This is a genomic window from Mariniradius sediminis (genome assembly GCF_021491425.1).
In the GTDB taxonomy this organism is placed as follows: Bacteria; Bacteroidota; Bacteroidia; order Cytophagales; family Cyclobacteriaceae; genus Mariniradius; species Mariniradius saccharolyticus.
Map to the genome: position 1 here is coordinate 288358 of NZ_JAKEVZ010000003.1, position 56402 is coordinate 344759.

At 47.2% G+C, this 56402-nt stretch carries 59 protein-coding genes, 1 tRNA gene and 1 pseudogene (2 of these 61 only partly in view); 24 read left to right on the forward strand and 37 right to left on the reverse strand.

The window, feature by feature from the left end:
- Both nusA and rimP read right to left on the reverse strand, forming a co-directional pair.
- Positions 1–633, reverse strand: the 5' portion of a protein-coding gene (gene nusA / locus L0U89_RS05760) for a transcription termination factor NusA (RefSeq protein WP_008624258.1). Its footprint begins 612 nt before the window's first position; only the first 633 of its 1245 coding nucleotides appear in the window; its start codon is at positions 631–633; the stop codon falls past the left edge of the window.
- A gap of 5 nt (positions 634–638) precedes the next feature.
- Positions 639–1109, reverse strand: a complete 471-nt coding sequence (rimP, locus tag L0U89_RS05765) for a ribosome maturation factor RimP (protein ID WP_008624257.1) — start codon at positions 1107–1109, stop codon at positions 639–641.
- 220 nt (positions 1110–1329) lie between these two features.
- Between rimP and L0U89_RS05770 the strand changes: the two genes are divergently transcribed.
- From L0U89_RS05770 to rodA, 5 genes are read left to right on the forward strand one after another with little or no spacing between them, the layout of a single operon-like run.
- Positions 1330–2358, forward strand: a complete 1029-nt coding sequence (locus L0U89_RS05770) for a rod shape-determining protein (protein WP_008624256.1) — start codon at positions 1330–1332, stop codon at positions 2356–2358.
- Between the two features lie 7 nt (positions 2359–2365).
- Complete coding sequence (gene mreC / locus L0U89_RS05775) at positions 2366–3199, forward strand: rod shape-determining protein MreC (protein WP_234860662.1); 834 nt, start codon at positions 2366–2368, stop codon at positions 3197–3199.
- Entirely contained in the window at positions 3192–3713 is a 522-nt protein-coding gene (locus tag L0U89_RS05780) for a rod shape-determining protein MreD (protein ID WP_234860663.1), read from the forward strand. Before mreC ends, L0U89_RS05780 begins: the two co-directional genes overlap by 8 nt.
- Positions 3713–5512: a penicillin-binding protein 2 gene (mrdA, locus tag L0U89_RS05785; RefSeq protein ID WP_008624253.1), complete on the forward strand. Its 1800-nt coding sequence runs from the start codon at positions 3713–3715 to the stop codon at positions 5510–5512. The genes L0U89_RS05780 and mrdA overlap by 1 nt, the downstream gene beginning before the upstream one ends.
- A gap of 3 nt (positions 5513–5515) precedes the next feature.
- Positions 5516–6790, forward strand: coding sequence for a rod shape-determining protein RodA (gene rodA, locus L0U89_RS05790; RefSeq protein ID WP_234860664.1), 1275 nt, complete (start codon positions 5516–5518; stop codon positions 6788–6790).
- 72 nt (positions 6791–6862) lie between these two features.
- On the opposite strand, the gene L0U89_RS05795 is transcribed toward rodA, so the two are convergent.
- Together L0U89_RS05795 and L0U89_RS05800 are read right to left on the reverse strand one after the other, a co-directional pair.
- Entirely contained in the window at positions 6863–7783 is a 921-nt protein-coding gene (locus L0U89_RS05795; RefSeq protein WP_234860665.1) for a nucleoside hydrolase, read from the reverse strand.
- A gap of 17 nt (positions 7784–7800) precedes the next feature.
- The gene (locus L0U89_RS05800; RefSeq protein ID WP_234860666.1) at positions 7801–9297 is read right to left on the reverse strand and encodes a M28 family peptidase; all 1497 of its coding nucleotides are present in this window, start codon (positions 9295–9297) and stop codon (positions 7801–7803) included.
- Positions 9298–9498: 201 nt separating this feature from the next.
- Between L0U89_RS05800 and gcvP the strand changes: the two genes are divergently transcribed.
- Positions 9499–12390 carry an aminomethyl-transferring glycine dehydrogenase gene (gene gcvP, locus L0U89_RS05805; RefSeq protein WP_234860667.1) on the forward strand — a complete coding sequence of 964 codons (2892 nt, stop codon included), beginning with the start codon at positions 9499–9501 and terminating at the stop codon, positions 12388–12390.
- 110 nt (positions 12391–12500) lie between these two features.
- Here gcvP and L0U89_RS05810 read toward each other — a convergent pair whose 3' ends face one another.
- From L0U89_RS05810 to L0U89_RS05825, 4 genes are all read right to left on the reverse strand, one after another.
- A complete protein-coding gene (locus L0U89_RS05810; RefSeq protein ID WP_008624247.1) occupies positions 12501–13253 on the reverse strand; it encodes an NIPSNAP family protein in 753 nt (250 codons plus the stop codon).
- 22 nt (positions 13254–13275) lie between these two features.
- A complete protein-coding gene (locus L0U89_RS05815) occupies positions 13276–13647 on the reverse strand; it encodes a transmembrane 220 family protein (protein ID WP_234860668.1) in 372 nt (123 codons plus the stop codon).
- A 164-nt stretch (positions 13648–13811) separates the two neighbouring features.
- Complete coding sequence (locus L0U89_RS05820; RefSeq protein WP_234860669.1) at positions 13812–15443, reverse strand: transcriptional regulator; 1632 nt, start codon at positions 15441–15443, stop codon at positions 13812–13814.
- Positions 15440–15847 (reverse strand): EVE domain-containing protein, encoded by a 408-nt coding sequence (locus L0U89_RS05825; RefSeq protein WP_234860743.1) that lies wholly within the window; start codon positions 15845–15847, stop codon positions 15440–15442. Before L0U89_RS05825 ends, L0U89_RS05820 begins: the two co-directional genes overlap by 4 nt.
- A gap of 102 nt (positions 15848–15949) precedes the next feature.
- Here L0U89_RS05825 and L0U89_RS05830 point away from each other — a divergent pair, with 102 nt between their 5' ends.
- From L0U89_RS05830 to L0U89_RS05845, 4 genes are all read left to right on the forward strand, one after another.
- On the forward strand, positions 15950–17662 hold the full coding sequence (locus L0U89_RS05830) for a DNA polymerase/3'-5' exonuclease PolX (RefSeq protein WP_234860670.1): 1713 nt from the start codon (positions 15950–15952) through the stop codon (positions 17660–17662).
- Complete coding sequence (locus tag L0U89_RS05835; RefSeq protein ID WP_234860671.1) at positions 17659–17946, forward strand: hypothetical protein; 288 nt, start codon at positions 17659–17661, stop codon at positions 17944–17946. Before L0U89_RS05830 ends, L0U89_RS05835 begins: the two co-directional genes overlap by 4 nt.
- A gap of 78 nt (positions 17947–18024) precedes the next feature.
- The gene (locus L0U89_RS05840; RefSeq protein ID WP_234860672.1) at positions 18025–19323 is read left to right on the forward strand and encodes an aminopeptidase P family protein; all 1299 of its coding nucleotides are present in this window, start codon (positions 18025–18027) and stop codon (positions 19321–19323) included.
- 70 nt (positions 19324–19393) lie between these two features.
- Entirely contained in the window at positions 19394–20326 is a 933-nt protein-coding gene (locus L0U89_RS05845; RefSeq protein WP_234860673.1) for a dihydrodipicolinate synthase family protein, read from the forward strand.
- 19 nt (positions 20327–20345) lie between these two features.
- On the opposite strand, the gene L0U89_RS05850 is transcribed toward L0U89_RS05845, so the two are convergent.
- Positions 20346–21170 carry a KilA-N domain-containing protein gene (locus L0U89_RS05850; RefSeq protein WP_234860674.1) on the reverse strand — a complete coding sequence of 275 codons (825 nt, stop codon included), beginning with the start codon at positions 21168–21170 and terminating at the stop codon, positions 20346–20348.
- 315 nt (positions 21171–21485) lie between these two features.
- Positions 21486–24929 carry a ThuA domain-containing protein gene (locus L0U89_RS05855; RefSeq protein WP_234860675.1) on the reverse strand — a complete coding sequence of 1148 codons (3444 nt, stop codon included), beginning with the start codon at positions 24927–24929 and terminating at the stop codon, positions 21486–21488.
- Between the two features lie 324 nt (positions 24930–25253).
- Between L0U89_RS05855 and L0U89_RS05860 the strand changes: the two genes are divergently transcribed.
- Positions 25254–27605, forward strand: a complete 2352-nt coding sequence (locus L0U89_RS05860; protein WP_234860676.1) for a glycoside hydrolase family 3 protein — start codon at positions 25254–25256, stop codon at positions 27603–27605.
- 50 nt (positions 27606–27655) lie between these two features.
- Here the strand turns inward: L0U89_RS05860 and L0U89_RS05865 are convergent, their stop codons facing one another.
- From L0U89_RS05865 to L0U89_RS05880, 4 genes are read right to left on the reverse strand one after another with little or no spacing between them, the layout of a single operon-like run.
- Positions 27656–27940, reverse strand: coding sequence for a YgdI/YgdR family lipoprotein (locus L0U89_RS05865; protein ID WP_234860677.1), 285 nt, complete (start codon positions 27938–27940; stop codon positions 27656–27658).
- Between the two features lie 45 nt (positions 27941–27985).
- Entirely contained in the window at positions 27986–28183 is a 198-nt protein-coding gene (locus L0U89_RS05870; protein WP_234860678.1) for a glycine zipper domain-containing protein, read from the reverse strand.
- Positions 28183–28374: a helix-turn-helix transcriptional regulator gene (locus L0U89_RS05875; protein WP_234860679.1), complete on the reverse strand. Its 192-nt coding sequence runs from the start codon at positions 28372–28374 to the stop codon at positions 28183–28185. The genes L0U89_RS05870 and L0U89_RS05875 overlap by 1 nt, the downstream gene beginning before the upstream one ends.
- On the reverse strand, positions 28367–28771 hold the full coding sequence (locus L0U89_RS05880) for a hypothetical protein (RefSeq protein WP_234860680.1): 405 nt from the start codon (positions 28769–28771) through the stop codon (positions 28367–28369). The genes L0U89_RS05875 and L0U89_RS05880 overlap by 8 nt, the downstream gene beginning before the upstream one ends.
- 188 nt (positions 28772–28959) lie before the next feature.
- Between L0U89_RS05880 and L0U89_RS05885 the strand changes: the two genes are divergently transcribed.
- Both L0U89_RS05885 and L0U89_RS05890 read left to right on the forward strand, forming a co-directional pair.
- Positions 28960–29622 carry a hypothetical protein gene (locus L0U89_RS05885; RefSeq protein ID WP_234860681.1) on the forward strand — a complete coding sequence of 221 codons (663 nt, stop codon included), beginning with the start codon at positions 28960–28962 and terminating at the stop codon, positions 29620–29622.
- A gap of 140 nt (positions 29623–29762) precedes the next feature.
- Positions 29763–30878: a hypothetical protein gene (locus L0U89_RS05890; RefSeq protein WP_234860682.1), complete on the forward strand. Its 1116-nt coding sequence runs from the start codon at positions 29763–29765 to the stop codon at positions 30876–30878.
- Positions 30879–30975: 97 nt separating this feature from the next.
- On the opposite strand, the gene L0U89_RS05895 is transcribed toward L0U89_RS05890, so the two are convergent.
- From L0U89_RS05895 to L0U89_RS05950, 12 genes are all read right to left on the reverse strand, one after another.
- Positions 30976–32175 carry a phosphoglycerate kinase gene (locus L0U89_RS05895; RefSeq protein WP_234860683.1) on the reverse strand — a complete coding sequence of 400 codons (1200 nt, stop codon included), beginning with the start codon at positions 32173–32175 and terminating at the stop codon, positions 30976–30978.
- A gap of 190 nt (positions 32176–32365) precedes the next feature.
- The gene (locus tag L0U89_RS05900) at positions 32366–33334 is read right to left on the reverse strand and encodes an L-threonylcarbamoyladenylate synthase (protein ID WP_234860684.1); all 969 of its coding nucleotides are present in this window, start codon (positions 33332–33334) and stop codon (positions 32366–32368) included.
- The gene (locus L0U89_RS05905) at positions 33334–34044 is read right to left on the reverse strand and encodes a tetratricopeptide repeat protein (RefSeq protein WP_234860685.1); all 711 of its coding nucleotides are present in this window, start codon (positions 34042–34044) and stop codon (positions 33334–33336) included. The genes L0U89_RS05900 and L0U89_RS05905 overlap by 1 nt, the downstream gene beginning before the upstream one ends.
- Before the next feature lie 32 nt (positions 34045–34076).
- Positions 34077–34511, reverse strand: a complete 435-nt coding sequence (locus tag L0U89_RS05910) for an acyl-CoA thioesterase (protein ID WP_234860686.1) — start codon at positions 34509–34511, stop codon at positions 34077–34079.
- 12 nt (positions 34512–34523) lie between these two features.
- Positions 34524–35075 (reverse strand): NUDIX hydrolase, encoded by a 552-nt coding sequence (locus L0U89_RS05915; protein ID WP_234860687.1) that lies wholly within the window; start codon positions 35073–35075, stop codon positions 34524–34526.
- Positions 35076–35081: 6 nt separating this feature from the next.
- Positions 35082–35669 carry a hypothetical protein gene (locus L0U89_RS05920; protein WP_234860688.1) on the reverse strand — a complete coding sequence of 196 codons (588 nt, stop codon included), beginning with the start codon at positions 35667–35669 and terminating at the stop codon, positions 35082–35084.
- A complete protein-coding gene (locus L0U89_RS05925; protein WP_234860689.1) occupies positions 35669–37579 on the reverse strand; it encodes a RecQ family ATP-dependent DNA helicase in 1911 nt (636 codons plus the stop codon). The genes L0U89_RS05920 and L0U89_RS05925 overlap by 1 nt, the downstream gene beginning before the upstream one ends.
- Before the next feature lies 1 nt (position 37580).
- On the reverse strand, positions 37581–38360 hold the full coding sequence (locus L0U89_RS05930) for an enoyl-CoA hydratase/isomerase family protein (protein WP_234860690.1): 780 nt from the start codon (positions 38358–38360) through the stop codon (positions 37581–37583).
- Between the two features lie 69 nt (positions 38361–38429).
- Positions 38430–40367 carry a ComEC/Rec2 family competence protein gene (locus L0U89_RS05935; RefSeq protein ID WP_234860691.1) on the reverse strand — a complete coding sequence of 646 codons (1938 nt, stop codon included), beginning with the start codon at positions 40365–40367 and terminating at the stop codon, positions 38430–38432.
- 90 nt (positions 40368–40457) lie between these two features.
- Entirely contained in the window at positions 40458–40994 is a 537-nt protein-coding gene (locus L0U89_RS05940) for a DUF3575 domain-containing protein (protein WP_234860692.1), read from the reverse strand.
- 29 nt (positions 40995–41023) lie between these two features.
- The gene (locus tag L0U89_RS05945) at positions 41024–41473 is read right to left on the reverse strand and encodes a GNAT family N-acetyltransferase (protein WP_234860693.1); all 450 of its coding nucleotides are present in this window, start codon (positions 41471–41473) and stop codon (positions 41024–41026) included.
- Entirely contained in the window at positions 41433–42419 is a 987-nt protein-coding gene (locus L0U89_RS05950; RefSeq protein WP_234860694.1) for a PhoH family protein, read from the reverse strand. The genes L0U89_RS05945 and L0U89_RS05950 overlap by 41 nt, the downstream gene beginning before the upstream one ends.
- Before the next feature lie 104 nt (positions 42420–42523).
- Here L0U89_RS05950 and L0U89_RS05955 point away from each other — a divergent pair, with 104 nt between their 5' ends.
- From L0U89_RS05955 to L0U89_RS05975, 5 genes are all read left to right on the forward strand, one after another.
- Entirely contained in the window at positions 42524–43303 is a 780-nt protein-coding gene (locus L0U89_RS05955) for an SAM hydrolase/SAM-dependent halogenase family protein (protein WP_234860695.1), read from the forward strand.
- Positions 43300–43596 (forward strand): putative quinol monooxygenase, encoded by a 297-nt coding sequence (locus L0U89_RS05960; protein WP_040478872.1) that lies wholly within the window; start codon positions 43300–43302, stop codon positions 43594–43596. Before L0U89_RS05955 ends, L0U89_RS05960 begins: the two co-directional genes overlap by 4 nt.
- Before the next feature lie 113 nt (positions 43597–43709).
- Positions 43710–43793, forward strand: a tRNA-Leu gene (locus tag L0U89_RS05965).
- A 135-nt stretch (positions 43794–43928) separates the two neighbouring features.
- Positions 43929–44180 carry a type II toxin-antitoxin system Phd/YefM family antitoxin gene (locus tag L0U89_RS05970; protein ID WP_234860696.1) on the forward strand — a complete coding sequence of 84 codons (252 nt, stop codon included), beginning with the start codon at positions 43929–43931 and terminating at the stop codon, positions 44178–44180.
- A gap of 13 nt (positions 44181–44193) precedes the next feature.
- Complete coding sequence (locus L0U89_RS05975) at positions 44194–44448, forward strand: Txe/YoeB family addiction module toxin (protein ID WP_234860697.1); 255 nt, start codon at positions 44194–44196, stop codon at positions 44446–44448.
- Position 44449: 1 nt separating this feature from the next.
- Here L0U89_RS05975 and L0U89_RS05980 read toward each other — a convergent pair.
- The 4 genes and pseudogenes from L0U89_RS05980 to lpdA all read right to left on the reverse strand — a co-directional run.
- Positions 44450–44803, reverse strand: a pseudogene (locus L0U89_RS05980) (efflux RND transporter permease subunit); the annotation flags it as partial.
- 9 nt (positions 44804–44812) lie between these two features.
- On the reverse strand, positions 44813–45838 hold the full coding sequence (locus tag L0U89_RS05985) for a threonine aldolase family protein (RefSeq protein ID WP_234860698.1): 1026 nt from the start codon (positions 45836–45838) through the stop codon (positions 44813–44815).
- 152 nt (positions 45839–45990) lie between these two features.
- Positions 45991–46440 carry a DUF2721 domain-containing protein gene (locus L0U89_RS05990; protein WP_234860699.1) on the reverse strand — a complete coding sequence of 150 codons (450 nt, stop codon included), beginning with the start codon at positions 46438–46440 and terminating at the stop codon, positions 45991–45993.
- A gap of 198 nt (positions 46441–46638) precedes the next feature.
- Complete coding sequence (lpdA, locus tag L0U89_RS05995; protein ID WP_234860700.1) at positions 46639–48039, reverse strand: dihydrolipoyl dehydrogenase; 1401 nt, start codon at positions 48037–48039, stop codon at positions 46639–46641.
- Between the two features lie 239 nt (positions 48040–48278).
- Between lpdA and fabG the strand changes: the two genes are divergently transcribed.
- Entirely contained in the window at positions 48279–49025 is a 747-nt protein-coding gene (gene fabG, locus L0U89_RS06000; protein WP_234860701.1) for a 3-oxoacyl-[acyl-carrier-protein] reductase, read from the forward strand.
- Between the two features lie 143 nt (positions 49026–49168).
- Here the strand turns inward: fabG and L0U89_RS06005 are convergent, their stop codons facing one another.
- Positions 49169–49561: a type II toxin-antitoxin system PemK/MazF family toxin gene (locus L0U89_RS06005; protein WP_369413241.1), complete on the reverse strand. Its 393-nt coding sequence runs from the start codon at positions 49559–49561 to the stop codon at positions 49169–49171.
- Positions 49500–49736 (reverse strand): hypothetical protein, encoded by a 237-nt coding sequence (locus tag L0U89_RS06010; RefSeq protein WP_234860703.1) that lies wholly within the window; start codon positions 49734–49736, stop codon positions 49500–49502. The genes L0U89_RS06005 and L0U89_RS06010 overlap by 62 nt, the downstream gene beginning before the upstream one ends.
- Before the next feature lie 155 nt (positions 49737–49891).
- Here L0U89_RS06010 and L0U89_RS06015 point away from each other — a divergent pair, with 155 nt between their 5' ends.
- Genes L0U89_RS06015 through L0U89_RS06030 form a run of 4 tightly spaced genes read left to right on the forward strand, consistent with a single transcriptional unit; the run spans position 49892 to position 51915 of the window.
- Positions 49892–50740, forward strand: coding sequence for an SPFH domain-containing protein (locus L0U89_RS06015; protein ID WP_234860704.1), 849 nt, complete (start codon positions 49892–49894; stop codon positions 50738–50740).
- A gap of 3 nt (positions 50741–50743) precedes the next feature.
- The gene (locus L0U89_RS06020) at positions 50744–51229 is read left to right on the forward strand and encodes a hypothetical protein (RefSeq protein WP_234860705.1); all 486 of its coding nucleotides are present in this window, start codon (positions 50744–50746) and stop codon (positions 51227–51229) included.
- Positions 51230–51242: 13 nt separating this feature from the next.
- Positions 51243–51740, forward strand: a complete 498-nt coding sequence (locus L0U89_RS06025; protein ID WP_234860706.1) for a hypothetical protein — start codon at positions 51243–51245, stop codon at positions 51738–51740.
- The gene (locus L0U89_RS06030) at positions 51730–51915 is read left to right on the forward strand and encodes a type II toxin-antitoxin system antitoxin (RefSeq protein WP_008631814.1); all 186 of its coding nucleotides are present in this window, start codon (positions 51730–51732) and stop codon (positions 51913–51915) included. Before L0U89_RS06025 ends, L0U89_RS06030 begins: the two co-directional genes overlap by 11 nt.
- Here the strand turns inward: L0U89_RS06030 and L0U89_RS06035 are convergent.
- The gene (locus L0U89_RS06035) at positions 51912–52802 is read right to left on the reverse strand and encodes a TolC family protein (RefSeq protein ID WP_234860707.1); all 891 of its coding nucleotides are present in this window, start codon (positions 52800–52802) and stop codon (positions 51912–51914) included. The two genes, L0U89_RS06030 and L0U89_RS06035, sit on opposite strands and share 4 nt — an antisense overlap.
- A gap of 130 nt (positions 52803–52932) precedes the next feature.
- On the opposite strand from L0U89_RS06035, the gene L0U89_RS06040 reads away from it, so the two are divergent.
- Complete coding sequence (locus L0U89_RS06040; protein WP_234860708.1) at positions 52933–53694, forward strand: class I SAM-dependent methyltransferase; 762 nt, start codon at positions 52933–52935, stop codon at positions 53692–53694.
- On the opposite strand, the gene L0U89_RS06045 is transcribed toward L0U89_RS06040, so the two are convergent.
- The 4 genes in view from L0U89_RS06045 to L0U89_RS06060 are tightly spaced (at most 7 nt apart) and all read right to left on the reverse strand, a layout consistent with a single transcriptional unit that may run on beyond the window.
- A complete protein-coding gene (locus L0U89_RS06045; protein ID WP_234860709.1) occupies positions 53691–54653 on the reverse strand; it encodes a glycosyltransferase in 963 nt (320 codons plus the stop codon). The two genes, L0U89_RS06040 and L0U89_RS06045, sit on opposite strands and share 4 nt — an antisense overlap.
- On the reverse strand, positions 54653–55615 hold the full coding sequence (locus L0U89_RS06050; RefSeq protein WP_234860710.1) for a glycosyltransferase family 2 protein: 963 nt from the start codon (positions 55613–55615) through the stop codon (positions 54653–54655). Before L0U89_RS06050 ends, L0U89_RS06045 begins: the two co-directional genes overlap by 1 nt.
- Before the next feature lies 1 nt (position 55616).
- Complete coding sequence (locus tag L0U89_RS06055) at positions 55617–56162, reverse strand: DUF4199 domain-containing protein (protein ID WP_234860711.1); 546 nt, start codon at positions 56160–56162, stop codon at positions 55617–55619.
- Between the two features lie 7 nt (positions 56163–56169).
- Positions 56170–56402, reverse strand: the 3' end of a protein-coding gene (locus L0U89_RS06060; protein WP_008631828.1) for a DUF4199 domain-containing protein. It continues 280 nt past the right edge of the window; only the last 233 of its 513 coding nucleotides appear in the window; its start codon lies beyond the right edge, outside the window; its stop codon occupies positions 56170–56172.

Below are 56402 nucleotides of genomic sequence, written 5' to 3' on the forward strand. Positions count from 1 at the left end.
TCTTTCCAAGAAAATCGGCGACGTTCTGGAAAGGATGATACGTGGATTGCCGTTGACCATCTCTACTTTGTGGACGATGGCTCGAACGCTGTCGCCTTTGCGGAATCGGTCTTTGGAAATCTGTTCACTCTTTGGAAGGATCAATTCGTTGCCTTCACCGTCGATCAAGAGGACTTCCCGGCCAAGGATTTGGTAAACCTCTGCCGATATGATTTCACCTACCAAATCCTCATATTGGTTGAAAAGCAAGTCCTTCTCAAGGTCCTTGATTTTTTGGATCAAAGTTTGACGGGCCATCTGCACGGCCCTGCGTCCGAATTCTTCTAATTCGATTTTCTCATACACTTCTTCCCCCACCTCAAAATCAGGTTCTATTTTTCGGGCGTCGGTCAGGCTGATTTTGTCGAAATCCCAAATATCTTCCGAATTATCGTCGACGATTTCCCGGATGCGGAGGATTTCGAGGTCTCCCTTGTCGGCATTGATGGTGACGTCGAAGTTTTCGTCTGTTTCGAATTTCTTTCGAATCATCGCCCTAAATACATCTTCCAGGATTCGGATCATGGTAGGTCGATCCACATTTTTAGACTTTGCAAATTCTGCAAACGACTCTATGAGCACTTTAGCGTCCATGTTTTTTATTTGAATGAGACTAACACAATTGATTTCTTGATTTGTTCGAAAGGAATGGCGAGTATCACTTCCTGTGCCTTTTTGCCTTTTTCCTTTACTTTGGTAAGGATCTTGATGTCCGTGCTGCCGACCTCTGACAGTTGGCCCTCGATATCTTTGCCATCCGACAGGCTGACCTTGAGCTTTCTTCCGACATTTTTGAGGTATTGCCTCCTTGAAGAAAGTGGGTGGTCCAATCCTGGTGAGGATACTTCAAGTACAAAAGCCTCCGGCATCAAATCCTTGGCTTCGATTTCGTCTCCTACCGCACGGCTTACCCTGGCGCAGGCATCAATACTGACTCCCTCATCCGAATCGATCAGGATTCTGACTTGGGATTTATTGCCGATTCCGGCGACGACAATGTCCACTACAAAGTGGTTGTCATCCGGAAGGTGCTTTGCTACGATTTCCTCTAATGTGTTCTTCAGGCTCATGGCGTTTTTTCGGCTATGAAACAAAAGAGGGGACCGACGTCCCCTCCGCTGAGTATGGTAAAACGTTGCAAATGTAATAATTTTATCGAATTAAAAAAAAGCCGGAAACTTGTATTAATTTGAGATTTCCATGATAATTTTGTCCGCCCGCATAATATGTTGTCCCCAACATTGTTAAATTTAACACAATTATCTATCAACAACTCCTCAATAAAACACAATGGCTTTATTTGATTTTTTCTCAAGTGACATCGCTATAGACTTAGGTACCGCTAATACACTGATCATACACAAGGACAAAATCGTCGTGGACGAGCCTTCGATCATTGCGATAGACAGGACCTCAAACAGGGTCCTCGCGGTTGGAAAAGACGCGATGAACATGCACGAGAAGACCCATGAGAACATAAAGACCATCAGGCCATTGAAGGATGGGGTGATTGCGGATTTTTATGCAGCGGAGCAGATGATCCGGGGAATGATCAAGATGATCCCTGGGCACAAAAAAGGAATGTTTCCAAAATCCCACCGGATGGTAATCTGCATACCATCTGGCATCACCGAGGTGGAGAAACGTGCGGTACGCGACTCCGCAGAACATGCAGGCGCGAAGGAAGTATACATGATCTATGAGCCGATTGCCGCTGCCATTGGAATTGGGATAGATATCGAAAAGCCGATGGGCTCCATGATTGTGGATATTGGTGGTGGTACAACGGAAATCGCACTGATTGCCCTGTCAGGGATCGTCGCTGACCAATCCATCAGGGTGGCAGGTGATACATTCACGAAAGATATTCTGGATTATATGAGACGGCAGCATAACCTTTTGATTGGTGAGCGCTCTGCCGAGAAAGTGAAAATTGCGATTGGATCTGCATTGACTGAATTGGACGACGCTCCAGAGGACTATGAGATTCGCGGTAGGGACTTGATGACCGGGATTCCAAAAGTAATCAAGGTATCTTATTCCGAAATTGCTTTCGCATTGGATAAATCAGTGTCCAAAATCGAAGAAGCGGTCTTGAAAGCACTCGAAATTGCTCCACCGGAACTGTCGGCAGATATCTATGACAACGGTATCCACCTCACTGGGGGCGGAGCCCTGCTCAAGGGATTGGATAAAAGACTCCATCAGAAGACCAAGCTTCCGATCCATATTGCCGAGGATCCGCTAAGGGCAGTAGTAAGGGGAACAGGAACCGCCTTGAAGAATATCAATAATTTCCGAACCGTGTTGATGAGTTGATAGGTGGATGCAGCGGATTTTTCTTTTTCTCTATAAGATAAGGGCCTTTTTGTTGTTTGTTGCGTTGGAAGCAGTCGCGATTTGGCTGATTGCCTCTAACAATTCCCAACAAGGCTCCGCCGTTTTTAATAGTTCCAACCAAATTGTCGGCAACATACTTAGTACCCAAAGTGATATCTTGGAATATTTTTCCCTCGCATCCGTCAACAAAGGACTGGTGGAGAAAAATGCTGTTCTTCTCACAGAGCTGGAGTCTCTCCGAAGGCCGGCTGATAGTGCGTATATCGCTTTGGATTCCGCCTTGGAGGCGAATTTCTCCTTTCGCGGAGCAAAGGTCATCAATAACTCGCTGAACCTCACCCAAAACCACTTGACCATCAACAAAGGCTCCAATCACGGGATCAAGCCCGGGATGGGCGTGTTTAATGAAGAAGGCGTGGTAGGAAGGGTCAGGGATGTCAGCCGCAATTATGCTACGATCATTTCCCTTTTGCATTCGGAGCTTTTGATTTCCTCCAAGATCACAACCAATGATGTTTTCGGTTCGACCAAATGGGATGGTGGTGATCCCGGGTTTGCAAAGCTGATGTACGTACCTCGGCATGTGGTGGTCAAAGAAGGAGATTTGGTAGTGACATCAGGCTACAACGCGGTATTTCCAGCGGGTATTCCGATTGGTGCTGTTACGGAGGTAAAGCCGGGTACAGATACCAATTATCTGGACATCACCATCAAATTATCCACCGATTTTTCCAGAATTTCCTACGTGTACCTTGTAGAAAACCTCCAACAAGCGGAGCTTGATTCCTTGTATCAATCTAGCGGTTTGCCAAATGACTAGTATCAGGATCATATCATTGGCAGTTGCAGGTATCCTGTATTTTTTGGCACAGGTGCTGATTCTCAAGAACCTTGTCCTTTTTGGTGTGGCATTCTGTTTCCTTTATCTGATGTTCATCATCCTGCTGCCGATGGAGGTAAAGACAATCCCTTCGCTCCTGATTTCCTTTGTGCTGGGACTGGGGGTTGACATGTTTTATGACACGATGGGGATCCATACCTCGGCGTTGTTGGTAGTGGGTTTTGTACGGAGCCGCTGGCTACGTATGCTGGTATCTTCTGGGACTTTTGACGAAGACATGCAGCCGACGGTAGTAAATATGGGCCTGCAGTGGTTTCTATCCTATAGCCTACCTTTGGTTTTGATCCACCATTTGGTGTTTTTTTATGTAGAAAGCCTAGGCACAGGTTTGTTTTTTGATTCGCTGCAAAAAATTATTGCAAGCGTTATTTTTGTTACTATAATGAGTATAATTGTTCAACTGTTGTTTTACCGGAGAAGGAGGGGAATTTAATGAACGACCAAAGACCGCTTGTCATCATCATTGTGATTGCCATTGTTGGTTTGGTGCTTTTGACCAAGCTTTTTTTGATCCAAGTGGCGGATGATAGTTTTTTGAAAAAAGCAGAAAGCAATGCGATCCAGCGAGTGGTAGACCACCCTTATCGGGGATTGGTGTATGACCGGAATGGAAAAATCTTGGTTTATAACTATCCCATTTTTGACTTGATGGTAATTCCGAGGGAATTTCAGGTCAAAGACACCACGCGATTTTGCGAAATCTTCAAAATAAGCAAGGAATACCTCAAGGAAACCTATACAGCCGCGAGAAAATACTCACCAGTCAAGCCTTCGCCGCTAATCAAACAGATTTCGACGACCGATTTTGCGAGGATACAGGATTATTTGATTGACTACCCTGGCTTGTTTGTCATGACCAGGTCAGTGCGCTCCTATCCACAAGCCAGTGCCGCCAATGCTTTGGGGTACATAGGAGAGATATCAGGTCCGCAGCTTGAGAAGGATACAACCAAGTACTACCGTCAAGGAGACTATGTGGGCCTCAGTGGAATAGAGGGATATTATGAAAATGAACTCCGTGGGGTCAAGGGCGTGAAGTACAAGCTTGTCAACGTGCGGGGAGTCGACAAAGGGCCGTTCAAAAACGGAGAATTCGATACAGCTTCCGTTGCTGGGAAAAACCTTACATCGACGTTGGACCTCGATTTGCAGCAATACGGCGAAATGTTGATGGCTGGCAAGCGTGGATCGGTTGTGGCAATTGAGCCGAAGACAGGCGAAATCCTAGCTATGATATCGGCACCAACTTATGATCCCAATTTACTTACAGGTGCCCAGTTTGGAGCCAACTACCTTTTGCTCAATAGAGATCAGGATAAGCCGCTATTTAATAGACCGATCATGGCGATGTATCCTCCTGGATCAATCTTTAAGATTGTCCAATCGCTGATCGGTTTGCAAATGGGGGTACTTACACCCAACACAACATTTGGTTGCAATAGGTCTTTGGTGGCTTGCCACAACCACCCCAATCCAGTCAATCTTTTTGGAGCTATCCGAAATTCCTGCAATCCCTACTACCATCAGGCCTACAGGATGATGATCAACCGGGAGGTTTCCACCAACACTTTCAAGGATACAGAAATTGGCTTAAATGCTTGGCGAGAGTCTGTATTGAAGTTTGGGTTGGGTGGTCCGCTTGGTATCGATATGAAAAATGAAAAAGGCGGATCCATTCCCTCAAGCAAATATTATGACCGTGTTTATGGAGAAGGGAGATGGAAGTATTCGACAATCTATTCACTTTCGATCGGACAGGGTGAGATGCTCGTGACCCCACTTCAAATGGCCAATCTTGCGGCGATTTTTGCCAATAAAGGGTACTATTACCCACCCCACCTTATCAAGGCTGTTGATGGGGATTATGAGAAAATCCCAGTTCAATTTCGTACAAAAATGGACGTGGGTGTAGATGCCCACCATTTTGACCTGATTCAGGATGCAATGGCTGAGGCCATTTACGGAACCGCAGCCAGGGCTGCAATCTCGGATATCCAGATCGCAGGTAAAACAGGTACAGCCCAAAACCCGCAGGGAGAAGACCACTCCGTATTCATTGCCTTTGCACCCAAGGATGATCCGAAAATCGCCATCGCAGTCTATGTCGAGAACGCTGGCTGGGGAGGCCGCGCCGCTGCTTCAACCGCAAGCTTAATGATCGAAAAATACATCAGAGGGTCAATCACAAGGCTGGCACTGGAAGAATATGTGCTGGCTGGAAAATTCATGTAAGCTTTGAGACAGGACGACCTTTATATCAACAAGATCGATTGGATCACAATCGCGATCTATGCTGCCCTGGTGATTATAGGGTGGTTCAATATTTATGCGGCCGTGTATGACGAGCAAAACGTCAAAAGCATTTTCGACTTGTCCATCAATTCCGGACAACAATTAGTGAGGATCGGTACCGCCGTATTGATCATTTTGTTGATTATGGTTGCGGATTACCGACTTTTTGAAAACTTGTCCTGGATTTTGTACCTGGTGTTTCTCGTTTTACTCTTGGTGACGCCGTTTATCGGAAAGGAAGTGAATGGCCAAACACTATCGATTGGATTTGGCGCATTTCGGATCCAGCCGTCTGAGTTTGCCAAATTCACGACCGCCTTGGCCTTGGCGAAATTCATGGAACGCCCCAGCATAGATCTCTCGCAGCCCAAATACCAACTACAGGTCATGTTTATCATTTTCCTCCCGGCCCTATTTATCATGCTTCAGCCGGATACAGGAACTGCAATGGTATTCTCGGCTTTTTTTATTATGCTTTATCGAGAGGGAATGCCGCAGTGGTATTATGTATTGGGGCTGACATTTGTGGCAATTTCACTTTTGGCACTAGGAATTGAAAACAACCTCTATCTGGCCATTGGGGTGGGTGTAGTGATTGCTGTCTTGATTTTGTTGGGAAAGAAAAGATGGACGCGGATTGTGGGTTTGGTGGTTTTGGGCTTACTGATTGTAGGCTATACTTACAGCTTGGATTACGTTGTTTCCAAACTTCCAGAGCATCAACAGAACCGTATCATGGTCTTGTTCAACCCCAATATCGATCCCTTGGGAGTCGGGTGGAACGTGACACAATCCAAAATTGCAATCGGGTCCGGTGGATTTTTGGGCAAGGGTTATTTGGAAGGGACGCAGACCAAGTTTGACTTTGTGCCCGAGCAACATACGGACTTTATCTTCTGCACGCTGGGCGAAGAGTTCGGCTGGGTTGGGAGTTTGGTGGTGATTGGGCTTTTCTGTGGATTGTTGATGCGCTTGGTTATGTTGGCCGAGCGGCAGAAAAACCGTTTTTCGCGTGTTTATGGCTATTGTGTGGTCTCAATATTGTTTTTCCATTTTATGATCAATATCGCCATGACGATTGGCCTGTTTCCTGTTGTTGGAATTCCGCTTCCCTTTTTCAGCTATGGTGGGTCTTCCCTGTGGTCCTTTACCATATTGCTTTTCATCTTCATCAAATTGGATTCACACCGGATTCAATTGCTCGGGCGGATGGGATAGGCGTTTGAGGCTGCTGTAAAAAAATTGTCTTGATCGGTTACCCGGCAAACCTTAATCTCGAGAGTCATTAATTCACTTCCTCAAACTGATCCAAAAATCGTCGACGAGGGCTTCTTTATTGATTTTGGAAAAGATTTTTACCGTGATCGTTTTGTTCTCCGGCGGGCTGTTGACTGTAAGGACCTCGGCATATTGGGGCAATAGATAGGCTTGCACTAGGGCCAAGTCCCACATGACGCGGGTTTTGTCTTGGGGATTTTGTTCTCTCCAGCGGTTTTCCAGAATATGCTCTACGGGTATTTTTTCATTTAGGCGCGCGTAGGTGTCGTCACGATCATATTGAAGCGGGAATGCCGTTTCCAGGGGCATGACAGTGAAATCGAGTCCCTGCAGATCCAACAAGTAATCAAACGCATTGAGGTCATTGCGGATATTGAACTCATTTTTGCTCCAGGCACGGGTGCCGAGGTTGTATTTAGCGCCGAGTGAATAGACCCGAATCTTAGGTAAGATTTCCGGAGCAAGAATGATCGCCGAGGCGATGTTGGTCAGCGCACCCAAGGTCAGGACATCGAGTTTCTCGCCATCGGGAAGGGATTTTACCAGAGCTATGATGGCTCGGGCAGCCGGGGAATCCCGGGGTTCCTGTCCGCCCCAAGCCCGGCCAATCTGCCTATCGGCTCCTTTGGGATGCGGAAGCTGGCTGAGACCCATGGCAGCAAGGATTTCCTCGTTCAGTCTTTGACTGTCTTCGAGCGTACGCAGATTTTTGGTATCGTAGGCATTCCACTTTTCAAAAACCAATAGATCCGGATTGTTGAAATGCGCGGAACTTAAGCCGACGACTTCGATACTTTCCGCTTTCAACAAGCGCACGATGGCATAGAGGTCATCCATTTCATTGCCGGTATCGGAGTCCAGCCATACTTTTTGTTTTTGGGCAAAAAGGCTGAATGGCAGGAGCAGGGCGGCAATTAAAATAGATGACCTCATGGCTATTGTTGTTTCGGTTAACGCTCCGTGCGGGTATTGGTCCCGTCTACAGGCGTGCGATTTTCCCGGTTGGACAGATCCCAGGCCGTATGGAAAATGAGTTTGGCCCTCTTGGTCATGAGGGGGAACTCTATCTTGTCTACTGTGTCGGTGGGCTGGTGGTAATCGTCGTGCACGCCATTGAAGAAGAAGATCACAGGAATATTGTGCTTCGCGAAGTTATAGTGATCGGAGCGGTAATAGAACCTGTTTGGATCATCCTCTGCATCATACCGATAATCAAGGATGAGGTTGGTATAGGTGATGTTGTTGTATTCGTTGATGACTTTCAAGTGTGAAGAAAGCATCTCGGAACCAATCACATAGACATAGTCCTTGTTTGGAGCATTTTGGTATTCGTAATCAATCCTGCCAACCATGTCGATGTTGATATTGTTGACCGTGTTTGCCAAGGGGAAAATCGGATTGTTTGAATAGTATTCTGATCCCAGAAGTCCTTTTTCCTCACCGGTTACGTTAAGAAAAAGGATACTTCTTCTAGGTTTTTTTCCATCTTTTGCTGCCAAGGCAAATGCCTCGGCGATTTCCATCACAGATACCGTACCCGAGCCGTCATCGTCCGCGCCGTTGTTGATTTCTCCTTTGCTGTTGATACCGACATGGTCGTAGTGCGAGGAGATGACGAGTATTTCATCCTTTTTGTCCGTTCCCTCCAAATAAGCCATCACGTTTTCGGTTGGGACGAGCTTGGTTTCCTTTTTTACGAAGTAGGAAGCCTTTTGGGCTTTGATCGATTCGGGGTTGTTTTTTGCGGCTTCCTTTAATACTTCCACAGGCGTGGCGAACAATGCCGCCATTTTATCACTGGAAACCAGAAAAACCGGCTCTTGCTTGGTAGGTTCTTCAAAACCCAACCGTCCGCGACTGCTAAGTGACTTGTATCTGCCGGCAAGTCGGTCAAAGTTTGCTTGTCCTTCCATCGTGACTACCACTACGCCTACGGCTCCGGCTTTCATGATATCGGACACTACGTTTTGTGCCCGTGCGCCGATAGCCCAAAGACCCACAAGCTTACCCTTCACGTCAACTTTTTTCAGGTTCTCTTCGGAAGCCAAGCCAAGGAATACCAAGTCTGCCTTTGCCGCCTTTTTCATCGATCCATCTCCGAGAAACACGAAGTCCTCATTGTTGACAAGTTTTTGTTTGCCCACGGTCAAGCTTATTTCCGGGAAAGAAGTCGACGCAAGGTTGAATTTTTGGAAATAGGTGCCATCCACCGGACCCATCAGCCCGAGGTTTTGGTAGAAATTTGCGAGGTATTCAGCAGCAAGTTTCTGGCCCTTTTCACCCGTGTCCCTACCTTCGAGTTCGTCCGAGGCTAGATAAGTGAGGTGTTTTTCCAAATCCTGCGCATTGATCGTCGCTGCGTACTTCAGTGCCGTGGCATCCTGTGCGCTACCTGTGAGGCTAATGCCCAAGATAAGCATGGCTACCAGCATCCATCTCTTTTTCATAAGTTATCGTTGAGGGTTGTCATTTTTAAGCCGTTAAACATAGAAAAATATTCCTTATTCTCTGAAACCGTCCGTCATTTTCGGTGTTAGGTAGGTAGATTTCTTCGGCTCGTTGCGGGCTTTGTCTTCCAATAATTTCTACCTTTGCACATTCAAAAAATCAGGAGAATATAACCCAAATCCTATCCAATTTTCCTCCCTATGAAAATCAGTCTTAATCCCTCCACCAAGTTCGAGAGCAGGCACAATGGGCCATCCGCCTCTGAGATCGCCATCATGCTCGAAAAGATCGGCGCGGCGTCCTTGGACGAATTGATCGACCAAACAATACCGAAATCCATCCAATTGGGCAGGCCTATGGATCTGCCAAAAGCCAAGACTGAAGCATCTTTCTTGAGGGAGTTTAAGAAGCTCGCTTCCAAAAACCGGATTTTCAAATCCTTTATCGGTTTGGGATATTATGATACGATTGTTCCCGGGGTGATTTTGAGGAGTATCCTCGAAAACCCAGGATGGTATACCGCATACACACCCTATCAGGCAGAAATCGCGCAAGGACGCTTAGAAGCCTTGATCAATTACCAAACAATGGTGATGGACCTGACAGGTATGGAAATGGCCAACGCTTCTTTGCTCGATGAAGCTACCGCAGCCGCCGAAGCGATGACGATGTTGTACGCGTCCAAGCCGAAGGAAAAAAAGAACGCACACAGGTTTTTTGTGGATGAGAAGGTGTTTCCACAAACAAAGGATCTGCTGATCACACGTGCTGCGCCTATCGGGATCGAATTGGAGATTGCGTCGCTTTCCAAACTGGATTTGACCAACCCGGATTTATTTGGAATCTTACTTCAATATCCAAACGCCGATGGAGAGGTGGTGGACCACAGCGCCTTGGTGGCATCGGCGAAAGAAAGCCACGTGTTGACTGCCTTTGCGACCGACTTGTTGAGCTTGACATTGTTGACACCTCCGGGTGAATTCGGTGCAGATGTAGTGGTCGGAACCAGTCAGCGTTTTGGAGTGCCAATGGGCTATGGTGGTCCGCATGCGGCATTTTTTGCTACCCGTGACGCATACAAGCGCCAAGTTCCGGGAAGGATTATTGGTGTTTCTGTCGACAAGGATGGCAACAAAGCCTACAGGATGGCTCTTCAGACACGCGAGCAACATATCAAGCGCGAAAAGGCAACTTCCAATATCTGTACCGCTCAGGTACTTTTGGCGGTGATGGCCGGAATGTATGCTGTCTATCATGGCCCAAAAAGTCTAAAGGAAATCGCAGCAAGGACGCATGGATTGGCGCAGTTGACGGCCAAAGCCCTTCGCAAATATGGCTTTGAGCAAGTAAATGCGCATTTCTTTGATACAATCCAAATAAAGACCGATGCGGTACAGCAATCAAAAATCAAAGCATTTGCGCTGTCTTCAGAGATGAATTTCCGCTATGAGCCAGGCTTTGTTTTCCTATCATTTGACCAAGCCAAAACCATTAGCGACGTAAAGGCGATCGTGGATATCTTTTCTAAGTCAACAACTGAAAAAGCCCAAATCGATTGGGAAAACTTGGTGGAAGGATTAGAATTGAATCTTCCCGAAAACTTGAACAGGAAGTCGCCATACTTGACACATCCCGTTTTCAACCAATACCACTCCGAGCACGAGATGTTGCGCTATATCAAGCGCTTGGAAAACAAAGATTTGTCATTGGTGCATTCTATGATCTCATTGGGTTCATGCACGATGAAACTGAATGCCACGACGGAAATGATTCCGGTGACTTGGCCTGAATTTGGACAAATGCATCCATTTGCGCCACAGGACCAAGCAGCCGGATACTTCGAACTCTTCCAAAACCTCAGGAGATGGCTCAGCGAGATCACGGGTTTTGCGGATACGTCCCTTCAGCCAAATTCAGGTGCTCAAGGAGAGTATGCCGGCCTGATGGTTATCCGGGCTTACCACATGAGCCGCGGCGATCACCACAGAAATGTAGCCCTTATCCCAACCTCTGCCCATGGTACCAATCCCGCGTCTGCGGTAATGGCCGGTATGAAAGTGGTTTTGGTGAAATGTGATGAACGAGGAAATATTGATGTAGCGGATTTGAAAGCCAAGGCGGAAGAGCACAAAGCTGATCTTTCTTGCCTCATGGTCACTTATCCATCCACACATGGGGTATTCGAGGAAGCCATTCAGGAAATCTGTCAAATCATCCATGACAACGGAGGTCAAGTGTATATGGACGGGGCCAATATGAATGCCCAGGTAGGTTTGACAAGTCCCGGTATCATCGGTGCGGATGTGTGTCACCTCAACCTGCACAAGACCTTCTGCATTCCTCACGGCGGTGGAGGTCCAGGTATGGGTCCGATTTGTGTTGCGAAACACTTGGTACCTTTCCTTCCAGGAAACCCAATCGTCCAAACTGGCGGTACTGAAGCGATTACCGCAATTTCTGCGGCGCCTTTTGGATCTGCGAGTATCTTGCCTATTTCCTATGCCTATATCGCGATGATGGGTGGAGATGGCTTGACCAATGCGACCAAGATTGCGATTTTGAACGCCAATTACATCAAGGCGAGATTGGAGAGCCACTATCCAATACTTTATACCGGCACCCAAGGACGTGCCGCGCATGAGATGATCTTGGATTGTAGGGCATTCAAAGAGGTTGGCATCGAGGTGGAAGATATTGCCAAGCGACTAATGGATTATGGCTTCCACGCGCCAACGGTTTCCTTCCCTGTCGCAGGTACGCTGATGATCGAGCCGACTGAGTCCGAAACCATGGCTGAACTTGACAGGTTCTGTGACGCGATGATTGCCATTCGTGCCGAAATCCAAGAAGTTTATGATGGTCAGGCGGACCGTGAAAACAATGTGTTGAAAAACGCTCCACATACGGCTGTTTTGGCACTTTCAGATGCTTGGTCCTTGCCATACAGCAGGGAAAAGGCCGTTTATCCGCTGTCTTACGTCAAAGCAAACAAATTCTGGCCTTCTGTCCGGCGGATAGATTCAGCCTATGGAGACAGGAATTTGGTATGTAGCTGTATTCCGGTGGAAGAATATGTTCAGGCAGAAGCTTGATTTTCAAATTTTCCAGAACAAAAAAGGGGGCCAAAAGGCCCCTTTTTTTGTTTTATAGACACTTAATTTGATTGAATGCCAGCTTATCTGCGTAGATAGTCTCGGATGCTTTATTTCATAGGAGAGAAAGGGAGTGGCTGCAAGTAAAGTGATTCGACTTTTTCCACGATTTTGCCGTTTTGCTCGGAAGCGTCACGCACGGTGATCCAAACCGGATCCTTGCCGAATTTTGCGAAGGAATCCTTCCCAGCCTTCTCGCTTTTGTGCGCCAATAGGTACACCAATTTTGGCTGAACGGATTCATCCGCTTCCACCGTGTACCAATACATCACGTTGATCATACCGTGTTTTTGGAAAAGTTCGCGGGTATAATCGCGGAATCTGGCGTGGATGGCATCGATTTTCCCGGGAAACATTGTGTAGGTTCTCAGTTCAAATACCCGGTTACCCTCGTTGGTATCACGGACGATTTCCGGATTGAGGTCATCTGCAATCTCCAAAAATGTTTGCTCGACTTTGGCGACCAATGGACCGTTGGCTTCGCTCGCAGCCCTTACTTCCAGCCATTCGGGATCGGTGGCGAATTTTTCCCAAAGCATGTCACGCATCGCCTGATGTGGATAGGCCAAAATAAAAACCAGCCGGTTGTCGTTGGGATCGGTGGGGATGAAATACCCGATATTTTCAATCCCTGCTTTTGCAAAAAGCCTCAGGGTATGGTCTTGGAAACGCTTGACCAAATCGGGTCTTTTTCCCTCATGTGCAGTGTAGGTGCGCATTTCAAAATAGCGCATATCCTGTGCGCCAGCCTCCAAACAAAGGAAGGCAAGTAATGTGAGCGATAAGAGTTTGATGGTTTTCATGGATTTAAGAAGATGTGTTGATTCATTTACCTTTTCGCCAGCCCATAAAAGCGGCGACTGACAATACGACTGCGATGATTAGAAAACCGAATGTTTCCCGGGCTTCCTCGGATTCTTGGGTTTTCATGGTGAGGTCCTTGTTTTCTAGCTCATAATTTACCCATTCGGATACCGAGTCGGGGTAAAAGTAAATTGCCCCCGCAAGGCATACCAAAATGACAACCGCTAAGGGTATCAAAGGATATTTTCCCCTAAAGGCCAAGCCTGAGAAAATCGCCGCGCCGATGTAGAGTGTAACCCAGATTTCCGGATCGGGATCGTTGATTTGCCAATAGGCAAAGAGCAGAAAGGCAAAAAACCAAAAGCCAAAGAAATACTTTGAGAATGTTTTCATGGGTGCCAGTGTAGGAGTTAGCGATACCAAAATAGAAATTATTCAGACGCCTCGTATGATTCATGGGCAAAAGTTTCCATCTCATGCCGTTGCCAACCAAAGTTGCATTGTTTGGATGTTGGATTGGTGATGCAAGTCAGCTAATTGGAAAGATGAGTAGGTTCTTATTTATCAGTTTCCTCCGCCTCGGGGTCGAATTGATCTCCGTCGACTTTGATTTTTGTCAGGAAAAAAACCTCCTTGATGGCTTCCTTGCCGTCTTCTCCCACATACCTTACCTTCTGCTTGCCTGACAGTAGGAAATAATCCATAAACCACCAAGTTAGATTTAGGCTATTTTCCTGTGTTTCGCGAAGCCGCTCCTCTTCCTTGAGAAGCTTGATTTCATAGGATTGGTTTTCAAAAACCTTTTCCCCGTTTTTGATATAGCTTAGGTAGATGTTTAGCCCATCCAGATAGAGGTAGTGGAGTTTTTCTCCGTCAAAACTGATTTCTCCGTATTTGCTTGAGTAGGAAAGGAGCCTGTTGTTAAGATCCAATGCATTGTCCCAGATAACTTCCCCTTCCTTGGATAAGTAAAGCATATGCGCAGACACAAACTTGTACTCTCCTTGTTGCCAGCCAGTGGTTCCATATCGATTGAATGGATAGCCGGGCATCCCATATCCGGGCATGTAGCCCATGCCGTCCATGTACATCCGATTCATGTTGTTGCGGTAGGATTCGTTTGCATACACACCGTCCCTTGGTATGTATCGGGGATTGTTGGCAAGAAAGTGGTCGCTGTAAATTAGGTACCCATTGCCTGTCGGGATGACTTCCCTGGCGGAGAAAACCGGCTTGATGGAAGGGATCTTTCCTTTTGAAAAAGACCTTTCCAACTCGACCAGTTTCTTTTCCCGTTGTTTTTCATTGAGGTAATTGAAAAAATTGGGGAAGTTCTCCAAGGTGTAGTATCGGATATCGTATTCGCCAAATTCATTGATAAAGGCTTGGTAGATACCTTGATAGGCTTCCCGTTTGCGATAGCCATAGGTACCCACAAGGGATTGCTGGTATTGTTCGATAGGGGTCATCAGACCTTCTACCAACTCGAATGCGGGGTCTTGTAGTTGATCGATCACGACCTCCCTGACTTTATTGCCTTGCTCGTCATAGGTATTGAGTACCAACTGTTTGTTTTTAAGCCTATCACGGCGGCTTACCAATACATCAATCGTCCCCAGCTCACTCTCTTTTTTGATTTGGAGGATATTGGTGTCTTTGAAATAGATTCCCTGAACCGTAAACACATTGTTGGCTTCGATGTCGAGAATTTGCACCACCGGCCTGAGATCTGAGAGCCCCATGAACACGGCGTTGCGATTGACAACAAAAAACTCCTTTAATTCAAGCGTATAGATGTTGGTCAAATCGATTTCCTTGGCAAGATCGTTTTCGAGGTCGATTTCGATCATATACCTATCGCTGATGGCTTCTCCTTTTTGCAGTAGGATATAGAGAAAATCCCCTTCCAAATCATAGCCCAAAAGGTCGTAAAAGTCCTTGACTGCGATTTCCCGAAAGGTGTCCGAAGCCAATTCGTAGTCCGTCAAAAAATACTGTAACTTCGATTTGAGGTTGAAACCCTTGTCCGGCTGCACCCGAAAACCCACCAAACCTCCCGGACGCTTGACAATGGTAAAATTGTTGTCCTGAAATTTACTCTCAATTTCAAAACGGTTCACAAACATCACCTGGGCTTGGGATTCCAAGGCGAATAGAAATAAGACAAAAAGCGGGATGATTTTTTTCATGACCCCATTTTGATGATCAGATCGAATACGTTTTTCTCTACCGGCATGACCGAAAGCCGTGATTGCCTTAGCAAAGGAAGGCTGCCCAATCTGTCGTCGGCCTTGATGATTTCGAGACTCACAGGCTTGGACAATGCTTTCGAAGCCTTAAGGCGTACTGCGACCCAGCCTTGGTTTTCGGTATCTTTGGCATCAGGGAATGCTTCGGATGAGACTTCCGCCACACCTACGATTTCTTTGTTTTTCCCACTATGGTAAAATAGGACTTGATCCCCAAGGCGCATTTCCTTCAGGTAGTTTCTTGCCTGGAAGTTGCGGATGCCGTCCCAAATGTCTTCCTGTTTTGCAACCAGGTCTTCCCATCCGTATTCTGAAGGTTCGGATTTAACCAGCCAATAATTCATCATCGCCTTTTGTTTAGAATGTTTAAGTTAAGGCTTCGCGCTTTATTATAAAACATTTATTGTTGACATTTGTCCTAGTCAGGAGCAAAGATTCAAATTATTTTGGACGCAAATCACATCTTACGCCAACTGAAGCTGACCATCAAGCTGATGGAGCTTCATGATGAAAATCCCTTCAAGATACGCAGCCTACAATCTGCCGTCAACAATATCGACAGAGGTGAAATTGAAATTGAAGGCAAAAGTCCACAAGAGCTTCAAAACCTGCCTGGAATCGGCAAAAGCATCGCTGATTCGATTGTTTCTTTGCAGGCGACGGGAAGTTTTCCCGGATTGGACGAACTTTTGGCCAAAACCCCCAGCGGGATTTTGGAAGTCCTTGAAATCAAAGGCCTGGGGCCCAAGAAGGTGAAGGCACTTTGGGAGGAACTCAACATCACCTCTACGCATGAACTGATGGAAGCCTGCCAATCTGGGCAAGTTGCGAAAATCAAAGGCTTTGGCGAAAAAACACAGGAAAGCATTATCCAATCACTGCAGTTCAAGGAAGCCAACCAAGGAAAGTGGCTGTATGCGGATTTGGAAGCATACATGGACGAATTGGTGAACGAAATCAAGAAGAATACCTTGGTCGCGGATATGGTTCCTGTAGGCGAGTATGGAAGGAAACTGGAAATCATCGATCAGGTAGAGTGGCTCATTGCGACCGATGACAGGAAGCAGGTACTGCACGCGCTTGGGAAAATATCTTCACTGGAACGAGACCGCAAAATCTCGAGCCCATTCACATGGCGCGGAAAGCTTACTTCCCCCGAAGTGAGAATGGTGTTCCACTTTTCCGATCCAGCCGATTTGATATTGCAAAAAATAGTTAGGACTTCGGCAAAAGCCCATATGCTTCACCATGTGCAGGGAGAAAAATCCCTTGTCGAAATCATCCGGGAGGAACCACATTACTATTCGGAAGCAGAAGCATATGAAAAAGCGGGGCTTCCGTTGATTCCGGCGGAGCTTCGTGAGGGTCTGGTGGAGTTTGATCTAGCAAAATCAGGCAAGATAGATCTTCTTGTTACTGACCAAGACCTAAAGGGTATCCTCCACAACCACTCGACCTACAGTGATGGCAAGCATACACTGCGTCAGATGGCCGAGCATTGCCGGGATTTGGGATATGAGTACTTGGGAATTTCGGACCATTCGCGGACCGCGTTTTACGCAGGTGGATTGGAGATCGAGCGGGTACAGCAGCAGCACCGCGAGATCGATTTGCTCAATCAAGAACTGGCACCTTTCCGAATTTTCAAGGGCATCGAAAGTGATATCCTCATCGATGGCAGCTTGGATTATCCGGAGGACGTGCTTTCGACTTTTGATTTTGTCGTTGCTTCAGTGCATTCCAGCCTCAATATGGATGTCAAAAAAGCAACCCAGCGCCTGTTGAAAGCAATAGAAAGTCAGTACACGACCATCCTAGGGCATCCGACGGGAAGATTATTGCTGCGTCGGGGCGGTTATCCAATCGACCACAAGGCGATTATTCAGGCCTGTGCCGGCCACGGAGTCGTGATCGAGATCAATGCCAATCCTTGGAGGCTGGATTTGGACTGGAGGTGGGTCCAAGAGGCAATGGACAAGGGCGTCAAGCTTTCCATCAATCCAGACGCGCATGAAATGGAGGGATACGCGGATATGCGATACGGAGTTATCGCAGGACGAAAAGGCGGCTTGACCAGGGATATGACTTTCAACGCGCTGTCATTAAAGGAAATGGAGGCTTACCTCCAGCAACGAAAAAATTCAATCAAAAAGTCATGAGTTGGAGCGATAAAGACAACAGTATTCTATTGAAGCGCTCGTTTTTGTTTGGCATCACCGGCATTGTTCTTTGCTTGATTCCAATCGTAAACGCCTATTTTCAGTTTTTGCAGGCATCGTTGGTTCCTCTTCAAGGCGTGGGCCTGCTGTTTCAGATGTTTGGGTTGAGTATCGCTGTGATGGTCCTGCGCAAGCGAAAAAATCCCGAAGAGATTCAGGACAAGGCCAAGAAAATGATTGTGGTTTTGGCGGTTGCTTTGGTGTTTTTTGTCTTGACGATCTAAGCCGCAAATGGATTTGTCTTTATTGCCTGTTCAAGGTTCTATAAGTGATTGATTTATCGTGAAAATTTCCAAAACCCTATGAAATACCAACCTCTACCTTCCTCGTTTTACATCAAAAACAGAGAAAAGCTAGTAAAGAAGCTTCCACCAAAGTCGCTTTGCATCTTCCATGCCAATGACATCATGCCGACCAATGCGGATGGCACGATGCGTTTCAGGCAAAACAATGACCTTTTTTACCTTTCGGGAATCGATCAGGAAGAGACGATTTTGCTTGTTTGCCCGGATTTTACTGATCCTGCCATGCGTGAGGTCCTTTTTCTCCGTGAGACAAGCGAGCATATCGCCATTTGGGAAGGGCACAAATACACCATGGAAGAAGCCTTGGAAGCCTCAGGAATTCAAAACATCAAATGGTTGAAGGATTTTGACAAGACGCTACATACGGTGATGGCGCTCAGCGAGCAAGTTTTCCTCAATAGCAACGAGCATCTGCGTGCCGATATCCATGTGGAGACTCGGGACGCGCGCTTTATTCGGTACTGCAAGGAGAGGTTCCCGCTCCATCAATACCGCCGGGTGGCGCCTTTGATGCATGAACTTCGTGCTGTCAAGGAGGCCGAAGAGGTTGCCCAAATGCAGATTGCCTGCGATATCACCGAAAAGGGATTCAGAAGGCTCTTGTCATTTGTAAAGCCCGGCGTGACAGAATATGAAATCGAGGCGGAGTTGATCCATGAGTTTGTAAGAAACAGAAGCAAGGGTTTCGCTTACGAGCCCATCATTGCAACTGGACGGAACGCCTGCGTCCTGCATTACATCGAAAACAAGGATACCTGCTTGGACGGTGATCTACTTTTGCTGGACGTCGCTGCCGAGTATGGCAACTACAATGCCGACATGACCCGGACGATTCCGGTCAATGGCCGATTCAGTACCCGTCAACGTGCGGTGTATGACGCTGTATTGAGGGTAAAAAGGGAAGCGTCCGCCATGTTGAGGCCTGGCGTGACGATACAGGATTATCACAAAGAAGTAGGGCTGATCATGCAGTCGGAGCTTTTGGGGCTGGGCCTAATCGATCAGACAGATATCAAAAACCAGGACCCGAAATGGCCTGCGTATAAGAAATACTTTATGCATGGAACTTCGCATCATTTAGGGTTGGATGTACATGACGTGGGTACGATGCACGAACCGATCAAAGTGGGGATGGTTTTCACCGTGGAACCGGGAATCTACATTCCTGAGGAAAACATGGGCGTTCGGTTGGAAAACAACATTTTGATCCAAGAGTCGGGGTATTTTGACCTGATGGGAAATATTCCCGTGGAGGCTGAAGAGATCGAGGATTTGATGCAAGCCGCAAAACGATAGTCTGCGAATAGCGGATTGATTCATGTTTTTTGCTGCTTTGCCTTATATTGCACGACCAATATTCTGAAAAATGGAAATCAACGAAATGCGACTCGAGGGAATCATTGTCCCCATGGCCACGCCACTGCTTTCACATGTCGAAATCGATAAGAAAGGTACCGAAAGGCTGGTACATCACATGATGGATGGTGGTGTGCAGGGGATTTTTATCCTGGGGACTACAGGTGAGGCCACGAGCCTGAAGCCTTCGACGAAAAAGGATTTGATCGAGATTACCTGCACAGAAGCAGCGGGGCATACGGCGGTTTTGGTGGGTGTGACCCACAGCTGTTTTGATATCAGCCTGAAGCTGGCAAGGCAGGCGAAGGAAAATGGGGCAACTGCTATCGTGGCAGCACCGCCCTACTTTTATCCGCTGGATCAGGAGGATTTGTACAAATATTTCATCAAACTGGCCGACCAAAGCCCGCTACCGGTTTTCCTCTACAATTTCCCAGCGATGACCAAGTGCAACCTCGAAATGGATACTGTGATGAAGCTGGCAAAACATTCCAATATCATCGGCATCAAGGACAGTTCGGGCAATGGGGTATATTTTCAGAAACTGATGTATGTGAAGCGGGAATTTCCAAATTTCTCCGTGATGATGGGACCTGATGAATTGATGTCACAAGTGGTGATGGCAGGTGCGGACGGAGGTATGAATGCCGGGGGGAATATTTTCCCGAAGTTGTATGTCAAATTGTATGAAGCTGCCAAGAAGGGTTTTGTAGAGCGCGTCAACCAAATGCAGCCCTTGGTGCAGGAGATTTCCCAGCGGATATTCGCAGTCCATCCCAAACACTCAGGCTATATCGCCGGAATCAAGGAAAGCCTCTACCATTTCCAGGTCTGCGAGCCCCATTTGGCACCCCCACTTTCTCCCGCAGACGCTTTGGCACGTGAGATCATCCGCAGGAATCTAGAACAAATCAACTTGAAGATTAAACAGGTGTTGGCCTAAACGGTTTTTCTTCCAGCAGTTATTTGAGTCTTTTCAGGTTTCCGTTATTGACCAGAGAAGTCATCTGGGTAATGGCAATTTGGTTCAATTGTTCCAAACGATCTGATTGAACAAGTCCCTGCCGAATCATCAGGGCATTGATACTTTCTAAATTTGACAGAACCACAAGCTGTTCGAGTGTGGCATCATCCCGCATGTTTCCCTTGGAATCTGGATTTCCAGCTCGCCATTCGGCAGCGGTTTTCCCAAAAAGAGCCATGTTAAGCAAGTCTGCTTCAGAGGCGTAAACCAATGAGATTTGCTTGGAAGTGAGCTTATCGGGGATTAGTTTTTCCTTGATCGCATCGGTGTGAATCGTGTAATTGACTATTGCGAGGGTACGTTGCAGGTTCCAGTCAAGTTTTTGGCGCTTGCTTTCTTCTTCTTTGAGGCGCTGGAACTCCTTGATCATGTATAGTTTGAACTCTATGGATATCCATGAGGCAAACTCAAATGCGATGTCTTTGTGTGCAAACGTACCGCCATACCGCCCTGACTTTGAAATAATTCCAATGGCATTGGTGGTTTCGATCCATCGCTTAGGGGTCAATACAAAGCTGTTGAGGCCAGCTTGTTTTCTAAACCCGTCGAATTCGACGGGTTTAAAATTCGGATTATATAATTGTTCCCAAAAGCCCAGCAATTCAATAGTATTTCGGTTCCGCAGCCAGTTTTTGATAATATCATCCGTATTGATAACATCCTTATAACGAGCAATATCTGTAAGCGACAAGTAGTCTTCAGTATCACCTGTGTAAATTGTGATCTCCGTTCCCTTTACCTCAAGTATCTTGTTTCTTGCCATATTTCTATTTCATTTATTCAGAATTCATAGGTTCTTATCAGAAGCCAAAAACCAAGAAATCAACGCCAACTAAACTGTCTCGCCAAAGGGCTTCTGTCAATAACGCCTCACCAGCTCGGAATTCGCAGGTGCTGTACAACTCGTATTGGCGGGTATAACTAAAGCTAAAATAGCTCATAATAGAATAATCACTGTTATTAGGTGAAAGAAAAGTTACACCGTTGTATCTCAAGAAGTTGAAACCAAGTTTTCCCCAAAACAAAAACCCCAAGCCCTCATCAGGGCTTGGGGTTTTTTACATATCATTCGGAATGATTACTTGGCTTTGAACTCTACGGAGAAGATCGCCGCATTGGGTTCTTCACCTGCTTTTGGACGTGTCACAAAATAGACATCATGCTTTTTACCGTCTGTGACAGGTGTGATTCCCACCATGCCCATACCAAAGATAAATCCACCTTGGGCTTGTCCTTGGACTTGGAATACCGACTCGCCGATCTTGGTTCCGGTCGGTGAATCAAGTCTCACTTCTACGATAAAGCCGTCTTTGGTCGGTTCTTGTGCACCCCCCATCAGCATCAGCGATCCAATATCCGTTAGATCGATTCCTTTGAAGGCAAAGGAAGCTTCGCTGCTTGGAATCAAGGCCAAGGTTTGCCCGTTGAATACCATGGTCGTATAGCCATTGAGTTCGCGGGCTTGGTCCATGCCGACAACAGGATGCCTCAATGCAAGTGAACTGCTGCCCACGAGTGGCTTGATGTTTTCGCCACCACGGTCGGTAAAGCTGGCCGAGAGTACAAATGCACCGTTGTTGGAAGGCTGCTTCCCAAGCGTCGGATCTACGGTCCCGGATGCAGGAAGGGTCGGCACATCCTCTTGTCTGCGGCCGAGCGAAAGGATATAAGCGACGACTTTGCGTGCATCATCATTTTTCAAATCCGGATTGGCCGGCATGGCTGTTTCTCCCCATACGCCGCTTCCGCCCTTTTGTATCTTGTTGATCAGATAAGCCGAAGCTTCGGGATTTCTTCTATACCTTCTGGCCACTTCCGTGTAGGCAGGACCGATCGATGCTTCGTCTTCTTTGTGGCAGGTTTTGCAGGTCAATGAGCTTATAATGCTCTTTCCGGCCATTGCTTCGCTCATGACCAAATGCCCTTTTGCGGCTTCGGCCTGATCAAATCCTGAAATGTAATTGGCGGTTACAAAAAGCGAGGAAAGGTCTTTGCCTGCATCGGCATCATCTGGATCCTTGACCGTGATTTCGTAGGCTACTTTTTTCCCAGGGAAATAAAAGGACTGGTTGCCCTTTACCGCAATGGTGACTTCAGGAGCAATATTGCCCGCATAGACCGAAGCAATACCGCTTTTGGCCGTCAATTTACCAGGGTCGCTTACCGCTACACGTACGTCATAGTCCCCTATTTTATTGAAGGTGTGTTCCAATACCGGTTCATTCGTTGTGACCGTTTCTCCATTTCCCAAATCCCAAATGAACGTAAGCGGATCTTTTTCCGGATCGGCAGCATCTACCGTGAACCTGACTTTGAAAGGCAATGCACCGGAGGTTTTGTCAGTTGTGATTGACTTAACAACAGGCGTCCTGTTTCCAGCATTGAAGTCGATTCTGGAAAGTGCGGCATCAGGATTCTTGGTGAACCAGCCATTGCCATATTCCAAGATGTAAATCTTGCCGTCAGGACCCACTTCCATGTCCATCAGTGCGTTGAACTTCGTCGTCGACATGAAAGGCTCCATCTTGTCATAGTCACCTGATGGGGTCATGGTCACGGCTTTGATCCAACCCCTTACCCAATCGTAAATGAACAATTTCCCATCATAAAAGGCCGGATAGCGTGTATCTTTCGGGAACATGTCTCCATAATAAACCGGACCTGCCATTGCGTTTCGTCCTCCTGTTCCCAGTTGGGGGAATTCATTGGATTTCGCATATGGGTAATAGATAAATGCCGGCTCGACGGCAGGCAATTCCTTGATGCCCGTGTTGTTTTTCGAGTTATTGACTGGCTTGGCTGGATCAAAGAAAAGGTCGGCTTTTCCGGTTTCGTAGTTGTACTGGGCATAGGCGAAGTTGTTGCCAATGGTGTACGGCCAGCCGAAATGACCTGCTTTTCTCGCTTGGTTTACTTCATCGTAGCCTCGCGGACCACGTGTTTGGAGGCTGTCATTGCTGGCATCCGGTCCAACTTCGCCCCAATAGAGGAAGTTTGTCTTTTGGTCAACGGAGATTCTGTACGGGTTTCGGAGTCCTTGGACGTAGATTTCCGGTCGTGTGCCTTCAGTGCCTTTTGGATACAGGTTTCCGTCGGGGATTTCATAACTTCCATCTTCATTGACTTTGATGCGGAGGATTTTTCCCCTCAGATCATTGGCGTTTCCGGAGCTTCTTCTGGCATCGTATTGCTCCATTCCAGCCCTGTTGTCAACTGGTGAATATCCTCTGTTTACAAATTTGCTGTTGGGTTGGTCAAACGGCGTAGAGTTGTCGCCTGTAGAAAGATAAAGTAAGCCGTCCTTGTCAAAAGCGATGGAGCCACCTGTATGACAGCAGATATTTCTTTGTGAATATAGCTCCAAAATGATTTGCTCCGAGGCCATATCCCAAGTGTCATTTTGGAATTTGAATCGAGACAGCCTGTTGATTTCCTTGTCGCCTGTAGGACTGTAAAAAGCATAGACCCAGCCGTTCTTGGCATAATTCGGATCTTTTTGGAGACCCATCACACCTTCCTCGGCGTTTACGCCGGCAATGTCGGTTTTCCAGTAGACATCAAGCTTGGCCACCTCACGAACGGTGGAGTCACCATTTTTATACAACAGTATTTCACCCCTTCTCTGTGCTATCAAGATGTCCAAATTGGGGAGGATGGTCATTTCCGTGGGCTCGGTGAATTCGCCCAGTACCAATGTTGTTTTCTCAAACCTATTTTCTTCGGGAACTCTTTGTGTCTTGGCCTTTGAGTAGTCTAACTTTTTGTTGTCCCCAATGGCATATTTTATCCCCTCCAATACATGCTGCAAAAAAAGCTCCTCTTGGTAGGATTCTTTGGTATGGCCACCTGCGGTATAGAAGGCACGTCCGCCATCATACTCGTGGTACCATGCCATTGGGTGGAAGCCCATTGGTTTCGTATGCTGATAGCTGGATTCGTCTATGTCCATCAGCACGTTGACGTCTGGATTCAATTTTTTGAAATGGTACCACTCGTCCCTTCTGTTCCAAATTTCCGGCAGGAAGCGGGTTGTTTGGTGCTTTCGATCTGTGACGTTCAGCTTGCCGTCTTGGACATTGGGATGCGTATCGCCGATTCCTGGATGGTAGGAAAAATACCCGCCAACCAATCGGTTGTACCATCCCCATTCGTATTCGGTATCGCTCGCGGCATGTATACCGACAAAGCCACCTCCCGCTTGGATATATCTCTCAAAATCCGCCTCTTGGTAATGATTGAGCACATCTCCAGTCGTGCTGAGCCAGATTACTGCGGAATATTGCTGGAGGTTTTCCTCATTGATTAGCTCTGCATTGGTGGTAGTATCCACTTCAAAGCCGTTTTCTGCCCCCATCTTCATGATGGCCGCGATGCCATCCGGGATGGATTCATGGTAAAACCCAGCCGTCTTGCTAAATACCAAAACTTTTGGATTGCCGCTCCTCTTGTTACAGGAAGCAAATACTAACACTAAAGCCAAGGCCGTCATCAAAGACCTTGTCAGGTACTTTTTGGTCATCATAGGTTGTAGAATTTCGGGGAAGATAAGGAATTGTGGTTTATAATTAGTTCAGATTCACAGCAATGGAAAATACTCCTTAGGACTGGCATTCAGGGAAATATTTTCCAAAAATTGGCTTTTCAAAGCAGAAAAAAAACTCATTGTGTATTTTTTACAATTTGGGGTATCTTTGATATGTATTCGGGAAAAATCGACCGAAATTGGAGAAAGATTATCCGGTCTTTGCCTAGAGCAATGCGGCAAATCGGGCTAGGGCAGGATTATCCCCTCCATCCAACTTTTGTTTTTTCTATTTGAAAGTCAAGATTACTTCAAAATACGGTTATGAAAAAGAATCAAATCTCCACAGTACTATTGCTGTTTGCAGCCAGTATGTTTTTCTCCTGTGAAAAAAACGAGGTAACGGAAACGGCGATTGATGAGCAGATCGTCATCCTCAAGCAATCCAAGGGTCCTACATTGGGCTACTCCAAAGCCTGGGGAATCAGCATTCTGGACGAAGGTGGGCTGAAATTCAAAGATCTCAACAAAAATGGTTCGCTTGATCCGTATGAGGATTGGCGGCTGACGGTTGACGAGCGTGCCAAGGATTTGGCGTCCAAGCTATCTGTTGAGCAAATAGCTGGGCTCATGCTGTACAGTTCCCACCAGTCCATCCCAGCCAATCCGGCTGGATTCGGTGCGGGCACTTATGGGGGCAAACCCCTTGCCGAGAGTGGTCTCCCTAGCCATTCGCTCAGCGATCAGCAAAAGAAATTTCTCGAAACCGATAACCTGCGCCATGTCTTGATTACCCGTGTAGAAAGCCCCGAGGTCGCAGCCAAATGGAACAATGAGGCCCAAGCTTTCGTCGAAGGAATCGGTTTTGGAATTCCCGCCAATAATTCCTCTGATCCGCGGCACGGTGCAGTCGCGAGCGCCGAATACAACGCTGGCGCGGGAGGTACAATCTCCATGTGGCCGGAATCCCTTGGTCTTGCAGCAACCTTTGACCCTGCTTTGGTGCAGCGGTTCGGAGAAGTGGCATCGATCGAATATCGGGCTTTGGGTCTGACGACTGCACTTTCTCCCCAAATTGATTTGGGAACGGATCCACGTTGGAATCGGGTGAGAGGCACTTTTGGGGAAGACCCGAAACTCTCTACTGAGATGGCGCGTGCGTACGTGGATGGTTTTCAAACCTCTGGTGGTGAAAACGAAATCCAATCAGGCTGGGGCTTCCACAGCGTCAACGCCATGGTGAAACATTGGCCTGGAGGTGGCACAGGGGAAGGTGGGCGTGATGCGCATTTTGCCTATGGCAAGTTTGGCGTCTATCCGGGTGGATTGTTTGATTACCACCTGATGCCGTTTACCGAGGGGGCATTTAAGCTTTCAGGCAAAACAAAGTCCGCATCTGCGGTCATGCCTTACTATACAATTTCCTACGGGCAGGATTTGGTCAATAACGAAAATGTGGCAAATGCCTACAGCAAATACCTCATCACAGATTTGCTTCGCGAGAAGTATGGCTACGATGGTGTGGTGTGTACTGATTGGGGCGTCACCGGCGACGAAGGTCCCACTCCGGAAGTATTCAGGGGCAAGCCATGGGGTATGGAAACAAAGACCATTGCCGAAAGGCACTACCAGGTACTGATGGCTGGGGGAGATCAGTTTGGTGGAAATAATGACATCAAACCTGTGTTGGAGGCCTACCAAATGGGCGTGAAGGAACATGGGGAAGAATGGATGCGGAAGCGCTTTGAGCAATCGGGCGTAAGATTGCTGCGCAATATTTTCCAAACCGGACTATTTGAAAACCCATACCTCGATCCCGCAAAAACCAAAGAAACGGTCGGGAATCCGGGTTTCATGGAGGAAGGTTACCAAGCACAGTTGAAGTCGATCGTGATGTTGAAAAACAAGGCGCAGGTATTGCCGCTGAAAGAGAAAACCAAAGTCTATTTGTCCAAGAAATTTATTCCGTCCACGACAAACTGGTGGGGTGTCAAATCCGAGGAAAAATGGGTAGACCCTATCAACTTAGGAATTGCCAGCAAATATTTCGAAGTGGTGGATAGCCCGGAAGCGGCTGAGGTGGGGATTGTTTTTGTATCAGCACCGATGCCGGGGACAGGATATGAGCCCTCAGACCGCGAATCGGGTGGAAATGGCTACGTGCCGATCAGCTTGCAATATGGACCCTATCTTGCGAAGGACGCCCGTGAACAAAGTATCGCGGCAGGCGATCCTGTAATCGCGCCAACCGTTACCAATAGATCTTACAAGGGTAAAACAGCAATTACAGCTAACCAGAAAGAGTTGGAAATCATTTTGGAAACCCGAAAAGCAATGGCCGGCAAGCCGGTCATCGTGGTGGTGACTGCCGGGAATAGCATGGTTTTCAATGAATTTGAAAAATCCGTCGATGGCATTCTGCTCCACTTTGGGGTACAGGATCAGGCTGTAATGGATATTCTTACGGGAAAAGCTGAGCCAAGTGCCTTATTGCCTATACAGATGCCTGCAGACATGTTTACCGTGGAAGTCCAAATGGAAGACGTGCCGCATGATATGGTCTGCCATGTGGACGAGGCGGGCAACACGTATGATTTTGGTTTTGGACTCAATTGGAATGGAGTTATCAATGATTCCCGGACCGAAAAATTCAAAAGGCCGGGGCAAACAAAATAGAAAAGGCGGGAACTCCCGCCTTTTTTTATTTTTCAAATCGCTTATTGTGCTTAATTGGCGCCACAGCGATAGTCTTCATAGTCTTCCTGGAAAATGGACCTCAAGTCTCCGTCCGCATTGCGATAGGTAATGGTGCCAGTGCGTTGATTTATACGGATATCGGTTTCTATCACGATCGAGGAACCGTCGTTCAACTTGACGATACAGGGTTCGCTGATCTCGTCTATGTCCGAGCAAGAACCCAAAGCAATCACCAATACGAAAAACAGAAACTTCTTCATCGACACATCTTTGTATAAGTCAAAGGTAACAATTTCGGTTATTTTCAAATACATAGGTCACTAATTATGTCTGCCTGGATGATCACGCAATTGACGCCTTTAAGTTCGGCGGTCTCGTTTGGGATACAACAAGAAGGCGAGTGCACCCACTGCGATTCCAAGGCCCACACCCAACGAAAGGCTCAAAGCGAAGTCATGCAGCCAAATGCCAACCATCACTCCTACGACAATTCCAAGGAGCATTCCGAGGGAGATAAAGAGTGACAGTTTTTCGTGTTTGTTTGGGGTATTTTCCATTAGTCATCAATAAATATTTCTTCGATAGTGACCTGAAATACCTTGGCGAGGTCAAAGGCCAACTTCAAAGAAGGGTTGTACTTGTTTTTTTCCAAAAAGACGATCGTCTCACGACGGACATTGACTCTTTTGGCCAATTCGTCTTGGGTAAGGTTGAACTTTGCCCGAAACTCCTTGATCCGATTATTCATCCCCAAGACCTTTAAAATGAAGGAAAACGGCCACCACTGCAAAGATTAGCGCCATTCCCAAGATACCTGACCCCATCAACTGTTCGGTGTCGAATTCGACCCTATCCTTGATGAAAAGCAAGGCTACCCACCAATAGAGTGAAATGTAGTAGGAAAGAGCTGCTGTTTTCTGCAGGAGCTTCTTGGACATTTCATCTTCTGCCGGTTGGCCTCTTTGGAGACTGCGATACCTTTGGATCGCCACAAACAGGGCGAAGGCGACAACGATCAAAATAATAGTGAAATGCAGCCATTCAATCGTTTCTGAACCAGTTGTATTCTCTTGGTTCAAATACCAGATGAGCGATGTTCCAATGACCAAAAAGGCCACAAACAACAATAGGATCGTTTTTCTCATGATTGTGTGTTAATAATTTCTAACACAAAGTTAGAAATACATAACAAATTACAATGCTCGCTGAGTTAAAAGTTAGAAATATTTAACATGTTATGAAGCCAACGATTTTTCCGAAAGGTTTTAAGTCAATATTTCAATAAAGATTCAAATTGATGATATTTAGGTGATAAAGCACTAGAATCAAATCAATGAAAAGAAAAACAAGGAGTCGTAGTTTACCTATGGGAAATAATTTTCCGCTTATCGGTGCTGTTTTCATGGTTCTGATCGCTGCGGCTGTTTTTGTATATGGGAATTTTTGGGAGAGTCGCCTTGACGATGAGGCTTTTGAAGTCCTCACGCATGCTAGGTATGAAGTAATCGATGATAAGATGGCTTATGATTTTCTGATGGCGATAATGCCCGAAATTGCCGAAAGCGAAACTCTTCCACATCTTCAGATCAATACAAGAAAGCTCCATAGCGAGTTTAATGCCTTTTTACGATCGGTCGATGAGTCAATACTGCCTAGTTCCAAACGGAAAGAGCTTCTTGAGGGAATTGTATCCAAAACCTGGCTTTGGGATTCTGAAAAACTACCGAAGTACAATTGCCTTACTCCAAGAGAGATCTCTGAAATACATTCTGCTTGGGAGGAAGTGGTGTCCCAAATTGAAAATGAATTGCCAGCTGAGTTACCGAACAGCTTTCACCAGTTTTCAAAACCGGTTTTCGATACAGAAGGAAAGTATGCTTTAATCCAGCATTACAATTTCTGTGGACCTTTATGTGCGAAGGAAGAAATTGTGTTGTATCTGAATAATCAGGGAACATGGGAAAGAGTGAAAGAATACGTGTTGTGGGTAAGTTAAGAGGTCAACAAGCGAAAAAGTCAATTTGGAACATGCCTTCCTTAACATTAAACGATGAGGTAAAAATATCCAAAAATATATAGACATTATTAGTTGACTCATAACCTAGTTTTGTCTTAATTTGGATAAACAATTAGATTATGAAAAGTTTTACAATAAAGATTCTACTCATTTTTTTCTTTGCACTTGTTCTTTCTTGCCAATCCACTGAAGAGCCCGCGATTGAGGACCCTATACTGGAAGATCCAAAAAAGGAAGAGCCTATCCCTGAAAAACCGAAAGAAGATGAACCTAAAGAACAGGGCCCCGTAATCGGACCAAATGAAACTGTATTTAAGTTTATTAACAAGAACTATGCTGTTTTTGGTAATGGGAAATTCTGGATCATGATTCACAAGATGGACGGCAGCTTGGTCGATTTCAAACAATCATCTGTCAATTCTATAACTGAGTTTGTTTTACCGAAAAATGAACTCGTAAATGTCACCTTCGCATGGTCTGTCTGGAATATGAACCATTCGTTTATAACCTATACGGGAATTGACCCAAATAGTACATGGGAACTTGAACACAAAGGGGACCAACAAGAGTACCCTCCCCAATACTCTGGACCTCTTGATAGGGTTTTGAAAGTCGACCCACCAAAAGAAGGTTCGATAGTAAGTTCGGTGTATGCACTGGAAAAAATGGGTGAATCTGACTTCAGGAAGTCTTTTCTAATCCATAATGGTGAAGAAACAACAAGCACGATAACAATTCCTTTTCCGAAGGCATTTGAGTATTTCTATTGGTATATAGGAGGGAGAATCAAAATGGAGGGTCTGGCACCCGGCGCTACAGTAAAAAGTTATAGCTATGAAAACTGGAACAAAGCACCAGAAAAGATCGAATTGATGTATGATTGGGAGATAGAGGTTGGCAGCAAAAAATTAACAGACTTTCAAATCATTCAACCGACGGCATTTACATATCAGCAACAGAATTTTGAGTTCAAGATAAATCCTGGCCTACCTGGGTACAGGAGGATTTATTGGGAGGTACTCTCAAAGGAACGTAACTTTAAGATTTTGGATATTCCTCCTCAAATTCTGTCTGTCTTGGATTTCAACCCCGACCTATCAAATCCCACCTTGATGCTATCGATAATCTACAATGAAAACACAGGGTATGAGGATCACATCGATATGCTTTTTAAAGGAAAAAAGAAGGTATTGGTTGAAAGAACAATGTATATCAAGCAGTATCTCCCGAGTTGAGGTATTTATACAAGAAGCCCCAGCTTATTTAAGATTCTTAAAAACGAAAAAGGACCGATCTCCCGGTCCTTTTTTGTTTATGAACTTTCCAAATTTTTTATTCAGCCAAAGCTGCTACACCGGGGAGGACTTTGCCTTCCATGTGCTCGAGCAAAGCACCACCACCTGTCGATACATAGGATACTTTTTCCCCAAATCCAAACTTGTTGACTGCTGCTGCGGAGTCGCCGCCACCGATGAGGGAAAAGGCGCCTTTTTCTGTTGCTTCGGCAATAGCCTCCGCCACGGCGATCGTGCCGTGTACGAAACTCGACATTTCGAATACCCCCATGGGGCCATTCCAAAGAATGGTTTTGGAGGCTTTGACCACATCGGCGAAAAGCTTCCTGGTCTCCGGTCCGATATCCAAGCCCATCCAGCCGTCCGGGATTTGTCCTGCTTTGGCCAATCCTTGCTCTGCATCGTTGGCAAACTTGGTGGAAATCACGGTATCCAATGGCAAAATCAGGTTTACACCTTTCGCTTTGGCTTTTGCCATCAATTCCAATACGTAATCGAGTTTATCTGCCTCACAAAGTGAATCCCCAATCGTCCCGCCTTGTGCCTTGGAGAATGTGTAGGACATACCACCGCCGATGATGAGGTTGTCCACCTTGTCCAGGAGGCGCTCGATGATCAAAATCTTGTCGGAAATCTTCGCGCCGCCCATGATGGCGGTGTAAGGTCTTTCTGGATGCTCAAGGACTTTGTCTGCATTTTCCAATTCGGAAAGCATCAGGTAGCCTGTGGCTTTGGTATCAAAATATTTCGCGATAACAGCCGTGGATGCGTGCGCACGGTGGGCAGTACCAAACGCATCATTGACGTAGATATCTCCGAGTTTGGAAAGTTTCTCCGCAAAGGCCTCATCACCTTTTTCTTCCTCCTTGTAAAATCGCAGGTTTTCCAGCAAAAGTACCTCTCCAGGCTGCAGTCCGGCTGCCAAAGACTTGGCGTCTTCTCCGATGCAATCCGTGGCAAATTTGACTTTGGTGCCCACCAGTTTTTCAAGGTTGCTGATGACATGCCGAAGGGAATACTTGTCGGTAGGGCCGTCCTTTGGCCTGCCCAAATGGGACATCAAAATGACCGAACCTCCGTCCTGGAGGATTTTCTGGATGGTTGGCGTGGCTGCGGAAATCCGGGTATCATCCGATACTTGAAGATTCTCGTCCAAAGGAACGTTGAAATCCACCCGAATGAGGGCTCTTTTTCCCTTAAAATTGATCTGCGCCACACTCTTGATGCGTTGACTCATGGTTTATAATGTTTAAAAGGTTGAAAGCGGAATTGGTAAATTGGTTATAGGTTATTGAGTTATTGGGGAGTCCGTGGTCAATAGTCAATAGTCCATGGTCCATAGTTAGTGCCTTAGATTTTCATGACTCTGTCCAATTGCGAAGGGGAAATTCTTGGTACATTGTACATGGTACTTCGTACAAACATAGCTAGTCTTCCCCCGCCGCAGCCCTTTTCAATCGATCGTTGATCGCTTTCCCCAAACCATCGTCCGGCAAAAGCTCCGCTAAAATTACGTAAACATCCACGCTATCCAAAGCCCTCATGTGGGCAAAAAGATTTTTCGCCGCCTCAGCAAGATCACCCTTTTCGCTCAGTTGCTTTTGGAACGGCTCGGGGATGTCTTGGAACTTCCTCGAGAATGAAAGAATACCAAATGGCATTCCGTTTTTTTGGTAAATCGGCACCAATTTTTCCAAATCCCCCAAAATAAAAGAAGCCTTTGGAGCATAATGGCTTTTCAGCATTCCTGGGGATTTTGGGTTGCTGCTGGAGTGGGCCATGATTTTGACTGGACCGACTATTGTCTCAATGGCTGCAACTTCCAATCCCCCCAAGCGATAAACAATAACTTCACCATTCTCCAAGCCTACAATCGTACTTTCCAGACCGACTTGGCTGGGTCCGCCGTCTAGAATGTAGGGGATTTTGTCACCCAATTGGTCTTGCACGTGTGCTGCCGTGGTCGGGCTGATATAGCCGAAGGGATTTGCGCTTGGGGCAGCTAAGGGAAAATCAAGTGTTTCCAACAGGCGCAGCGTAAGTGGATGTTGCGGAATTCTGACGGCCACGGTATCCAAGCCGCTCGTGACGAGATCGGGCACAATGGGTTTTTTTGGCAAAAGAAGCGTCAAAGGTCCCGGCCAAAAATGTGCTGCCAATCTGTCCAGTGGCGCTGGAATATCGAGTGTGAATTTGCGGACTTTCTCGAGGCTGTCAGTATGGATAATCAGGGGGTCGAAACTCGGGCGGTTTTTCACGGAGAAAATTTTGGCAACCGCATCAGGATTCAATGCGTTGCCAGCCAGTCCGTATACCGTTTCTGTCGGGATCGCGACTAACTCCCCCGATTCGAGCAAAGCTTTTGCCTTTTCTATATCCGTGCCGATTTGAGCCATTATTCTTTGCAAAAATCATCGATCCAAGTTTTGGCCTCGGAGAAGCCCAAGCTCAATGCCATTTTCAGGTTGGCGCAGCCTTCTTCCTTTTGCCCAAACGCGCTCATCTGCGTGACACCAAGCAGGTAGTATGCAGGGCCATTTTGCTTGTCCAGGTTTACGGTCGCCACGAGCGAGTTGGCGGCGGCCACGGGGTCGTTGTTGCCCAATAGTGCCTTGGCTTTGTTGAAATGAGCCAAAGCGCGATTCGGGTCTTGTTGGATCACTTGGTCAAAATCAAAGATGGCGTCTTCGTAGGATTCCATGCCGAGAAGTGCGAGCCCGCGGTTGTAGTTGACATCGAGTACGCTCGGATCCAGTCCGTTGGCTTGGTTGTAATCCATCACGGCTTCCTTGAATGATTTTTTTTCAAGGTAGGCGTTGCCACGGTTGAAGAAAGGTTTGTAGGATGTGCTGTCGGCAGATATGGAAAGTGTGAATGCTTCGATCGCAGCATCGTATTTTTTCAATTGGTAAAGTGCCACACCTTTGGCGTTGAGCGCAGTCGTATTGTTGGCGTTTTTCTCTAGGACTCGATCAAAAAACTCTATTGACTTCTCGAGTTCGGAGGCTTCCAAAAGCTTGATGCCCTCGTCCATCAGCTCCTGTTCGGAAGGACTGCAAGCGAAGATCATCGCAAAAAGGAAAACAAATAAGACGGATTTGCGCACGGTATGGGGATTTTTGCGCAAAGATAGGAAAATTAGCTGGACCGCAATTTGGCGGCGTAAGCTTCCGGGACAGGAACTGGGCGCATGGTCTTCATATCCACGGCAACCATAGTCGTCGTCGACGCTGCGAAGACCACTTGATTTCCTTCCTTATCTTTCCCCATAATTACCTGTTCCAATACGAATGAACTTCGCCCAATCTCCGTGCAGGTCACGAAGACAATCGGACTGTCTTCGGCGTGGATTGGCTTCCGGTAATTGATTTGGATATTTGCTAGTACGGTCCCGATATCCATCACATCCCAACCACAGGCTTGGTACAGGTACATTGCCCGGGCGTGTTCCAAATAGTTGAAATAAATACCATTGTTGACATGCATGTAGCCATCGATGTCCGACAGACGGACTTGGATGGGGACCGAAAAAGAAAAAGAGGCCTGAACCTCTTCTGGGGAATATTTTTTCATGGATTGTACCAACTACATGAGGATTTCTGATTTGCTGGTTTTTTCCAGCATACGCAGGATGGAAGGACTGTTACCGACCAAGTCCTCTACTGCATCAAATGGCATCCAAGCCAAATCCATGCTTTCGGAAGAAATCTGCAAGGGCTCATCACTCTCGGCTTCGATCAAAAACCGAACATCGTAGTGAAAATGCTCGGGTACATCACCTCGCTGGGGTATCATGTGTCTGTCGATGTCAAAAATCCGTCGATCCACAAACCTGAGCGAACTGAGGCCACTTTCCTCTTGGGCTTCCAACATGGCGACTTCAAGCAGGTTTTCGTTACCATCCGCATGTCCACCCAACTGCAGCCAGCGATTCAGTTTGCGGTGAAGCGTCAGGAGCGTATGAGTTCTGGTTTTGTTCACAATCCAAGCAGAGGCGGTGAAGTGGCCTTGCAGTCTTTCCCGAAGGTAGGCCTTCTCGTCATAAGTCAATTGGATGAAATCTTCCAGGAAAGAAGCTTCTTCCTCAAAAGGCGTTCGGTAGTTTTCGAGTGATTCTCTAAGTGATTTGCGGTCCATAGTGGATTAGTGTTGGAATAGTGCGTCGATAAACTCGTCAAATGGTTTGGCTTTTTGGTACAGGTGATCTGAGTAGACAGTTACCAAAACCTTCAAAAAGCTGGGTTTATCGTTGATGCTGACCTTTTCTATGCTGACGTTTCCATAGAGTTGGTCAATTTTCTGGGAAAAATCAGCACTTGACAAAGGCGGTTTGAAGTACTGTTTTTCGGTGGTCTTGACCTGTTCGTTGATTTCCTCCATCTTCCGGTCAAGACTGACGCGATGGTATCCCAAATCTAACATTCGCAGTCCAAAAGCAAAGAAAAGTTGGGAAAAAGTTTTGGAAGTCAGCGGATTTTCAAAACTGACAGCAAATCCGTTGGCGTAAGGCGAGTTGAGAATATGGATTTCAGGATGGGCTTGGATTCCGGATTTTTTGAAATGGTAGTTTTTGGAAATCATTCCCAATAAATCCTTTGCTTCATCGCCCTTCAGCCAATTTTCCAATTCCTCGGAATCTGGCGTGCTTTGGTTGAAGTTTTCTTTGTGGGAAAACGGCAGGGACTTTTTCGGAAACAGTTTACTGAACAGATCCTCGATAAATGAAGCCATCAATGTTGAATTTTGATTGTCCCGTCGGGCAGCGTAGCCACAATTCCTTCATCCTCCAACTCCCTCAGCAGCGTACCTATCAGCGCGTCGGGTTTGATGCCACATACTTCGGAGACATTGTGTAAGGTAAACACCTTTCCCATGCCCAAGGTTTCGAGAATTCTTTTCCTGATCTTTTCCTGCTGCAGGGCCGTTTTGGATTTTTTGGATAGGCAGACGTCACAGATGCCACAGGCTTTATCGTTTTCTTCCCCAAAATAGGCCGCGATTTGCAGGGACCTGCAAAGGACCAAGTTGGCGACGTAGTCCTGCATGGCCTTGGCTTTGTCCAAGTGGTTTTTCTTCCTTGATTCGATCCAGGCCACATCGAGTGGCAGCTTTCCTGCATCGTACCTTGGTGTCAGGAAGGTGATTTGCGGAGTGTCTTTTCTTGGGTGATAGGCCAAAATTCCTACTTGGTCAAGGTATTTGAGTTGTTTGACCAACTCTGATTCGGGGATTCCGGCGTATTTGGCGAGTTTGGATTCCTGGATGGAGATGTATTCGACAAATAGTTCACCGCCAAAGGTTCTCAACAGGGTTTTGATCAAGGGATCGAGCTTTTCATTGCTGATTTGGAATTCGTAGAGCTTGCTTTGATTGACCAAAAAGTGGATGGTAGAAGGGGCAAAAAAACTCTCGGAAAGTTCCACGAAGTCATTTTCCTGCAGGACTTTCAGGGCGTTGTAAGTCGTCACGGGCTCCAGTTTGTATTGGTCCGCAAATTGGGGAAGGTCAAAATCGAAACTCGCCATTTCGCCGCTGCCTACGGCCATTCGGTAGTGGTTTGCAAGGGATTGGTAGACGCGTCTGAGGTATTCTATGGGCGGGTAGGCTTTTTGTGCCCGTTCGTCCAGGACTTCCAGGTCCTGTTTGTTGGTCAACAGTACTGCATAGGCCTTTTTTTCGTCTCTGCCGGCACGCCCCGCTTCTTGGTAGTAATTTTCCAAATTTTCGGGAATATCGATGTGGATCACCATGCGTACATCGGGCTTGTCGATCCCCATCCCAAAAGCATTTGTGGCCACCATGACGCGGACTTTGTTGGCTTTCCACGTCGCTTGCCGTTCTTCACGGCTGGCATTGTCGAGGCCTGCATGGTAAAAAGTCGCCGAAATACCCATCTGCTGCAAGGTGGTTGCGATTTCCTTGGTACCCTTTCTGCTGCGGACGTATACGATCGCCGATCCGGGGATTTTTCGGAGGATTTCAATGGCTTTCTCGAGTTTGTTTTCCGCCATACGGACGGCGTAGCTGAGGTTTTTTCGCGTAAATGATCTTACAAAAACAGAGGGCTTTTGTAGTTTGAGCCTGTCGATGATATCCTGTTTTACCATCAGCGTGGCGGATGCTGTCAGCGCCAAGCAGGGGACGGCGGGATGGTGTGCCCGTATTTCTGCTATTTCGAGATAGGGTGGGCGAAAGTCGTAGCCCCATTGGGAAATGCAATGTGCCTCGTCGACAGCAATGAGGTTGACCTTCATCTTCTTGAAGCGCTCGATGAAAATCTCGGTCTTTAGACGTTCGGGGGAAACGTACAGAAATTTGTAGTTTCCATAAATGCAATTGTCCAGGATGGTGTCGATTTCCCGTTTGCCCATCCCCGAATAGATCGCTGCTGCCAATATTCGTCGCTTTTTCAGATTGTCCACTTGGTCTTTCATTAGGGCAATCAGCGGGCTGATAACCAAACAAATTCCCTCTTTGGCCAAAGCAGGCACCTGAAAACAGATCGACTTTCCGCCGCCGGTGGGCAATAGGGCCAAGGTGTCTTTTCCCTCCAATACCGAAAGCACGATGTCCAACTGCCCGGGCCGGAACTCCGGATAGCCAAAAACGGACTGGAGAATATGGAGGGCTTGTTCTTTCAACTTACCATTGGATCGGTTGCTTGTTCAGAAATGCGGCGATACCCTTTTGGCAATCCTCGGAACCCCGCGCCTTGGCATTCATGGATGCGGCGTACTCCAATGCATCTTCTAGGTCACGGTCCTGTACCCGACCGATCATTTCCTTGGTGAGGGCCATGGCTTCGCCGGAGTTTTGGGTGATCAGATTTTGGGCAAATGCTTCCACGGTAGCGGATAGGTTGGATTCTTCGACAATCCAATTGATCAGGCCCATTTCCCTGGCTTCTGCTGCGGTGATGGTCTCGCCGGACAACAACAGCTGTTTTGCTTTTCCTTCTCCTAATTTGCGGAGCAGAAGAACCAATACGATCGCGGGGATAAAACCGATCCTCACTTCGGTGTAGCCAAATTTGGCTTCGGGGACCGCAAAGGAAAAATCGCAGGCTGAAGCCAATCCACAGCCGCCCGCAAGGGCATGACCCTGAACTTGGGCGATGATGATTTTGGGATAGGTGTAGATTTTTTGGAACAAATCCTTCAGGCTTCGGCTGTCGGCAAGATTGTCTTCGTAGGAGTTCTCCTGCAATTGCTGCAAATAAGCCAAATCTGCCCCAGCACAAAATGCTTTTCCCTCTGCCCTCAGGATGATGACTTTGACGCTTTCGTCCTTTTCGAACATGTTTAATGCCACTTTGATCGAATCGACCATTTCTTCATTGAGGGCATTGCGTTTTTCCGGTCGATTGAGGGTGATATAGCCGATGCGCTTGTCGATCTTGATCAAAACTGGTTGCTGTTCCATGGGTCCAAATGAGCGTTTTCAAAAGCAAAGGTAAGATAGAGGACTCATCGCTTACCACCAAAACTAGCCTCAAAGTTGGGCCTTGAGGGCAGCGTGGGGTTTTGTTCCCGAGTCTGCCCGAAACGGGACCCAAGCGCCATTTTCCCAAGCGAAAATTATGTTCTTTTTCCGCACAACATCGGGACTAGGTTCAATCATTCCCATGCCATTTGGGCCCAAGAGGTATGATTTTCCATCTTTTTCAAAGCTCAAAAGGGGATACACAGTGCCGCTGCTGGTTCGGCTTCTGTTGGGTTTGACGTTGAATTCGATTTCCTTGGCATCGCCGGTGTCCCAGGTCCAAAGTTGGCCGGAAACACTGATGTCGATGGCTTTTCCTTTTTGAAGTGCGTACCAGGTGACTTCATTGTTTTGGCTTCTGACAAAGAGATTGACGACTCGTGCACCTCCCATAATTCCCAAAAGGCAGACAAAGGCCCAGGCAGTAGCTCTTTTCGGAAAATTCCAAAGAAAGATACCCGTGGCGATGGTCGTTGCGTAAAGCCCAATCTCCCATAGCTCGAAATGTATGTCTTGGACACTTGCCCAAGGGAATGATCCCATCCAGAATATGAGGAAGTTCATCGCGCGGATCAGCCAGTCTGTTAGCCAAGCCAAAACCGAGGAAACAATCGGCACAGAAGACAACAACAAGAAAGGAATGCCCACTGCCATGATCAGGAAAGCAGCTGGAATCGCCACAAGGTTGGAGAGGATAAAGTAGCTTGGAAATTGGTGGAAGTAGTAAGCCGATACGGGAAACGTGGCAAGCTGTGCAGCGATCCCGACAGTACTGATTTGCCAACAGTATTCCAGCCAGCGATAGGGCGGAAGCCAGATCCGGACCAAAAGCGGCTGGATCAGCAGGATACCCAGCAGTGCCAAATAGGACAATTGGAAACCAACCGCAAAAAGCAAAAAGGGATCAAAAAGTAGCAAGATCATTGCGGACAATGCGATCGGATTGAAAATGGAAGGGCTTCTGGACTGCATTTGTGCGAAAGCAATAAAGGTAAACATCGTCGCGGCACGGAGTACGGATGGGGAAAGGCCCGTGATACAAGCATAGCTCCAGATTAACAAGATGATAAGCGAAAGATATGCTACTCTGGCCCGCCATTTGAGCCGATTGGGCTTCACAAACAGAAAAAAGAAACCGTAAATGATCCCCACATGAAGACCCGAAACTGCCAAAATGTGCATCGCTCCCGTAGCCGAGTAGGCTTGGCTGATTTCAGGATCCATTTGCTTTTTATAACCAAGCAGCAGGGCCTTGGCAATTTGTGCTGAGGAGGGTTCACTGATGTGGTTTTCAATCTGCCCTAGCATTGCCCTCCGTACCGAGGAGAAAAAATCCAAAATCGGCTGGCTCTGGACTTCTCCCAATATGCCAATGTTTTTTCCGGCATAGTGGGTATGCGAGACCCCCTGCATCAACATGAATGCTTGGTAATCAAATTGGCCCGGGTTTGCGGGAGTGGCTATTGGTCTGGGGCTGCCGGCTAGCAGGACGACTTGTCCCGGTCGTAGCAGCAAATCCGCTTGATGATATACCACGATTTCACCTTGGAGCTCGCCGCCCACTTGGCCAAACCCATGACTTAATTTCACCCTATTCATTTTTGACCTTGCCTTAGGTTCGTCCCATTCGAGGGTAGTTCCGATAAAATAGGACAGTTCCCCTGAATGGTTGATCAGATTTTTTTCATCCAGACGAATGTCGTTAAGATGGCAAGCCAAAATTCCGACCACAAAGAGCTGAGCATAAGCCAATGCCGGAATCAGTATGCGGAATCGGAATCTTCGTCTTAGTTTGTTGTTGATCACCAAAATGCCATATGCCAGATAAAGGACCGATACTGCCAAAATCAACCAAAGCAGCTCTGTTTCCCAAAAAATCGGGTAGCTGCAAATCCCAAGAATCGTGAACAGGGTATAACGAACAAATGGAAATTCAGAAAAAGCCATGTGGCAATCCTTTTCTCTGAATCTATGCACAAAAACACAAAAAGGGGCTTGTGGGCCCCTTCTTAAAAGACATTAAGCGTTTCAAACGGCTTAGAATCTGTAGCCGACGTTAAATCCTGCCTTGAATTCCACAGCGGAGAATCGGTCATTGACGGTTTGGTTGAATCCTCTACCGATTCCTGCAAATGGACCAAAGGCAAAATTGTTGTAATTCCAACGGTATCCGCCGATAAGTCCGATAGATGCCCCGTTCATGCTGGTGGTCACTGTGTTAGTGTTTACCACCTCTGTGAATTCCCCAAATCGATATTTGAAATAGGGTGAAATGTAGAGTTTCCCTGCTTCGTTGCCAGCGAAATAAAAATTATAGGAAAACAGGAGGGACGTTGCAGAGAAGTCTTGATTATCATCTGTAAAGAAGTATCCAAATCGGTCGTTGAGATGCAATTCAACACCAATAGATTGGTCATGGTTGGTGAAGTACTCATACCCAAGTTCGACCGAACCCAGCAGTATTAAATTCAGAAAGTTAAGTCTAACTTCCCCTTTTGGGTCTTCGAGGGCCTGTGCCCGTGTCGTGAATTGAAACGCCAGGAAAAAGAGCAATCCTAAAACAATTTTTTTCATACGGAATCTTTTTTAAAACTAAGTCTAACTCACAAATATAACTCCATTTTGTAATGCTGGATGTTACATTCCTCAAACATTTCGCCAACTTTTTGGAACCCGAACTTCGCATAAAGTGGCATGGCGTCCAATTGTGCATGCATATACAGTTTCTTGCCTTTACTTTCTGGGTGCTCCGCGATATCCTCGACCACTGCCTTTACCAACGCATAGCCAACCCCAATTCCCCTCATCGGCTTCAGGACTGCAAACCTTTCCAGCTTCACGCCTTTGTCCGTAAACCTCCATCGGGCCGTACCTGCCGGCTTCCCATCTACAGTCGCCAGAAAATGCACCGAAATATCCTCAAATTCATCATACTCTTCGCTTGGATCTACTTCCTGCTCGATGACAAAGACTACTTCCCGGATTGAAAATGCTGTCTGCAATTGCTCCGGGTTATTGATTTTCTGGACTTGGATTGTTTTCTCGTTTTTCATCTTTTTGGGCATCATGCCTATCATACGCTTCGATGATGGATTTGACCAGTTTGTGTCGGATGACGTCTTTTCCGCTGAGGTTGACGATTCCTATTCCTTTGACATCACGGAGGACATGGAGGGATTCGCGCAACCCGGATTTTTGTCTTTTGGGTAGGTCAACCTGTGTTTGGTCGCCGGTGATGATCACTTTTGAATTAGGGCCCATCCGGGTCAAAAACATTTTGATCTGCTCACTTGTAGTGTTTTGAGCCTCATCCAAGAGCACAAAAGCATCATGAAGCGTTCTGCCGCGCATGTAGGCCAAGGGAGCGATTTCAATGACGCGGGTTTCTTGGTAAAACTTCAGTTTTTCGGGTGGCACCATATCCGAAAGGGCATCATAAATCGGCCTCAAGTATGGGTCAAGTTTTTCCTGCAGATCACCCGGGAGAAATCCAAGGTTTTCTCCTGCTTCCACGGCCGGCCGGGTGATGATGATGCGCTTTACCTCCCTATTTTTCAAAGCCCTCACAGCCAATGCCACCGCAATGTAGGTCTTGCCTGTACCTGCTGGACCCAAAGCAAAAACCAAGTCGTTTTTGAAGGCCGCATCTACCAGTTTTTTCTGATTGGCGGATTTTGGTTTGATGACCAATCCTTTGTTGCCAAAAAGAATTACATCATCATTTTGGCTCTCGATAAAGGGTGCGTTTTCAAGATTGATATATTCCTTGATCTGGTCTGGGGTAATATGCCCAAAACGGTGCACGTGCTGCAGCAGCATATTGATTACGTCGTTGATCCGGAGAATTTCGGGAGCTCGTCCTTGGATTCGGATTTCATTGCCTCGCGACACCACTTTGCATTGGGGAAAAGCAGCTGCCACCTGGCGGATGTTTTCATTCTCGGTGCCCAAAAAATCGAGAAGCGGAATATTTTCTAAAGTTATGACCTTTTCTACCAATCTGTTGGAGTTGAATTGTGAAGCCTGATGAAGGTGAAAGGATAAAATTCCTATTTTTGTTCACACCTATCGCAAAAATACAAAATTTTAACAGACTTGCTTCCATGGCGCTGATCACATTCACCTCGGATTTTGGACTTGGGGATTTTTATGTGCCGGCGGTCAAAGCAAGGATTTTGTCCATCAATCCGCAATTAAACGTCGTGGACATCAGTCACCAGATAGACCCCTACGATCTTGCCCACGCGGCCTTTGTACTCAAGTCAGTATACAAGGAATTTCCGAAGGGTACAGTGCACCTCTTGGCGATGAACAGCACAAGTGCAAATACCGATGGCTATGTGGGGATCAAACTCGATGAACATATCTTCCTCGGTCCAAACAATGGCGTGTTGAGCCTACTTTCGGATGTCGATCCCGGGATTGTGGTTCGGTTTTCGGAAGCCCACGTGAGGGCAAGTACATTTCCCGTCAAGGACGTTTTGGCCCCGATTGCAGCCAAAGTTGCCTCCGGGATGGATCTGCATGACTTTGGTAGCCCGCTTCCACAACTGAAAAAGATGATCCCACGGCAATTCAAAGCCAGTCGCAAGCAAATCATCGGGCATGTAATCAGAGTGGACAATTACGGAAACCTGATCACCAACATCACTAGGGATGTTTTCGAAAAACTCAATCCGGGAAAGTTTTCCTTGGAATTTGGACGTGAAAGCCTTCAAACCCTGCACCAAACCTACGACAATGTGGAGGCGGGGGATTGCTTCGCGTTTTTTAACAGCGTTGATTTGCTCGAAATAGGTATCAACCAAGGCCATGGAGCGGATCTGTTGGGGCTTCGGCATGATAGCCCCGTGTTTATTCATTTTGATAGCCCGACAGCATGATCTTACGTGTGGTACGGATGACTTTCCAGCAAGATCGGGTAAATGATTTCCTGCAAAATTTCAAATCAAACAAGGAGAAAATCAGAAATTTTCCCGGATGTCGGTATCTGGAGCTGTGGCAGGATGAGCACCACAAAAATATTTTTATCACCTACAGCCATTGGGAATCGGAGGAAGCTCTCAACCAATACCGTGATTCTGAATTATTTAAAACGGTTTGGGGCTATACTAAGACTTTGTTTGCTGCAAAACCCATGGCTTTCAGTGCCAAAAAAATCGAGGAACTGCCTTGATTGCCCTTGCGGGGAATTAAATCTTTGTCCATATTTGCATCCCGTTCGAAAAGCGACGGAAAAACCAAGTCTGATCAGATCAGACCCGCCTGCGGTAGGCAGGTGCGTACCATGCCCAGGTGGCGGAATCGGTAGACGCGTTGGTCTCAAACACCAATGAGGTTACACTCGTGCCGGTTCGACTCCGGCCCTGGGTACGAAAAGCTCGCAGCGATGCGGGCTTTTTTTGTTTTGTCTCTTCCGCATTGTGTTCCGACTGGCGCCTCGCCAGAAGAACCGTACAGGTTTTTGTACATATTTAAAGTTTTACTACCTTCGCAAAAACAAATCCCATGGAAATTACCAATTATACCAACTTCAGGCAAAATCTAAGGACCTTTTTGGATAAGGTGTTTTCAGATCATCGACCGCTTTTTGTCACCAGGTCAAATGGTGAAGATGTAGTCGTCATGTCCAAATCGGACTATGAAAGCATGCAAGAGACCTTTTACCTACTGAAAAGCCCCGAAAACGCTGCACGTCTGTTGAAGGGAATTGAGGAGTTTGAAAAGGGTCTCGGTGAGGAAAAGCGGCTTCTCGAATAATTTTTTTTCTAAAATGAAAATAATCTTTTTAAGTACCGGGTGGGAGGATTATTTGTATTGGCAAGAAACCGACAAGAAAGTCCTGAGAAAGATAAACTCTTTGATCAAGGAAGTGGAGCGAAGTCCGTTTCAAGGGGCGGGTAAGCCTGAACCACTGAAATACAATCTCGCGGGATGGTGGTCAAGGCGTGTCGACTTGGAACATCGATTGGTTTATCGGGTCGAAAACGACTCGATCTATATCCTTCAGTGTAGGTACCATTATTAAATCATTGCAGGGTTTGGGCCGAAGAACCTTTTTTGCCCCTCTTCCACAACAGCACCGGAAGCACCACAAACACCCCGACCAAACTGAACACCAATCCTCCAATGGTACCGATCGCGAGGGAAAACCAAAAAATCTCATTTTGCCCTTCCATAATAAATGGTACCAAGCCAAAGCAGGTCGATAGCACGGTCAGCAGGATCGGAATTGCTTTCCCGCCAAGTGCCTTGATGATGTTCCGGTTGTAGGAGCCGCGGGTCTTGTTGTTGAGGTCATTGACGATAAAGATACCGGCATAGACCGATAGCCCGCCCAACAACACAAAGGCGGCATATCCTCCTTGGTCGAAGTAAAAATCAAGAGGTATTTACACAATCTTCCCCATCCTCGCTTCAAATTCAATCAAATGTGCATCCCCAAAGTCCAAATGGGTGACGAATCGTACCAAATCCTTGCCGAAGCGGACGGCTTTGATGCCCTGAGTTTCGAGTTTTTGGAGCAGGTCGGCAGGGGTGATTCCTTGCAGCCGCGCGATTACGATATTGGTCGGGACGGGCAATACTTCCGCGACGAGGGGGTGATTTTCCAAAATCCGCCCCACCTCGCGCGCCCGCGCATGGTCTTCGGCTAGGCGGTCGATATGGTGGTCGAGGGCATAGATACCAGCTGCGGCCAAAAATCCTGCCTGCCGCATGCCGCCACCGAAGGATTTGCGGATTTTGCGGGCGCGTTTGATATCGCTTTTGCTGCCCAACAAGACCGAGCCGACAGGACAGCCTAGTCCTTTGCTCAGGCAAATCGAAATCGTGTCAAATTCGCCCCCCCAGGCTTGGGTGCTTTCACCGCTAACGACCAAGGCATTGAAGAGTCTTGCCCCATCCAGGTGCAGCTTGATGCCGTGTTGCAGGCAAAGTTGCCGGATAGGCCTGACTTCCTCCAAGGTATAGATGCTGCCACCGCCTTTGTTCATGGTATTTTCCAAGGAAATCAAACTCGTCTCACAGGCGTGGACATCGTCGAGGCTGATGGCTGCAGCGATGTCGGTGGCGGTGATTTTGCCATAAGCCCCCGGCAGCAACTTGACCGAGGCACGGGAATTGGCCATGATACCGCCCGCCTCATAGAGGTAGATATGCGAATACTCATGGCAAATCACCTCCTGCTGTGGCCCTGTGTGCAGGCGAATCGCAATCTGATTGGTCATGGTGCCCGAGGGGCAAAAAAGTCCTGCTTCCATGCCAAACATATCGGCAAGCTTCTGTTCCAGGGCATTGACGGTCGGGTCTTCCCCAAAAACATCGTCGCCCACCGGGGCCGAAAACATGGCTTCCAGCATCGCAGGGGTAGGCTTGGTCAAGGTGTCGGAGCGGAGGTCAATAATGGGTAGAGACATGAGACATGAGACGTGAGATTTGAGACCAGCCTAGAGGAGTTGTGTTTTTGGAAAATAGCAGGTCTGTCTGGGAAATATGGGAAGAATTGGAGGGAATTTCAATGGAATCCTTATCAGAGGGCTTGGGAAATGATCAGGCCCCCTTTGATAGCCTATTCCTCTTTGTCTTTTTTGAACCAAAAGTCCAGTCCTGATTTTCGCTTTTCGAAGAGTTTTTCCATGTCGCCCAACTCCAGGTTGAGTGCCTTGGTGGATATGAATATCTCCATCAGGGAAATGCCAAGTGAAACCAATAGGGTAAGCATGCTCACTATAAATACCTGATTGGCTGCTTCCTGCCTTCCGGTAAAGATCAAAAACATGCAGACTACGCACAGCAGAAAACTCAATACCCCGCAAAGCTGCATGTATTTGATCATGCTGAGGCGGAGTTTGAGGTTTCGGATTTGGCTGATGATGATGTCTTCCTGCGGGTTTTCGAGGTATTTCTTGTGAAGCCCGCGGATGAGGTTTGCGATCGCCAAAAACCGGTTGGTAAAGGCCAACATCATCAGCGTGATGGCAGAAAAGAGTAGGGCGGGAGTGGAGATTTGCAGTTCCATTTTCTTCGTCTTGATGATTGACAAATGTGCAGGCCAGTTTCTGAAAGGTAGGCATTCTTTTGTTTAGAAATACCCAAAGGATCTTCATCGCTTACAAGGTGCCAATTCTGGAGAGACCTGATGAAGCCTGGCTGAAAAAGAAAAACACAAGGCCGATTGTTTGGCCTTGTGTTTTGATGGCTGTTGGTCTTAGAAGAATTACAGGTGGATCACCTCGTCATAGGCGGCCGCTGCAGCCTCCATGATGGCTTCCGACATGGTTGGGTGCGGGTGGACCGTCTTGATCAATTCGTGGCCCGTGGTTTCCAGTTTGCGGATCGCGACGATTTCTGCGATCATCTCCGTCACGTTTGCACCGATCATGTGTCCGCCGAGCAATTCACCGTATTTCGCGTCAAAGATCAGTTTGACAAAACCGTCCTTTGCACCAGCTGCTGAGGCCTTGCCTGAGGCGGAGAAGGGGAATTTACCCACTTTCACCTCGTAGCCGGCTTCTTTTGCTTTAGCTTCTGTATAACCTACTGAGGCAATTTCCGGAATGCAATAAGTACAGCCGGGGATATTGTTGTAGTCCAAAGGCTCGGGGTGGTGGCCGGCGATTTTTTCGACGCAAATAATACCTTCCGCGGATGCCACGTGCGCCAAGGCAGGTCCTGTCGTCACGTCTCCGATCGCATAGTAGCCAGGCATATTGGTGCGGTAGTATTCGTCTGTCTTGATCTTGCCTCTGTCAACAAGGATACCTACGTCTTCCAAGCCGATGTTTTCCACGTTGGAAACCACACCGACTGCGGAAAGTACGATATCGCATTCGATGACAGATTCCGCGCCTTTCTTATCCTTCACGGTCACCTTGCAGCCTTTTCCTTTGGTATCGACTGAGGTGACTTCGGTGGAGGTCATGATCTTGATGCCGTTTTTTTTGTAGATTTTTTCCAAAGCCTTGGAAACTTCCTCGTCTTCGTTGGGCACGATGCGGTCGAGGAATTCGACGATCGTCACCTCTGTTCCAAGCGATGCATAGACGTAGGCAAACTCAACGCCGATCGCTCCGGAACCTACTACGACCATCCTGGCGGGCTGCTTTTCGAGGACCATGGCTTTTCGGTAGCCTACGATTTTCTCATTATCGATCTTGAGTGCGGGAAGCTCGCGAGCCCTGCCGCCCGTAGCAATGATGATATGGTCGGCGGCATAGACGGTCTTTTTGCCGTCTTTGTCTTCCACTTCCACTTTCTTGCCTGGCTGTACTTTTCCCCAACCAAGGAGTTGGTCGATTTTGTTTTTCTTCAACAAAAATTGGATGCCTTTGGACATACCGCCAGCCACTTCGCGGCTACGCTTGACGATGCCCGGGAAGTCCACTTCCGCTCCTTTGACTTTGATGCCGTAGTCTTCGGAATGGTTGATGTACTCAAACACCTGCGCACTTTTGATCAAGGCCTTAGTAGGGATACAGCCCCAGTTGAGGCAGATTCCGCCCAATTCCGCAGCTTCCACCACGGCGGTTTTCAAACCCAATTGGGTAGCCCTGATGGCAGCCACATATCCTCCCGGACCACTACCCAAAACAATCACATCGTATTTAGTTGAAGACATATCTTTTGAGGTTTAATTTTCAAAATTGCTTGGCAAAATTAGGGCTTTTGGGGAGAGAAAAAAATCCCGATGGTGAATGGCTTCACGCAAAGACGGCAAGCAATACTTAGGTATAGGTGTGAAGCGTGCCACGATATTTTTGAAATAATCTGGAATTGGAGGATTGGGCGCTCTTTGCACCTTTGCGCTCTCTGCGAGAAAAACTATCTTTGGTCTTTATTCACTTTCAAACTTTGAAAATGGGATTATTAACAGGAAAAACAGCCCTTATCACCGGGGCATCCAAGGGAATCGGCAGGGCGATTGCCATCCAATATGCCAAAGAAGGCGCCAATGTGGCATTTACCTACCTTTCGAGCGTCGAGAAAGGCCAAGCTTTGGAAAATGAACTGGCAGCTTTTGGCATCAAAGCCAAAGGCTATCGCTCTGATGCATCAAACTTCAAGGCCGCTGAGGAATTGGTCAATGCCGTGGTTACTGAATTCGGCGGATTGGATATCTTGGTCAACAATGCGGGCATCACCCGGGACAACCTCCTGATGCGCATGACCGAGGAGGCTTGGGATGAAGTCATCAACGTCAACCTGAAGTCCTGCTTCAATACGGTCAAAGCCGCAACCCGTCCCATGATGAAGGCCAAGGCCGGCTCGATCATCAACATCACCTCCGTCGTCGGTATCAAAGGCAACGCCGGACAGGCCAACTATGCCGCCTCCAAAGCCGGGATTATCGGTTTCACCAAATCCGTTGCCTTGGAACTGGGATCCAGAAATATTCGCAGCAATGCGGTCGCGCCGGGATTTATCGAAACGGAAATGACTGGTGTCTTGGATGAAAAAGTCGTACAGGGCTGGCGGGATGCGATTCCGATGAAGCGTGGCGGCCAAGCCGAAGAAGTAGCCAATGCCTGTGTATTCTTGGGATCTGATATGAGTTCCTACATTTCAGGTCAGGTGCTGCAGGTGGATGGTGCGATGCTGACTTAAGAAGCTATATTCAAGAACCGAGAAGCAAGAAATGGAACCGCTCAATAGTATTGCGCGGTTTTTTTGTCTAATCCAACAAGCAGGAGTGTCCAAATTCTCGAATTTTTTCTCCCGCGCAGTTAATTTTTGTGCTGTTGGATTAGCTATTCCAAATGGAACAAGGATTTCAATTTTTTTGCTATTTCTTTCTCCAAGTTGTCTCCCACGAAGCCAAGTCTTCTTTGAATCAAAGCTTTGGGGACCGTCACAAGGCGATGAAGTTTCAAAACCGAGCTGACCAAAAGTCCGGTATCGAAAAAATCTACTGAATCTATGGCTATCAAAACTTCAGTTTCCTCCAATTCATTCGGCACTTTACTAGAAATAAATGCAATGACAACATGATCGAAATCACCAATGCTGTCAGTCAAACAAAGCGCGGGTCTGACTTTTGTTGCCGAAAAATCATCAAAAGGAAAAGGAACTAAAACAATGCTATTCCGAGTCGTCAAAGGGCGTTCCATGTTTGGTAGTATAAATGTCCTCCTCAGGCTCATTCAAAAAATTGAAAGCGGGATTTGTCGCGACTGCGCCTAGCCAGTACTTTTCATCGATTTCTTCTTCGTCGACCAAAATCAAAACACGTACCTCTCGATTGGAGATATTCAGTTTTTCTGAGATCAAAAGATTTCCGTTCTTATCAGTCTTAGCCTTGATTTCTATAGCTTTCATTGAGTTGGGATTTAAACAAATATAACCAAATCTAAATCCATAATCTCGAAATGTGGACTGCTTCGGCCAAACCCTGAAAAAAAACCAGACGATTCACAACCTTTTTCCAACAAACCATGTATATTGCAATGATATCAAAATAATATCAAATCAATATGGAAAAAATAACCAAACCCCTATCTGGCTACTTGATGGTATTGGTCGCGATAGCGCTGATTCCTGCCACGGCTTTTGCATTTATCAATGAATGGCATTTGCTGGGAGCGATCCTCGGATTGTCACTGATACTCACGCTACCAGGTTTCTTTATCGTCGAACCCAACAAGTCCATGGTGCTGCTGCTTTTTGGTGCTTACAAGGGTACCGTGAAGGATAACGGCTTTTTCTGGGTCAATCCCTTTATGTCGAAAAAGAAGATTTCGCTCCGTGTCCGCAACTTTGAAAACAAGCCGCTGAAGGTCAACGACAAAATCGGTAACCCGGTCATGGTCGGTACGATCGTTGTATGGCAGGTGCAGGATACGTTCAAGGCGACGTTTGATGTGGAGGATTATGAGAATTTTGTCCACTTACAGACCGATGCCGCCGTGCGGAAAATGGCTGGATTGTACCCTTACGATGATTTTGAGCACGAGCATGCGGAGGTGACATTGCGGTCGGGCGTGGAGGAAGTGAACCATTCGCTCGAGGCTGAGATCACCGAGCGCCTCAACCATGCAGGTATCAAGGTCATCGAAGCGCGTATTTCCCACCTTGCGTACGCTTCCGAGATTGCCTCAGCCATGCTCCAAAGACAACAGGCCACGGCTATTGTTGCAGCGCGCAGGACGATTGTGGACGGCGCCGTAGGCATGGTTGAAATGGCCATCGAAGACCTCAAGATCAAGGGCATCATTGACTTTGAGGAAGACAAAAAGGCGGCCATGGTCAGCAACCTGATGGTGGTGCTTTGCTCCGATCGCTCCGCAAGTCCTGTGCTGAATGTAGGTACACTCAATCAATAGGCTATGGTTTTTAATGAGCAACAGAGTCTGCGGGATTCCTTCATCGTCTATGTCATCTTGATGGTGGAGGTTCCCACGCTTATCCTCATGTTGGTCTTTTGGTGGACGGGAAAGTTTGGCGAGGATGGCTTTCTTCCGGTTGCCATTTTCCTTTTCATTCTCGGACTTGTGACTTGGTTTATTGTCAGTCTCAGCCTTGAGGTTCATTTGGATCGAAGCGGTTTGAAATTCAGGAGTTTCCCATTTGTTAATAAATGGAAATTTATTCCCATAGAAAGTATCCAAAACCCCAAGGTTAGGAAAATTGATGGTATGATGGAGTTTGGAGGAGTGGGGCCGCGTGTTTCACCGAAAACCAAAGCATTTATTTTCTCTACAGATTGGGTACTGGAACTGGATGCGGACGGGAAAAAGTATGCCTTCAGTACCCGAAAACCGCGCGAGATGGAAGCTGTCCTGGACCTTTGGAAATCAGAATCAACTACCTAAGCTCGCTTGTCCAATGGCAAATTATATTTTCAAAGAAACCCAAAGAATTACCCAATGGTGGCTTTGGCTCCTCCTGTTTGGAGTGTTGACAGTTGTGCTTTGGCCCTTGCTGAGCCAAGAGAGCATTGACCCTTCGCAACTGAGTAGCATTGGCATTGGCGTGGTGGTTGTCCTGTTGGCCATGGGTATTCTCTACACCCTAAGGCTGCAAACGAGAATTGGCAATGGCAGGCTGCAATACCGTTATCTGCCGTTTATTTGGCGCTGGAGAACCTATCACTGGAGTGACATCCAATCTATAGAGTTGAAAACATTCAATTCTCTGAAGGAATATGGAGGCTGGGGAATCCGCACCAATTTTGAATATTGGTTGTACAATGTTCGGGGAAACCAAGGCCTGCTTGTTCGCACCAAGGACAAAAGCTTTAAGCTCGGTACCCAAAAGCCACAGGAAGCAGCGAGGATAATCCAAGAGTTTGACGCCTTTAAATTCCGAAACCATGGCGGCTAAGAAACCTTTTGCCTTGAGAATAGACGAAAAGCTCATGCAGGCTGTCGAGAAATGGGCAGAAGATGAGTTTCGATCCGCCAATGGGCAGATCGAATGGATCATCTATGAGGCACTCAAAAAATCGGGACGCCTCCCAAAACAGCAAAGTCCCGATCAGCCAAATTCAGGTAACTAGGGCTTGGTGTCTTCCACTTCCGGAATATAGAGCAATTGGCCTGACTCAAAATCATACAGTGTCAATTGCCGCAACTCAAAGTAGGCCAGCCAATAGTCCCTCAATGAGCCGACATACAATCGCTTGCTGCTGTCTTTTTCCTGTTGGACGATATTGAGGTCAGTGAGGGAGACATTGCCAGTCTGATAGCGCTTGACGGCAAGGTCGTATCTTTTTTGGGCCACTTCGGAAGAAAGCTTGCTCACGGAGAGCCGCTCTTCCAGCATTTCGAAATTTTTGACTTTGGTGAAGATCTCCTGCTCAAAATTGATGACCTCTTGCGCGACTTCATATTCCACCAGTTTCTTATTGGCTTGTGCCAGTGACATACGGGCTTTGTTGCGGCCCCAATCCAACACTGGGACAGACAGCGCGAGGTTGACGAGGGCTTGATTGTCGGGATTTCTGTAAATATCCGCCCAAGTCAGTGCGGCATTGTTAAGGCCATAGCTGGCTGCCAAGTTCATTTGCATGCGTTCTCCCTTGGCTTCGGCTACCTGTGCATCCGCTTCCAGTTTTCTCCTTTCGAATCCCAATGCCTCGGCCCTGTTTTCAAATGCCAGCGAGATTGCTTTGTCCACATCAACCGGGAAGACTGGATATTCTTGGGGACTGAGCAAGGTAATCTCGGCCGACTCATTGAGGCCGAGGTTTGATTTCAAGCGCAAGGAGCTTGTTTCGAGATTGACCTTTGCTTGCGCGGCTTCCTGCTTGGAGGTCAACATCGCCAGCTCTATCTGCAGGAGTTTGTCCTCGAAGGTGCTGCCCATTTCGTATAAGGCCTTTTCCTGGGCCAGCCCCTCAATAGAAAAAAGCAACAAAACAAGCAGCAGTCGATAGGTTTTCATATCAAAACAAAGTTGATCTCACAAGCTAAAGTAGCCAAAAAACCAAATCAAACGAATCAGTTAGGCATTTTTGTTATTTTTTCCGCCAAAGAAAAAATGTATTGCTAATTTGCGGGCTCATTGATCTCCTATGAAGTCCTTGATCAGCTTTGTGATCCGATTTATCCCAAGGAAATACCTGCAGTTGGTTTCCCATTTCTTTCTGCGGGTGATGGCGGTATTTTACCGCGGCGATACCGTCCAATGCAACGTATGCAGCCATTCCTATCGCAGGTTTCTTCCTTATGGTCGGGTAGCCCGTGAAAATGCCCTTTGTCCCCATTGCTTGGCATTGGAGCGCCACCGATTGATGTGGCTTTTTTTACAAAAGAAAACCAACTTCTTCCAAGCAGACCTGAAAGTCCTACACATCGCCCCCGAGCTTTGCTTTATCGACCGCATGGAAGCGATGAAAAACTTGGATTATGTCACCGCCGATATCGAATCACCCTTGGCAAAAGTGAAGATGGACGTACATGCGATCCCTTTTGCGGACAATACCTTCGACGTGGTATTCTGCAACCATGTCCTCGAGCATGTCGACGATGATATCCAAGCCTGCCGTGAAATCAACCGCGTCCTCAAACCTAACGGTTGGGGGATTATCCAATCGCCCGTGTATCCATTGGAAAAAACAATTGAGGACAAAACCATCACCGATCCGGCTGAGCGCGAAAGGCTTTTTGGACAGCGGGACCACGTTCGCAAATATGGCAAAGACTATGCAGCGCGCTTGCGGAAATCTGGATTGGCAATTGATGAAAATGATTTTGTGAAAACCCTTGACGCCGCGACCGTGGCAAAGCATGCACTTCCCCCGGACGAGATTATTTTTTATTGCACCAAAGGCTAGCCCTTCATCCGCTTTTTCAGCAATTCCAGACCAAGGCCCAAACCGTAGGCGCTCAGTTGGACCGTCGAGCAGACCCAGGCGAGCCCAGCGACCATTGGGCTTTTGTGTCGTTCCAGCGCGGAGGTAATCACCGCGGCGGACCAAGCAAGCAGCAGCAAAAACTGAATCAGAAACAGCAGTGGGTCAACAAAGGGCGTCACCAGCATACTGGCCAAAAAAAGCACAAAAAGCAGCGGCAAAAGATGTACTGCATTGATCGCTCCCGGATGAAACCGCGAAACATGCACCCGGTTGCGTCCAAAAGAAAAACCCTGCTTGGCAAAGCTCGACAGGGTGTTTTTGCGTTTGTGATAGACAAAAATCTCCTCGACGAGTTCCAGTCGAAACCCCGCCTTTTTGATCCGCATGCTGAGCTCGATGTCTTCGGCGCGATTGGGATCGGCAAATCCACCGACCGATTCCCAAACCTTTCTCGAAAAACCCATATTGTATCCCCTTGCCTGGTACTTGGCCGGATTCCGGAGTTTGCCACGGATGCCACCTGTCGTCCAGAAGGAGGTCATCGCAAAATCCATGGCTTTTTGCATCGGTGAAAAATCCCAAGCCGCCGCGTCGGGGCCGCCATGGGCGTCCAAATTTCTACTTGCTATCGCCTGTTTCAGGTCTTGAAAATAGTTGGCAGGAATGATGCAGTCCGAGTCAAAGAACACGAAATAGCCGGCTTTGGCGAGTTTCATTCCCTCGTTGCGGGCAAAGCCCTGCCCTTGGTTGGGGATGTAGAGGTATTGCAGCGAAAGGCTGTCGCGGTAGGAATCGACAATCGACTCGCAAGTGGCGTCGGAACCGTCTTCAACGATAATCACCTCGAAGTCGCGAAAAAGCTGTTGACGGAGACTTTGGAGCAAGTCCCGGATTTCCATGGGGCGGTTATAGACCGGAACGATCACCGAAAACTCCATCAGCCCCTGAAGTTTAGCTCCTTGTCGATGTTGTAGTCCAATTTGCGGCTGGTGTTGGAGATCATCATTTCAGCCAAAAATCCCGTCAAAAACAACTGAACGCCCACAATGAGCGCCACGAGTGCCAAAAAGAAAAGTGGCTGCGCGGTGATGTCACGGACTTTGAGGCCTCTGGATAGTCCATAGATTTTTTCAGAAATCAACCAAACCGTGATGACAAAACCCGACAGGAATGACAAGGTCCCGAGCGTGCCAAAAAAGTGCATCGGACGCTTCTTGTAGCGGTTGACAAAGGAAACGGAGATCAAGTCCAGGAATCCATAAAGGAAACGCTCCAGGCCAAACTTGGTCTTGCCGTATTTCCGCGGACGATGCTCTACTACCTTTTCCGTGATCCTCGTAAACCCGCTCCACTTCGCAATGAGCGGAATGTAGCGGTGCATTTCGCCGTAGAGGTGGATGTTTTTGACTACCTTTTTGTCGTAGGCCTTCAATCCACAATTGAAATCGTGCAGCTTGATACCCGAAATCATTCGCGTGATGCCATTGAAAAATTTGGAAGGCAAGGTCTTGGAAATCGGATCGTGGCGTTTTTTCTTCCAGCCAGATACCACTTCCCAGCCCTCTTTCACGATCATATCGTACAATTCGGGGATTTCGTCGGGACTGTCCTGAAGGTCGGAATCCATCGTGATCACCACGTCGCCTTCGGCCTTCGAAAAGCCCATGTCGAGGGCAGCAGACTTACCGTAATTTCTGCCAAAACGCACGCCCTTGACATAGGGATTGAGGTCGGCGAGCTTTTCGATCTGTCGCCAAGAACCATCATTGCTGCCGTCATCCACGAGTATGATTTCGTAGGAAAAAGCATGGCCTTCCATGACCCGCACGATCCAATTGTGCAGCTCGGCCAATGATTCTTCCTCGTTGTACACGGGGATGACGACAGAAATCTGGATCATATCAATAGTCTAGCGACTTGTCTCTTTTTTTGATGATGGCGGCTACGATCAATGCTACTATACCGTAGAAAATCAGGGCAAAACCGAATCCTTTCAACTGGCCGAGGAGGGTAAAATTGGAGGCGGCTGAGTTTCTGATTTCATCCATCTGTTCGGGAGTCATCGCATCCGCAGCACCAAAACGCTCCATCATCGCCATGGTTGTTTCGAGTTGTGCCTCCACCAATACTCCCGGAAGCTCAGGGTCAACCACATTGTAAAGCAGGAAATTGCCTACAATTCCAATTAGGCCGGCAATGATTAGCGCAATGAACGCGAACTTAAACCCAGTTCCAAAATCCATGAATCCTCCGATGGACTTTCTATACTGGATGCCCAAATAAATTAAGGCCCCTAGAAAAATGGCTAGGATGACCATTCCGGTGGAGAATGAAGCGAGACTCTCCGGGCTAATGAAGTAAATGAGAAACGTGAGGACCACAGAAACGATTCCGAGAATCAATCCTGCATTGAGGCCTGCTTTGACTGGTGTTTGTTGATTTTCCATAATTCAGTTAGTTGTTGGTTCTCCTTAAAATTATTGAAATAATGATCGTAAAGAACAATCCGGGGATCATTTTCCAGATAAAATCATTCAACGCAATGTCCCAAGGCACCATTTCCTGGACCTTGGCCAAAGTCGTCCCGAATGATTCCTGTCCCAACTGGGAAACGATCATGTCCTTATTGCTCTCCAAAATACCCAGTTTTTTATCCTTCAGCTCAGCAAAAAGTGTCGAATTAAAGG

Excerpts from the sequence above, each read along its gene's own strand:
- mreC (WP_234860662.1), top strand. The coding sequence starts at position 2,366 with ATGCAGCGGATTTTTCTTTTTCTCTATAAGATAAGGGCCTTTTTGTTG.
- L0U89_RS05795 (WP_234860665.1), bottom strand. The coding sequence starts at position 7,783 with ATGAGGTCATCTATTTTAATTGCCGCCCTGCTCCTGCCATTCAGCCTT.
- L0U89_RS05990 (WP_234860699.1), bottom strand. The coding sequence starts at position 46,440 with ATGGAACTGCAAATCTCCACTCCCGCCCTACTCTTTTCTGCCATCACG.
- L0U89_RS06015 (WP_234860704.1), top strand. The coding sequence starts at position 49,892 with ATGGAAAAAATAACCAAACCCCTATCTGGCTACTTGATGGTATTGGTC.
- L0U89_RS05910 (WP_234860686.1), bottom strand. The coding sequence starts at position 34,511 with ATGAAAAAATATTCCCCAGAAGAGGTTCAGGCCTCTTTTTCTTTTTCG.
- L0U89_RS05970 (WP_234860696.1), top strand. The coding sequence starts at position 43,929 with ATGGAAATTACCAATTATACCAACTTCAGGCAAAATCTAAGGACCTTT.
- lpdA (WP_234860700.1), bottom strand. The coding sequence starts at position 48,039 with ATGTCTTCAACTAAATACGATGTGATTGTTTTGGGTAGTGGTCCGGGA.
- L0U89_RS06005 (WP_369413241.1), bottom strand. The coding sequence starts at position 49,561 with ATGAGCCTGAGGAGGACATTTATACTACCAAACATGGAACGCCCTTTG.
- L0U89_RS06040 (WP_234860708.1), top strand. The coding sequence starts at position 52,933 with ATGAAGTCCTTGATCAGCTTTGTGATCCGATTTATCCCAAGGAAATAC.
- L0U89_RS05770 (WP_008624256.1), top strand. The coding sequence starts at position 1,330 with ATGGCTTTATTTGATTTTTTCTCAAGTGACATCGCTATAGACTTAGGT.
- mrdA (WP_008624253.1), top strand. The coding sequence starts at position 3,713 with ATGAACGACCAAAGACCGCTTGTCATCATCATTGTGATTGCCATTGTT.
- L0U89_RS05945 (WP_234860693.1), bottom strand. The coding sequence starts at position 41,473 with ATGAAAAACGAGAAAACAATCCAAGTCCAGAAAATCAATAACCCGGAG.
- L0U89_RS05890 (WP_234860682.1), top strand. The coding sequence starts at position 29,763 with ATGAAAAGTTTTACAATAAAGATTCTACTCATTTTTTTCTTTGCACTT.
- L0U89_RS05840 (WP_234860672.1), top strand. The coding sequence starts at position 18,025 with ATGAAATACCAACCTCTACCTTCCTCGTTTTACATCAAAAACAGAGAA.
- rimP (WP_008624257.1), bottom strand. The coding sequence starts at position 1,109 with ATGAGCCTGAAGAACACATTAGAGGAAATCGTAGCAAAGCACCTTCCG.
- L0U89_RS05920 (WP_234860688.1), bottom strand. The coding sequence starts at position 35,669 with ATGGCTTCATTTATCGAGGATCTGTTCAGTAAACTGTTTCCGAAAAAG.
- L0U89_RS05880 (WP_234860680.1), bottom strand. The coding sequence starts at position 28,771 with ATGAGAAAAACGATCCTATTGTTGTTTGTGGCCTTTTTGGTCATTGGA.
- L0U89_RS05875 (WP_234860679.1), bottom strand. The coding sequence starts at position 28,374 with ATGAATAATCGGATCAAGGAGTTTCGGGCAAAGTTCAACCTTACCCAA.
- L0U89_RS05835 (WP_234860671.1), top strand. The coding sequence starts at position 17,659 with ATGAGTTGGAGCGATAAAGACAACAGTATTCTATTGAAGCGCTCGTTT.
- L0U89_RS05930 (WP_234860690.1), bottom strand. The coding sequence starts at position 38,360 with ATGGAACAGCAACCAGTTTTGATCAAGATCGACAAGCGCATCGGCTAT.
- L0U89_RS05850 (WP_234860674.1), bottom strand. The coding sequence starts at position 21,170 with ATGGCAAGAAACAAGATACTTGAGGTAAAGGGAACGGAGATCACAATT.
- L0U89_RS05955 (WP_234860695.1), top strand. The coding sequence starts at position 42,524 with ATGGCGCTGATCACATTCACCTCGGATTTTGGACTTGGGGATTTTTAT.
- L0U89_RS06055 (WP_234860711.1), bottom strand. The coding sequence starts at position 56,162 with ATGGAAAATCAACAAACACCAGTCAAAGCAGGCCTCAATGCAGGATTG.
- L0U89_RS05800 (WP_234860666.1), bottom strand. The coding sequence starts at position 9,297 with ATGAAAAAGAGATGGATGCTGGTAGCCATGCTTATCTTGGGCATTAGC.
- L0U89_RS05940 (WP_234860692.1), bottom strand. The coding sequence starts at position 40,994 with ATGAAAAAAATTGTTTTAGGATTGCTCTTTTTCCTGGCGTTTCAATTC.
- L0U89_RS05895 (WP_234860683.1), bottom strand. The coding sequence starts at position 32,175 with ATGAGTCAACGCATCAAGAGTGTGGCGCAGATCAATTTTAAGGGAAAA.
- L0U89_RS05900 (WP_234860684.1), bottom strand. The coding sequence starts at position 33,334 with ATGGCTCAAATCGGCACGGATATAGAAAAGGCAAAAGCTTTGCTCGAA.
- L0U89_RS06045 (WP_234860709.1), bottom strand. The coding sequence starts at position 54,653 with ATGGAGTTTTCGGTGATCGTTCCGGTCTATAACCGCCCCATGGAAATC.
- L0U89_RS05860 (WP_234860676.1), top strand. The coding sequence starts at position 25,254 with ATGAAAAAGAATCAAATCTCCACAGTACTATTGCTGTTTGCAGCCAGT.
- L0U89_RS05935 (WP_234860691.1), bottom strand. The coding sequence starts at position 40,367 with ATGGCTTTTTCTGAATTTCCATTTGTTCGTTATACCCTGTTCACGATT.
- L0U89_RS05975 (WP_234860697.1), top strand. The coding sequence starts at position 44,194 with ATGAAAATAATCTTTTTAAGTACCGGGTGGGAGGATTATTTGTATTGG.
- L0U89_RS05825 (WP_234860743.1), bottom strand. The coding sequence starts at position 15,847 with ATGAATTATTGGCTGGTTAAATCCGAACCTTCAGAATACGGATGGGAA.
- L0U89_RS05820 (WP_234860669.1), bottom strand. The coding sequence starts at position 15,443 with ATGAAAAAAATCATCCCGCTTTTTGTCTTATTTCTATTCGCCTTGGAA.
- L0U89_RS06035 (WP_234860707.1), bottom strand. The coding sequence starts at position 52,802 with ATGAAAACCTATCGACTGCTGCTTGTTTTGTTGCTTTTTTCTATTGAG.
- L0U89_RS05845 (WP_234860673.1), top strand. The coding sequence starts at position 19,394 with ATGGAAATCAACGAAATGCGACTCGAGGGAATCATTGTCCCCATGGCC.
- L0U89_RS05865 (WP_234860677.1), bottom strand. The coding sequence starts at position 27,940 with ATGTATTTGAAAATAACCGAAATTGTTACCTTTGACTTATACAAAGAT.
- L0U89_RS06050 (WP_234860710.1), bottom strand. The coding sequence starts at position 55,615 with ATGATCCAGATTTCTGTCGTCATCCCCGTGTACAACGAGGAAGAATCA.
- L0U89_RS05885 (WP_234860681.1), top strand. The coding sequence starts at position 28,960 with ATGAAAAGAAAAACAAGGAGTCGTAGTTTACCTATGGGAAATAATTTT.
- L0U89_RS06010 (WP_234860703.1), bottom strand. The coding sequence starts at position 49,736 with ATGAAAGCTATAGAAATCAAGGCTAAGACTGATAAGAACGGAAATCTT.
- L0U89_RS05915 (WP_234860687.1), bottom strand. The coding sequence starts at position 35,075 with ATGGACCGCAAATCACTTAGAGAATCACTCGAAAACTACCGAACGCCT.
- L0U89_RS05855 (WP_234860675.1), bottom strand. The coding sequence starts at position 24,929 with ATGATGACCAAAAAGTACCTGACAAGGTCTTTGATGACGGCCTTGGCT.
- L0U89_RS05810 (WP_008624247.1), bottom strand. The coding sequence starts at position 13,253 with ATGAAAACCATCAAACTCTTATCGCTCACATTACTTGCCTTCCTTTGT.
- L0U89_RS05780 (WP_234860663.1), top strand. The coding sequence starts at position 3,192 with ATGACTAGTATCAGGATCATATCATTGGCAGTTGCAGGTATCCTGTAT.
- L0U89_RS06030 (WP_008631814.1), top strand. The coding sequence starts at position 51,730 with ATGGCGGCTAAGAAACCTTTTGCCTTGAGAATAGACGAAAAGCTCATG.
- gcvP (WP_234860667.1), top strand. The coding sequence starts at position 9,499 with ATGAAAATCAGTCTTAATCCCTCCACCAAGTTCGAGAGCAGGCACAAT.
- L0U89_RS05815 (WP_234860668.1), bottom strand. The coding sequence starts at position 13,647 with ATGAAAACATTCTCAAAGTATTTCTTTGGCTTTTGGTTTTTTGCCTTT.
- fabG (WP_234860701.1), top strand. The coding sequence starts at position 48,279 with ATGGGATTATTAACAGGAAAAACAGCCCTTATCACCGGGGCATCCAAG.
- L0U89_RS05960 (WP_040478872.1), top strand. The coding sequence starts at position 43,300 with ATGATCTTACGTGTGGTACGGATGACTTTCCAGCAAGATCGGGTAAAT.
- L0U89_RS06025 (WP_234860706.1), top strand. The coding sequence starts at position 51,243 with ATGGCAAATTATATTTTCAAAGAAACCCAAAGAATTACCCAATGGTGG.
- L0U89_RS05985 (WP_234860698.1), bottom strand. The coding sequence starts at position 45,838 with ATGTCTCTACCCATTATTGACCTCCGCTCCGACACCTTGACCAAGCCT.
- L0U89_RS05870 (WP_234860678.1), bottom strand. The coding sequence starts at position 28,183 with ATGGAAAATACCCCAAACAAACACGAAAAACTGTCACTCTTTATCTCC.
- L0U89_RS06020 (WP_234860705.1), top strand. The coding sequence starts at position 50,744 with ATGGTTTTTAATGAGCAACAGAGTCTGCGGGATTCCTTCATCGTCTAT.